Source organism: Paraburkholderia sp. SECH4 (assembly GCF_030511745.1).
In the GTDB taxonomy this organism is placed as follows: Bacteria; Pseudomonadota; Gammaproteobacteria; order Burkholderiales; family Burkholderiaceae; genus Paraburkholderia; species Paraburkholderia madseniana.
The window spans coordinates 56696-112267 of the sequence record NZ_JALOCP010000023.1 but is presented as its reverse complement, the minus strand read 5'-3'; the positions used below and the strand labels follow the sequence as shown (position 1 = coordinate 112267).

Genomic DNA, 55572 nt, shown 5'->3' with positions numbered 1-55572 from the left:
CGCCTACGTGCCCGCCGAACGTCATCAGTATTACCTGCAAGGCCGCGCGCTCACGCGCGCACAAGTGCCCGACGACGTCACTGGGCCCGTGCTGTTCCTGTTGTCCGATGCCGCGCGCTTCGTGACTGGCCAGTTGCTGCCGGTCAACGGCGGCTTCGTGATGAATTGATCTTGTCGAATCGAAAGGAGAAAGAGATGGCGGACGCCGATATCGAACGCAAATCGTGGGAACAACCCGCGGACGCGAGCTTTGCACAATGGTTGGACAGCCGCGTCGCGCGCCTGGAAACGCGTCGTTATGACTGGGATGCGCTGAAGTTCCAGGCCGACTACGACCCGAAATATCGCCGCGCGCAAATGCGCTATGTGGGCACGGGCGGCACGGGCGTCGCGAAGGACATGAACACGGTGCCCGCAGGCGGCTTCACGTTTTCGACGATGGTGATCCCGGCCGGCAACATCGGTCCGAGCCATATCCATATGGATGTCGAAGAAATTTTCTTCGTGCTGCGCGGCAAGATGAAGGTGATCTGCGAGAAAGACGGTGAAACGTGGGAAGCCGTGCTCGGCGAGCGCGATCTGATCTCGGTGCCGCCGGGCGTGTATCGCACGGAAGTGAATATCGGTGAAGAAGATGCGTTGATGTGCGTGATGCTTGGTGCAGCCAAGCCGATTACGCCGACGTATCCGCCGGATTCTCCTTTGGCCAAGCTTAAGCGCTAAGCCCTCAAGTTCGCTTTGAAAACACCCGCGAAGGAAATCATGTCCGCAGTCCCGTCCACTACCGTCGATCAGAACGCTACGCTCGAAGCGCGCCTTGCACGCTTTCCCGCGCAGCAGATCTGGCTGGCATCGCAACGCGCGGTGAGCTATCGCGACGTGGATGGCGCCGAGAGCGAAGCACTGCCTTTGGTGCTGCTTCACGGTATCGGGTCGGGTGCGGCTTCGTGGGTGCAGCAGTTTGAAGTGCTGGGTGAGACGCGCCGTGTGCTGGCGTGGGATGCGCCGGGGTATGGCGCATCGACACCCGTAGAAGCCGATTCGCCCGTAGCAAGCGATTACGCGACTGTACTGAAGGAATGGCTGGACGCGCTTGGCATTGAACGCTGCGTGCTAGTGGGTCATTCCCTTGGCGCGATCATCGCCGGTGCATTTGCTGTGGCGAATCCGCAGCGCGTGGGCGGCTTGCTGTTGTTGTCGCCGGCTGGCGGTTATGGCGCTTCGCCGGCGGAAGTGCGTGAGACCAAACGCGATCAGCGTCTTGCCATGATTAACGAACTCGGCCCGCAATGTCTCGCCGAAAAACGCAGCACCAATATGTTGTCCACCCACGCGAGCGACGAAGCCCGCGGATGGGTGCGTTGGAACATGTCGCGCGTGATCCCGCAAGGCTATGCGCAAGCGACGCATCTGCTCGCCAACGCCGATCTCGGCAGCGATCTCGCGCGCTACAGAGGCCGCATCAGCGTCGCGGTCGGTGCCGAGGACACCATTACGCCCCCCGAAGCCTGCGAGCGACTTGCTCTCGCCGCCGGCACCAAACTGCAAGTCGTGCCGCGCGCCGGGCACGCCGGCTACATCGAAGCACCCGCCGCGTACACCGCGATCATCGACACGTTCTGCCGCGCAAGCGACGGACAACGGAGCCAATGAATGACGTCCGACACGCATGACATGGTTAGCGCCGAGCGCGACGCGGACGACGACCGCAACGACGCAGACACCAGCAGCGATATCAGCTATCGCGTGCCGGGTCTGGAACGCGGTCTGAAGATTCTGACGGAGTTCTCGCCACGCGAACCGGTTCTCGGCGCACCGGAATTATCGAAGCGCCTGAAGATTCCCCGCACGACGGTGTTCCGTCTGCTGCAAACGCTCGAATCGCTCGGCTTTCTCGAGCGCGCCGATAAGGACCGCAACTATCGCCTCGGCGTCGCGGTGCTGCGGCTCGGCTTCGAATATCTGAGCTCGCTTGAATTGACCGACCTCGGTTTGCCGATCATCGAAGCGCTGCGTAACGACACCGGCCTCACCAGCCACATCGTGATTCGCGACGGACGTGACGTCGTGTTCGTGGCCAAAGCGCAAAGCCATGCGCCTATTTTCAGCTCGGTGAAGGTGAACGTCGGCACGCGCCTGCCGGCTCACGCGACGACGCACGGCCAGGTGCTGATGGGCGACATGACGCTCGACGACTTGAAGAAGCTCTATCCGGAGCCGGAACTCGAACGCTTCACGAAACAAACGCCGGCCACGATCGACGATCTGTACGAACGCATTCGCGATGACGCCAAGCGCGGCTACGCGATCAGCGAGTCGTCGTTCGAACGCGGCATTTCGGTGGTGAGCGCGCCGGTGCGCAACGACACGGGCCGCATCGTTGCCGTGATTACGACGACGATTCCGCGCCACGAGATCGATGCGTCGCTGCTCGACAGCGGCCTGATCGACAAGGTTCGCCGCGCGGCTGACGAACTCTCGCAGCGGCTCAACTATCGGCCGACGGGTAGCTCGAACTCAGGCGCGAAATACTTTAAGGCACTGGGGCTCAAATGATTCAAATCGACTTGACCGGACAGGTAGCGGTGGTGACGGGCGGTTCGTCCGGCATCGGCCTTGCGACTGCCGAATTGTTTCTGCGAGCAGGCGCTTCGGTTGCGATCTGCGGGCGCGACAGCGAACGTCTCGCGCAAGCGGAAGCATCGCTGAAGGCGCAGTTTCCGCAAGCGCAATTGCTGGCGCAAACCTGCGACGTGCTAGACGCGGACGAGGTCGCAGCGTTCGCGCAAGCTGTGCAAGCGCGTTTCGGCCGCACCGACATGCTGGTGAATAACGCCGGCCAGGGTCGCGTGTCGACGTTCGCCGACACCACCGACGACGCCTGGCGCGAAGAACTCGACCTGAAGTACTTCAGCGTGATCCGCCCGACCCGCGCCTTCCTGCCGATGTTGCGCGACGCCGCCGGGTCTGGCAACAACGCGGCAGTGGTCTGCGTGAACTCGCTGCTTGCACTACAACCCGAGCCGCACATGGTGGCGACTTCGTCGGCGCGTGCCGGCGTGCTGAGCCTCATCAAATCGCTAGCGGTGGAACTCGCACCGCAGCGCATTCGCGTGAATTCGATTCTGATCGGCATCGTCGAATCGGGTCAATGGCGCCGCCGTTACGCGAAAGAAGCGCAGTCGGGCCAGAGCTGGGAAGACTGGACCGCCGAACTGGCGCGCAAGAAAAACATTCCGCTAGGCCGCTTCGGCAAACCCGAAGAGGCCGCTCAAGCGCTCTTTTATCTGGCTACGACGCTGTCGTCCTATACGACGGGCAGTCACATCGATGTTTCTGGAGGCGTTGCACGACATGTCTAACAAAACCACCGTTGGCGAACTGATCGCCGCTTTTCTCGAGCAATGCGGCGTTCAAACCGCATTCGGCGTGATCTCGATCCACAACATGCCGATTCTCGACGCGATCCACAACCGCGGCAAGATTCGCTACGTCGGCGCACGTGGCGAAGCGGGCGCGGTGAACATGGCTGATGGCCTGGCGCGTGTCTCCGGCGGCCTCGGTGTTGCATTCACCAGCACGGGCACTGCCGCGGGTAACGCTGCCGGCGCGATGGTCGAAGCACTGACCGCTGGCACCGCGTTGCTGCATGTGACGGGCCAGATCGAAACCGAATACCTCGACAAGGACCTCGCCTATATCCACGAAGCGCCGGATCAATTGTCGATGCTGTCGTCGATCTCGAAGGCCGCGTTCCGCGTGCGCTCGGTCGAAACCGCATTGCCGACCATCCGCGAAGCCGTACGTGTCGCGCAAACCGCGCCGAGCGGCCCGGTCAGCGTCGAAATTCCGATCGACATTCAAGCCGCCGAAATCGAATGGCCCGCCGATCTGGCCGCGCCGCACGTCACCACGCTCACACATTGCAGCCAGCGTGTCGTGCAACTCGCGGATCAACTGGCGAATGCGAAGCGTCCGCTGTTGTGGCTCGGCGGCGGTACGCGCCACGCACGTGCTGCGGTTGAACGTCTCGTGGCGTTGGGCTTCGGGGTGGTGACCAGCGTGCAGGGCCGTGGCGTGTTGCCGGAAGATCATCCGGCGACGCTCGGCGCGTTCAACGTGCACTCGGCAGTCGAGAGCTTCTACAAGACGTGTGACGCGCTGGTGGTGGTCGGTTCGCGTCTGCGTGGCAATGAAACGCTGAAGTACAAGCTGGCGTTGCCGCAACCGCTGTATCGCATCGACGCCGACGCGCTCGCCGACAACCGCGGCTATCGCAACGACATGTTCATTCACGGCGATGCGTCGGCTGTTCTCGAAGAACTCGCGACGCTGCTCGAAGGCCGTCTGAAAGTCGATCCGACGTTCGCACAAGACCTGGCTGCCGCGCGCGAAAGCGCCGTCGCCGATGTTGGCAAGGGTCTCGGCCCGTACAAGCGCCTCGTCGACGCGCTGCAGCAAGCCGTGGGCCGCGACTACAACTGGGTGCGCGACGTCACGATCTCGAACAGCACGTGGGGTAACCGCATGCTGAAGATCTTCTCGCCGCGAGCGGGCGTTCATGCACTCGGCGGCGGTATCGGCCAGGGCATGCAGATGGGTATCGGCGCAGCACTCGCCGGCAATGCCGCGAAGACCGTATGCCTGGTTGGCGACGGCGGCCTGATGGTCAACGTCGGCGAACTCGCAACGGCCGTGCAGGAAAACGCCAACGTGATGATCGTGCTGATGAACGATCAGTGCTACGGCGTGATCCGCAACATTCAGGACGTGCAATACGGCGGCCGCCGCTGCTACGTCGATCTGCACCAGCCGGATTTCGCGCAGTTCTGCGAGAGCCTGAAACTCACGCACTACCGCATCAAGTCGCTCGACCAGGCCGAGGAGATCATCCGCGAGGGTATGGCGAAGACCGGTCCGGTGCTGGTTGAAGTGGACATGCTGTCGGTCGGCTCGTTCGCCACCGCGTTCGCGGGCCCGCCGGTCAAGGAAAAGGAGCCGGAACATGCGTGAGACCGGCTACGCGGGGCATCACGCGCCCGTCGACGTCGCGATGATCGGCTTCGGCGCGATCGGCCAGGCGGTGTATCGCTCGGTCGAGTCGGATCCGACGGTGCGCGTGTCGCATGTGATCGTGCCGGAGCGTCATATGGCGTCGGTGCGTGAAGTGGTGGGCGCGTCGGTCGATGTGGTCGCCTCCGTGTCCGCGTTGAGCAGTCAGCCGCATTTCGCGCTGGAATGCGCTGGGCACAGCGCACTGGTCGATCACGTGGTGCCCTTGCTGAAAGCCGGTACGGATTGCGCGGTCGCGTCGATCGGCGCGCTGTCCGACATGATGTTGCTGGACGCGCTCTCCGCTGCGGCCGATGAAGGCGACGCAACGTTGACGCTGTTGTCGGGTGCAATCGGTGGCGTGGACGCATTGTCTGCCGCCAAGCTCGGCGGCCTCGACGAAGTGCTGTACACGGGCCGCAAGCCGCCTTCGGGCTGGCTCGGCACGCCCGCGGAACAGCTCTGCAATCTGCACACGCTGAGCGAAGAGACGGTGATTTTCGAAGGCAGCGCGCGCGAAGCGGCGCGCCTGTATCCGAAGAACGCCAACGTCGCAGCGACGATCGCGCTGGCTGGCCTGGGTCTGGACCACACCATCGTCCGCCTGATCGCGGACCCGAACGTATCACGCAACGTGCACCGTATCGTGGCGCGCGGCGCGTTCGGCGAGATGTCGCTGGAAATGTGCGGCAAGCCGCTGCCGGACAACCCCAAGACGTCCGCACTGACCGCGTACAGCGCGATCCGTGCGTTACGCAATCGCGCGGCCCGCTGCGTGATTTAAGACATTCGCTGATTAGCTGAAGCAAACCGGAACGACCGACATGACTCACTTCGATACCAGCCTCGTGCCCACCGGCGATATTTTCATCGGCGGCGAATGGCGGCAAGGGCGTGGCAACCCGTATAAAAGCCTGTATCCGGCGGATCAGTCGGTCAACATGGAAATCTCGACGGCGAATGCCGACGACGCCCGTGAAGCCGTGGAAGCCGCGGATATCGCTTGGCGCCGTGCGGATTGGTCGGGTTTGAAGCCGCATCAACGCGCGCTGGTTCTGTATCGCATCGCTGATCTGATCATGGCGCGTCACGAAGCGCTCGCGCAATTGCAGCGTCGTGACAACGGAAAGCCGATTGGCGAAACGCGCGTGCTGGTGGCGAGCGCTGCGAACACTTTCCGCTATTTCGCGGCGTGCCTCGAAACGCTCGACGAAGAAGTCACCCCCTCGCGTGGCGACTATCTGACGATGAGCATTTACGAGCCGATCGGTGTGATCGCGGCGATTACGCCGTGGAATTCGCCGATTGCTTCGGATGCGCAGAAGCTGGCTCCGGCGTTGGCAGGCGGCAACGCTGTGGTGCTGAAGCCGGCTGAAGTCACGCCTTTGGTCTCCTTGGCGCTGGCTCGTATTTGCGAAGAAGCCGGTGTGCCGAAGGGTGTCCTGAGTGTCGTGCCGGGTAAAGGCTCGGTGATCGGCGACGTGCTGGTGCGCCATCCGTTGGTCAAGAAAGTGTCGTTCACGGGCGGCACCGAAGTCGGCCGCGGCATCGCGCGCATTGCTGCGGACAAGCTGATGCCGGTCTCACTGGAACTCGGCGGCAAGTCGCCGACCATCGTGTTCGATGACGCCGACCTGGATCATGCAGTGAACGGTGTGCTGTACGGTATTTTCAGTTCGTCGGGCGAAGCGTGTATCGCGGGCTCGCGCCTGTTCGTGCAGCGCTCGATTTACGACGCGTTCATGAAGCGTCTCGCGGAAGGTGCACGCAAGCTACGCGTCGGCGATCCGTCGCGTACTGAAACGCAGATGGGTCCGCTGATTACCGCGGCACATCGCGAAACCGTCGAACGCTACGTCGCGTTGGGTCTGGAAGAGGGCGGCCGCCTTCTGTGCGGCGGCGAACGTCCGGTTGGCGATGGGCGCGAACAGGGTACCTATTTTCAGCCGACGATCCTCGAAGGTCTCACGAACGACGCCCGTATCTGTCAGGAAGAAATCTTCGGCCCGGTGCTGGTCGCCATGCCGTTCGACGACGAAGCATCGCTGCTGAAAGAAGCCAACAACAGTGTGTTCGGCCTCGCCGCCGGCATCTGGACGCTCGATTACAAACGCGCCTACCGGATCGCCCGTGCGCTCGAAACCGGCACCGTGTGGATCAACACCTACAAGCTGTTCTCGATCTCGACGCCGTTTAGCGGCTGGAAAGAGAGCGGCATGGGACGCGAGAAGGGCCGACTCGGCATCCGCGAATACATGCAGCAGAAAAGCCTCTACTGGGGCTTGAACGACGCGCCGCTGGCGTGGGCGAACTAATACGCGAAATACGCAAGAGGCACGTTATGACGATTCTCGGCATTGAACAGATTATTTACGGCGTGACGGATCTCGCCACCTGTCGCCGCTTTTTCGCGGACTGGGGCTTGAAAGAAGTCGCGCACGACGAAACCCGTGCACGCTTCGAAACGCTGAACGGTTGCACGATTCTTGTGGTCGATGCGAACGACCCGTCGCTGCCGCCCGCGTTCGAAGAAGGTCCGACGCTGCGTGAAGTGACGTGGGGTGTGGCAACGAAAGCCGAACTCGACGAACTACGCGGCCGCTTTGCGGGTCAACCGGGCCACTTCGAAACGGAAGACGCTGTAGGTTGTATCGATCCGAACGGTATGGCGATTCGCGTTGAAGTGACCCGCAAGCGTGCGCTCGACATTCACGGTTCGCCGTCGAACGTGTGGGGTCAGACGTTGCGCGTCGATCAACCGTCGCCGATTTACGACCGTGCTGAGCCGGTTGAAGTGGGGCACGTGGTGTTCTTTACGAACCAACTCGCGGCACAAGAGAAGTTCTACCGGGAACTGCTCGGCTTCGAAATGTCGGACCGCTATCCAGGCCGCGGCGCGTTTATGCGTTGCGCGCCGCACGGCGGCCACCACGACATTTTCCTGCTGGCCTTGCCGGGCGGTAAGCGCGGCCTGAATCACGTCGCGTTCACTGTGCGCGATATCCACGAAGTGTTCGGCGGCGGCATGCATATCAGCCGCTGCGGTTGGGATACGCAACTCGGTCCGGGACGTCATCCGGTTTCGTCGGCTTACTTCTGGTACTTCCAGAATCCGGCCGGCGGCCTGATCGAGTACTACGCCGACGAAGACCAGCTCACACCCGAATGGCAGCCGCGAGATTTCGAACCGGGCCCGACCGTATTTGCCGAATGGGCGATCGACGGTGGCATTGACGGTAATACGCGTCGCCAGAAAAACGCGAAGGCGCCGGAAGGCAAGTTCATGACGGAGCGGAAAAATGACTGACGCTGCTGCTGCAAAGGCTCAAGCTGCACACGCCGGACTCGAAGCGCCGCGCACGATCGTCGTGATCGGCGGCGGCCAGGCGGCGGGTTGGGTCGTGAAGACGTTGCGCAAGGAAGGCTTCGACGGCCGCCTTGTGATGATCGCCGATGAGATCCATCTGCCATACGAGCGTCCGCCGTTGTCGAAGGCCGTGCTCTCAGGTGACGCCGATATCGAAACCGTGCGCCTCGTGAAGCCCGAAGATTTCGAAGCGCTAAACGTCGAAACATGGCAACCGGAGTGCGCGACGTCGATCGATCGTGAACAGCGCATCGTGCGCACGCAGTCGGGCCGCGAAGTGCAATACGACCGGCTTGTGATTGCAACCGGCGGCGCGGCGCGCCGTTTGCCGGACGCGCTGGTGAAGACCTCGCACGTCACCTATCTGCGTACGCTCGACGAAGCCGTCGCTTTGGGCGAACGCCTGCGTGCAAGCAAACGCGTGCTCGTCGTTGGCGGTGGCTGGATCGGCCTCGAAGTTGCCGCGACCGCGCGCAAGCTGGGCGTGGAAGCGACGGTAGTGGAAGGCGCGCGGCGTCTGTGCGCTCGCTCGTTGCCGCCGATGGTGTCGGATTTCCTGCTGCAACTGCATCGTGAAAATGGTGTGGACGTGCGTTTGAACGCATCGCTCGTGTCGGTTGCCGATCATCCAAACGACGCCAACCGCATTCGCGCAACGTTCGCTAACGGTTCCACATTGGACGCCGATTTCGCGGTCGCCGGCATCGGCCTCACGCCGCACACGGCACTCGCGGAAGCCGCGGGTATCAGGGTGGAAGACGGCATCGTCGTCGATCATTTCGGTGCGACCGACGACCCGCGCATCTTCGCGTGCGGCGACGTTGCGAATCATCCGAGCGCGTGGTTGAAGCGCCGCGTACGGCTCGAATCGTGGGCCAACGCGCAGAACCAGGCGATCTCGACGGCGAAGGCGTTGCTCGGCAATTTCGAACCGTATGCGGACATTCCGTGGTTCTGGTCCGATCAATACGACGTCAATCTGCAAATCCTCGGCGACATTCCGGGAGATGCGCAACTCGCCGTACGCGGCGATCTGCCAGGCAAACACGCCACGCTCTTTCATCTGGAAGACGGCACGATTCGCGGTGTCATCGCCATCAACACGCCGCGCGAACTGAAACTGTCGCGCAAATGGATGAACCAGGGCCGGACTATCGACCTTGCCACCCTGACCGACGCCTCAACGGCGCTTGCCTAACCACACCTACGGACGGCACCACGGCATGAGAACCATCGACAACACCATGGGGGACCGCAGCAGCGCCGGTGTCTCAGGCCCCGTGACCCGGGGCTCGATCATCGCGCGTCTCGAGCGCTTGCCGAAGAATGCGATGCAGGTGCGCGCGCGCATACTGATCGGTCTCGCGACGTTCTTCGACGGTTTCGACGTGATCGCAATCGCGGCCACGCTGCCGATCCTGATTGCGAAGTGGCATCTGACGCCGTGGGAAATCGGCTTCCTGATCGGTTCCGGTTCGGTCGGGCAGTTGATCGGCGCGTTTGTGTTCCCGTGGTACGCGGAGCGTAAAGGCCGCGTGAAGGCGATTGCGTTGAGCTCGGGGATCATCGGCATTACGAGTATTGCGTGCGGCTTTGCGCCGACCTTCGCGGCATTTGTCGTGCTGCGCGTGATTCAGGGGCTCGGGCTTGGTGGCGAATTGCCGGTGGCCGCGACCTATATCAACGAGATCAGCCGTGCACATGGCCGTGGCCGTTTCGTGCTCTTGTATGAAATCGTTTTTCCGGTTGGTTTGCTTGCGTCGAACGCGTTGGGTGCGTGGATCGTGCCGCGTTTCGGTTGGCAAGCGATGTACTTCATCGGCGGCATGCCGTTGATTCTGTTCTTCGTGCTGCGCAAACTGGTGCCGGAATCGCCGCGCTGGCTGGCCGAACGCGAACGGATGGCCGATGCCGATACTGCAGTGCATGCTTTCGAACGCGCTGTGAAAGGTCCGCTTCCGCCGGTTGCCAATGCGGCCGAGTTCGACACGATGGCCAATCGCCATCCGAAGCGTCGTATGAGCGACCTGTTTGGCCCGGCGTATCTGAAGCGCACGATGGCTGTAGCGATGCTGTGGATTACGTGCGGCTTCATTCAGTACGGTCTGTCGACCTGGCTGCCGACGATCTATCGCACGGTTTATCACGCGCCGCTGCAACTGGCGTTGAATCTGGCGGTGGCGGCTTCGGTGCTGGGCGTGGTGGGTTCGCTGACCTGTGCGCTGCTGGTCGATAAGGTGGGGCGTAAGCCGATTATCAATTTGTCGTTCGTGGCGTGCGCGCTGTCGCTGTTGCTGGCGGGTGTGTTCCACAACTCGTCGGTGTATGTGGTGGCGACGTGTTGTGCCTTCTCGCTTGGGTTCCTTGCTTGCGGTTTCATCACGGCGTATGTATACACGCCGGAGCTGTATCCGACGAGTATCCGTGCGATGGGCTGCGGTGTGGGCGGCGCGTGGCTGAAGGTGGCGGCGATCTTCGCGCCGGCGATCGTGTCGAAGACGATGATCGGTGGCAATCTGGAAGTGGCGTTTTATATTCTCGCGGCTGTGCCGTTCATAGCGGCGATTGCGGTGCACTTTCTCGGGATTGAGACCAAGGGGAAGGTGCTGGAGCAGCTCGAGGCTTGATGCCTTCTAGCGTGTGATGAGTTTGATGGGCAGTTGATGTTGTACCGCAATGGCAGGAAGGCGAGGGGCGCACTGGGTGGTGCGCCCTTTGCTTTTTGCAGCAGCTCTGCACAGAGTAATTCATGCGGTTCATTGACAAATGGATACGCGCATTCGGTTCGCCAGTTTGCGCTTGCTCAACGACCCCTCAACTCTTCTTCTCCGCGTAGGGAATTTACTACTCAATCAGAGAACCATCCTCTATCAATTCGATTCGATCTTCAGTAACTTCCAGTTAATTAGTAAACCTATAAAAAGTGGAAGATGTCGATGATCGGATTGTCCAGGCGTTCATACAACTGTGCCGAGGTCCGGCGCAAAAATCGGCGAGCGCTCGTCCCATTGTTCGCAGCGGGTTGTTGCGCCGCGGCTTGTTTGCTGATGCCCATGATGGCCGCCCAGGCGGACGACATCACCTATGGATACGACGCATTGGGTCGGCTCACCTCGGTGACTGTCTCGGGCGCCACGGCGTATTACGACTACGACGCGGCCGGCAATATCACGGCGATTCGTCGGCAGGGTGCGATGTCTGCGGCGGCACCCGTGAATCGTGCAGGTTCCCTGCAGGCATCGGATGCCGGCGATTTGCCGGTTTCGACTGTCCCGTCTCGGGCCAGCGCGCGGTAGACCCGCACGGTCGATTCCTTCCCCAGTCTCCTTCGGACCCTTATGCGATCAATCGATGCCCTTGCGGCGCGTCGCGCGCTGCTGCGCCCGTTCGTGCTGTTCTTCCTTGCGATGTTGTCGTGGTTCGTGGCGCCGAACGCGCTCGCCGACTGCGACACCCGTTATATCGCCGCAGGCGCCTACCCCGCCAGTCCGCAATGTCCGCTGAAAGCCGCAGCGGCAGACTTCGGCGGCATGGGCGGCTACGTATGCGGCGATCCGAACGTGATCGCGGCTTACTGCAGCGGACCGGCGGGCACCGACAGCACTGAACCCGTATCGATGGAAGGCGGCATGCCCGACAACGGTGATAACTGTTCGGACGATTCCACCGCAGGCTGCGGCAACAGCACGTCGGGTGCCGAGCCCGTCAATCTGTACACGGGGCAGTTCTATTTCTTCGCCCACGATCTGGCGGTTGCCGATACGATTGCGCTCGACCTCGCGCGGGTCTACCGCAGTGGCGCTTACGACAACGCCGGGAAGCCACTGGTTGGCGCGTTCGGCGTGGGCGGCGGACTGACGTTCGACACGATCCTCGCGATGAGCAGGGACCGGCAGCGCTTCGAGCTGCGTCAGGCAACGGGCATTCGCGTGCCGTTCACGCCTCGCGCCGGTAGCAACGGCAACGGTTGGGACGACCTGACAAGCCCCGGCGAGTACTACCGCGCCCGCATCGACGCCGCAGGCAGCACCGGCATGACGCTCAGCCTGCGCGACGGGCGGGTGCAGCGCTTCACGTCGATTGGCGGTGTGTACCGTCTGAGTCGCATCGAAGACCGCAACGGCAATGCGCTTGTGATTTCACGCGATAGCAAAACCGGAGCAATCACCAGCGTGACCGGCACGAACGGCCGCACGCTGACGTTCACCTCGATTGTAGGTGCGCGCGGCACATCGCTCATATCGCGCGTGACTGATCAGTTGAGCCGCCAGGTGAATTATCAGTACGACAACCAGGATCGCCTCACGCAGGTGACCGACGCAGGCGGCGGCATATGGAAGTACGGCTGGGACAGCAAATCACGGCTGGTGACGGTCACGGACCCGGAAGGCAATCTCCAGGTGACCAGCACCTACGACGACAGCGACCGCGTGGTTGCCCAGAAGCTTGCGGACGGCAGCACTTTCGCGATCGCCTACACGGTGACCGGCGGCAAGGTCACGCAAACCGAAGTGACGGACCGGCGCGGCAGCATCCGCCGTCTCGAGTTCGACACGAATGGCCGCGTGGTGCGCAACACCTATCCGGCAGGGCAGCCGGCGCAGCAGGTGCAGACGTTTGCGTACGACGCGACGGGCCGGGTGACGAACCTCACGTCGACCGATCGGCAGTACACCTATACCTATGACGCGAACGGCAACCGCACGAGCGAGTCGGACCAGTATGGCACGCTGCACACACGCACCTACGACAGCTATAGCCAGGTACTGACGGACGCAGAGGCGGGCGATCCGCAGCGGGGCGTCGCCACCGTCTACACGTACGATGCGAAAGGTAACCTGCTGACCGTCACCGACCGGCTGGGCAACCGCACCACGCAGACGAACGACAGCCAGGGCGCCCGCTTACGGTGACCGACGCGCTCAGGGGCGTGACGCGTTACACGTACACCGGCGCTGACCTGACGGGCATCACTGATCCGCTGAACCGCACCACGCAGTACACAGCGGACGCAGCGGGCCGCGTGACGGCGGTGCAGGATCCGCTGGGCAACAAAACAAAGCGCACGCTCGACGGGCTGGACCGCACCACCGACATCACCGACGCACTCGGTGGCGTGACCCGCTTCACATGGGACCGCAACGGTCGCCTGTTGAGTCAGGGCGATCCGAAGGGCGTCACGACGCGCTACGCGTACAACACGATTGGGCGTCCAGTGAGTAAAACGGACGCGCTGGGGCGCAGCGAGACCTATACGTGGACGCCGGCGGGGCAACTGCAGAGCGTGACGGATCGCAAGGGGCAGGTAACGGGGTACACGTATGACGAAGCTGGCCGACTGGAGGGGACTGCCTTCCAGCCCGCGGCGGGCGTGGTGTCCACGCGTAGATGGAGTTACATGTGGGACGACACGCTGAACCGCATCGGGGGGGTGGACGATTACGCCAGAGCCGAACCGGGCGGTGCGGAAAGGCGCACTACGTCGACGCTCCTCTACTACGACAGCGTGACAGGAAAGTTCGTGCGCACGCTTGAGTGGCCGCGGCAGTCGGGGAGCTGGTCGTACCGGTACAACGCTGCAACACGTGAACTGGACGGCATCGACATGTTCGGCGTGACGGTGACCTACAGCCGCGACGCAGAACACCGGGTGACGCAAATCCAGTCGGTGGAGAACGATGAGGCGCCGCGCCGGTTCGGCTATGGCTACGACGTGCTGGGCCGTCTTGCGCAGGCGACGCTGGCGAATGGCATTACGGCGAACTATACGTGGGATGCCGCGAGCCAGCTGACGGGCATCACATACAAAAGGTCCGACGGCAGCGTGCTGGGTGACCTGACCTACGGCTACGACCTGGCGGGCCGCCGTACGAAGATGGGCGGCAGTCTGGCGAAAGTGGACCTGCCGCAGCCGGTAAGCGACGCGCAGTACAACGGCGCGAACCAGCTCACGCGCTGGTCGGGCAGGACGTTCGCGTACGACCCGAACGGCAACCTCACGGGCGATGGGCTGAACCAGTACAGCTGGAACCTGCAGGGCCTGCTTGGCGGGGTCACGGGCCCGACCACGGCGGCGTTCAGCTACGACGCATCGGGCCGTCGCAGGAACATGACGGTCGACGGCAGGCAGACGAGGATCATGTGGATCGGCGACGAGCTGAACCTGCTGCTGCCGGATGACGACTGGTCGAAGCGCACCCGCCTGTTCTCCCCGTATCCCGCAGGAGGACTGGACGAACTGACCTACCGGCGTATCGGTGATGACGCGAGCCAGGACCGGTATGTCCTGCGCGACGGGAACAACAATGTGATTGCGCTCACGGACGCGAATCAGCAGATCGTGACGCAGTACCGCTACGAACCCTACGGGAAGACGACGCTGGTCGGGGCGGCGGACGCGAACACCCAGCAGTACACGGGCCGGGAGAATGATGGGACGGGGCTTTATTACTATCGGAACCGGTATTACAACCCGGCCACAGCAAGATTCATCAGTGAGGATCCGATTGGCTGGGAAAGTGGGCAGACGAATGCGTATGCTTATGTAGGTGGGAACCCGGTCCAGTTCAGCGATCCGTCCGGATTGCAAGCAATGGGATTTCCGGTCCCAGCAGGTCCGATGCCAGGCGGCGGGTTTGGACCGAGGCCGCCTGGGTCTGGTTCGCAGGGACTTGATGACTGGCTGAGCAACCCCTCTGGCGGAACTTTTGCGGACAGCAACGCTGATGATCCTGTTGTTTATCCTGACAATCCAAAAGGATCACCGGAGAAGTTCGGCAATATCACGGGTAGTCGCGGAAAGCAATGTCTCGACGGCTCTGTCTGGGAGAAGGACACGTCCAGTCATGGCGGCGATCAGTGGAAACGCTGGCCGAATCGGAAATCGTGGGAAAAGAAGCAAACTCCCCAAAGCGTCTGGCCCGACGGGCGCATACGAAAATGATGACTGAAGGAAAAAACATGTCGCTCGAATTCAGCAATTTGTTCTCCCGTGCAATTTCTGAGTGGCCTGCCGAAATTGACTTGCGTTCTCTCTCGACGAGCAAATCAGGATCGGATCGATATTCCGTTGATGGACTCTATGACATGGCCGATGAACGTGAGAGTCGGTATATTGGCTCCTCTGAAGAGACGATCATGCGCAATTTGCATACAGCGCTCTATGAGGTTCTGCATGGGGTCGCCGCCTATGTGATACGAATCAAGCTATCTGATTTGCGAGCCGAAGCTGTCCGGGTTCGGCTGGAGCGACGTCTTCGAGAATACCTAGCTGCGCCTGATGATTGTAGTCCCCAGGATATCGAGTTAGGGAAGCGCTACTTTGCTGAGAACAGGAGGGATGCTTAGGTTCTTTCCAGTTCGTTCGTCTGGGCGGTCAAATAGTTAGACAACAGAAGGGTCGCGCGAGCGGCCTTTCGTTTGTCTAGCCCCGATTGGGCGGAGTAGTGAACTAGAGGTGGTCATGGCCAAGTGAGCATAGATACGATCATCTAAATGCAGCTACGACGCGACCACCCAACTGCAAACCGCGGAGTAGGGCTGCAGTACCGATGTATTACTATCGCAATCGCTACTACAGTCCGCAAACCTCAAGATTCATCAGTGAGGACCCGATCGGCTGGGAAAGTGGGCAGACGAATGCGTATGCTTACGTAGGTGGGAACCCGGTTCAGTTTAACGATCCCTACGGTCTACATAAGGGCGACCAATGGTACGGGTACAACGATAGGAATTTCCGCGATTGGGTGCATGGCATAAAGCAGGACGAAGGTATCCCGGGTCCAGTTAATTTCACTAAGCCCATGCTTGACGACTTCTGGACTCAGTGGAACGGCCAAGGTTGTCCGGCGGGGAAGGGTGGCAAGAGCGGCAAAGGTGGCCAGTCGCGGTATTAACTTATTGGACGAAACATGTCAGCTTGTGCGCGGACCTATGTAACGCTTTGTATTTATGGTTCTGATGCGGACACGATGAATCGCATGGCGGACGAGATCAAAATGTCGCCGACCAGAACCAGCAACAAGAACGGCCTTCTTGGCTGGTTCTTCGACACCAAGGAACTCGACTCTGTCGACGTCGCGGATCATTTGGATCTTTTACTGCGAGAGTTGGAAGCGTATGGCGTTGACATGAAAAAGATTAAGGAGATGGGCTGCTGGTACCGAACTTACTGCTTCTGGTCTTCCGTTTCGGGAAATGGTGGCCCTGCGCTTGGGCCGAAGCAAATGGCGGCACTGGCATCGCTGGATATGGAGTTGCACTTTGATTTGTGGTTTGACCCGCCGGAAGAAGAGTAGCTGTAGCGGGATTGTGAATTGAAGAAGGGCCGCTTGCGGCCCTTCTGCTTTTAAAGCGGCGTAATGATGAGCTTCTGGTGTTCGACGGTGATACGCACGCGGGATCCGGGCCCGAAACCGGCGGTCTCGATCCAGCGCCCGGAGAGCTTCATCCACGGAAAGGTGGGCGGGTCCTTGCGCAGATGGGAGGATGCGCAGACGGGTAACCTAGTGACGCAGGAATACCGTGTTGAGGGACCGGTGTCGATCATGCTGACGACGACGGCGATCGAGATCGATGAGGAACTGCTGAACCGCTGCCTGATCCTGACGGTCGACGAGGGCCGCGAGCAGACCGAGGCGATTCACCGTTTGCAGCGTCACAAGAGGACGCTCGATGGGCTGCTAGCTTAGGTCCCTTTAACACAAGCATCGGTGTTTCCAACGGAGTGGAATTTAACCAGTCTGATTCTTCAGGCCTTCCGGGATTCGGTGGAAGGCCCTATCGAGGAGCCGGCGGCGGTATTGCGATCGGCTTCCCAAGTGCAGGTTTTGGAGGGGCTGCTTGCGCAGCAGTCGGCATTGAGGTGACCTATACTCGTGGCAAATAAATTCATGTTCTGGCCTGTGATCAAGGTGGTAATGCTATTGGTAGTGCTTGTGGCAGGATTGTCCGTGCAGCCCGTTGCCAATATGCCGCTTGGGAGTTGGGTATTCATAGGCGCGCTAGCAAGTGCGATGGGTTTTTTCCTGGCCTTGTGTGTTCTCTTTTTAAACCATCTTTTCTGGCCAAAAGGTAAAAAATGGGGGGCTGCCGGCATGGTCGAACGGTTTGTTGTCACCGTGGCAACTGTTTGATTTTTACTCTATGGTTTTGATGGTTGTGGTTGTCAGTAGCGGATTTTCTCTATGGGCGAAGCACGGGTGGCGTGAGGCTACGTTGGCATTGTTCCCGTTCGGAATGGCGTGTGGGATATGGATTGGCGTTCGACTTGGGGTTGTGATTTTTAAGTCCAGAGTGCTTGCGCCTTCGTGAGGGAATTTTTGTATAGGGTTTATCTACCGCTGACCCTCGCGTAACCGGCGATGCGCCACCTGCAATTCGGCATACGTCAATAGTGCGGTACGTACGTTCGACTGGTGCAACAATGACGTGACCTTCCAACTGCAAACCGGGTTGGTCTATCGTAGTACCGATGTATTACTATCGGAGCCGGTACTATAGTCCGCAGACCGGACGGTTCATCAGTGAGGATCCGATTGGGTGGGCCAGTGGGCGGACGAATGCGTATGCTCACGTCAACGGGAATCCGGTTCAACTTAACGACCCGTTCGGTCTCAGGTCGACAGGTACGCCGGGCAACAATCAAGCTCAAAACAAACAAGTTAGCGATATCGTTAGGGAGCTTGGCTTGACCAAAGGTCAGCGTCGTAAGTTGCATGACGCGATAACTGGTCAAGACTACGGCTACCATGAGATCAAAGCGAAAGCGATAGGTATGTTTTGCCCGACCAATAACTAGGCGGAAGTATGTTGCGTGATGACATAAAAGACGCTTTTTCGGACGTCTGCGGCTTGCCCACCTGGCAGGTCCGGAAAGGCGTCGGATCGTACCTTACCCTGGAGTACGGTGACCCGCATCTGCGGATTCAGGAACCGCGTTTGTCGCGATCGGAGTTGCCTGAAGTGCACAAGTCCGCAGATCGTCGTCGGGTAGTCGTGTCTGGTCGGTGGCACCTTTGGATCTATATGTGCAACTGGACGATAAGCTCGAATGGTACGTGGCTCGCGGACAACGAGGCGTCGAGCGAAGCCATCAATGAAGCGTCGCAATATCTCGATGGGCAAATATTGATGTCGATCGAGGTCTTACCGAAAGATGTAAAGACGGTCTTTCGGTTTGATCTCGGCGGAGAGCTTGCAACATGGCCATATCTGGACGAGGGAGATCGATATGAGGAGCAATGGCTGCTCTACGACTATGAGGCGAAGAAGGTGCAGACGCTTAGAGGTGACGGGACTTGGCTTTGTGAGCCATTAGATGATTGATCTGTTGCTGCCGTTGCCGCATCGTGTCTAGCCGTACAAGACAAATATTGAATTGCAAATCGCTATATTTGTTGTCTGTCGTGGTTTAGATAACAAAGGGCCGTGTTTCACGGCCCTTCTGCTTTTAAAGCGGTGTAGTGATGAGTCTCTTGTGCTCGACGGTGATACGCACGCGGGATCGAGGTTCAAAGCCGACGGTCTCGATCCATCGCCCGGAGAGCTTCATCCACTGAAGTAGGGTCATCCCATGCACAGGTGCCCACGCGAGCGGTTATTGCGCCGTCCGCTGCGATAGACGTCGTTGTTTCAGCTCTTCAATAATCCAAACACTCATCAATCCCGCGCTCACGCAAGCGATGATGTCCGGCTTGGAGAGTGCAAGCGCCAACCAGACGAGGTGTACGTAGCCACGGAAAAAGGGCGGCACAACCCGACGCAAATCAGCCCAACGCGTCGTCGCCAACACACCACCCGCTGCGGCCATCACCGTAAAAAGCGCCCACGCAAATTGCGTCGAACGCTCGTCCCTTTGCAACAGCAAAACGATCAACGTGACGAAACCCGCAAACCACATCGTCGCTCCAAACCATGCGAGGCGGGGGCGACGTGCGAGCCAGCCGCGACACTCCTGCTGCGCAAAAGAGAAGAAGAAAGCAAACAGCACGCCGTGCGCGAACGGCATCTGCCACGCGCGAGGATCCGTGGAGAGCCAATGGCCGGCGAAGCCGAACCCGATCGCTCCGACGGCGGCGAGTATCGCGAGTTGTTTGATGCGCGGCCATCCATAGATCAGCGCGGCCCACATCGTGCAGATCCCGAGTGTGTCCATTGCGATCGACGTCAAGCGCCCGCTGCCTCCGTCGCACAACGCGGCGGCGGTCGCGCCAAGCCACACCGGAATCCATCCGTAACGCAGCCAGCCAATCGAGCGCAGCATCCGCAGCCGCTGTTGCTGTGGTTCAGACAGCAGCACAGTCGTCGCGGCGCTGGTGACCAGCGTCACCATCAGAGTGGCCAGAAGCACGGCCAGCTGAACGGGCGTCCATTGATCGAACCACCGATCGCTATTCAGGTTCATCGACGCGTTGGCGAACAGCAAGCCGCACCATGCGCTCAGCACAAGCGCTGGACCGAACAGGCGGCCCGCGCCAATCCGGAACGACAGGCAGCGGGTCCAGAATTCGACCTTCTCGCTGTCGAGCCGCAGGCGTACGACATTCGGATGATAACGACCGAGCGTGGTCAACAACTGTTCCATCTCGGTTCGCACGCCAGCGCGCAGCAATGCATGTGCGCCGGCCGCCAACTGAGGCTGCGGCCCCTCGAGCAGCGCCATTGCATTTGTGAAGCGTAGGCGCAACGCGTTGTAGTCCTCATCGGCGAATACACGATCCAGCGCGAGTGTTGCGATGGCTGCGTTGCGCCGCCTCAGGTGGGCAGCGTTGTCCCGCCATCCCAGGACAGCACTTAGATTCATACGCAGCGTGGCCGGCGCATCTTCGTTCAAACAATGAACCAGCGCTTGCCATTCGAGTTCGTCGCGCGTCTGAATATTGACGACGACCGCAAATAGATCCTGCAGCGAACGACGCGACTCGAGCTGACCCCGTTGCGAGACGAAGTGCTGCCACAACTGCACGGCGCTTTCGAAGGCGTCGTGTTCGCGGAGGTGTGCCTCAGGCGGTGGGCTTGGCACCGAGACTGGCACTGAAGCCGACACCACGGCTATCGTCCCCGCAGCGCCGCCGCTAGCCATCTGTAAAGCCGACTCATACGCGTACCGAAGCCGCTGAAACGCTTCAGCGTCCTCATCTGGGCGTTGCTGTTTCAAAAGACGCGCATAAGCGCGGCGCACGGTGCGCTCGTCGGCGTTTGCCGCAATGCCGAGCACGTCCCACGGCCAGTGGTGGGCAGAAGTCGTATCCATAGCCGGTCAGTACGTCACATGCACATCGAAGCGATCCAGCAGCGCGCTCAATTCGCCGCGCGCATGGGCGATCTCCTCGGCGTTCTGCCGCTCGAGCAGCGACTGGAAGCGCGCGATATGCGCGGCCAGATATTGCCGATGCTCCCCCAGCGTTTCCTCATAGACTCGATCCGCGCGCGTGAGCAGCGTGCGATTCTCCAGTTGATCGCGCGGATGAATCTTTAGCGCACTCAATGTCGCGAGTCGTTCGCCAATTTCTTCCGGAGTCAGCACGCCGGGGTTTTCTTCGATCACCATCGCACGCTTCACGCCGCCGGGAAACGCAGTGGCTTCCACTTCCAGCACGCCGTTGACGTCGTAGGTGAAGCGCACATCCGCACCGGCCTGACCGGCCGGCTTGACCGGCACGTCGAGCGTGAATTCACCAAGCGGCACGTTGTCGACCGTCAAACGCGCTTCGCCCTGGAACACCTTGATGCTCAACATCTGCTGACGGTCACTGACCGTAAAAATGCGCTGCATGCGGCTCACCGGCACGATCGTATTACGCTCGATAATCGGCAGAAAATGCCCCGGCACATATTGATTGGCACTGACCTGCATCGCAGCCTCGATGCCGAGGCTATACGGCGCGACGTCGGTCAGCACCATTTCGTCGAGACCTGCGTCTCGCGTAACGAGCCCTGCCTGCACAGCAGCGCCGAGCGCGACGACTTCGTCCGGGTTCAGATTCGCGGCGGGCAAACGGCCGAACATCTTCGAGACCAGCTTGCGCACCATCGGCATACGCGAGGCGCCACCGACGAGGATGATTTCATCGAGCGCATCAACGGCGATCTTCGAATCGCGCAACGCTCGCTCGACTGGTTTGCGCAGCCGTTGCAGCAGATGCTCGCAAGTCCGTTCCGCGGCCGCCGCATCGAGTTCGAGGCTGTGCTCGTTATCGCCAACCGTAAGCTTGAGCGTGACGCTATCGGCGCCCCTCTGCGTGAACAGACGCTTCGCACGTTCGGCTTGCTGATGCAGACGTTGTGCGGCAATCGGCGTAAGCGATTTGACTTGAAGGCGGTTGCGCTGGCAGAAGAACTCGACGAGCGCTTCCGTGAAATCCTCGCCACCCAGAAAATTGTCGCCCGTGCTGGCGCGCACTTCCATCACGCCTTCGAAGAAGTCGAGCACCGATACATCGAACGTGCCGCCGCCCAGATCGAAGATCAGGAACTTGCGTTCACTGTCGCGCTGATGCACGCCGTACGCGAGCGAGGCCGCGGTCGGTTCGTTGACGAGGCGCAGCACATTGAGCCCGGCCAGTTCGCCGGCGATGCGCGTGGCTTTGCGTTGCGCGTCGCTGAAATAGGCGGGCACGGCGATCACGGCGTCGCCTACCGTTTCGTCGAGGAACGCCTCAGCATCGGCTTTCAGCGATTTGAGCACCAGCGAGGACAGTTCTTCAGGACGCAGTGTCTGCATGCCGAGCGACACGTTGCGATTCGTGCCCATGTAGCGTTTGAAGTTGGCGGCGGTGCGTTCGGGATGCGTATGCAGCCGGTCATGAGCGGGCCGGCCGACAAGGATGGAGCCGTCGTCGTCGATCGAGACGCACGACGGCGTCAGCACGTCGCCCAGTGCGTTCGGGATGAGGGCAGCCTCGTTATTGCGCCAGACGGCCGCAAGACTATGCGTGGTTCCAAGATCGATGCCGATGATCGAAGGCATGTACAGTTTCCGATTCGTTTTGCGCCCCTCCGTGAGGAGATCGCCCAAGGTCGCGTGGGAGCCAGATGGCGCTCCGTCCAATGGCGATAACGGCAGGCTGCCTGCAAACTTGAGCGGTGAAGGGGAACGAGTGCGGTGAGAGTCGATGAGGGCGATGCGCTACGCATGCCGGCAGGATCGGCCGCCGGGTATGCGAATGCGGTGCCTGGTCGCGCAAGAATGGCGACGCGAGAAGGGGATGCAAAGCGGGGACGCAAACCCCGCTAGGCGGGCCTGCTGCGGTGTATCACAACGCCTTGCGGTAGATCACGAAACCGGAGTGGTCCGCGACCTTGTCGTACAGCTTCATTGCCGTGTGATTCGTCTCATGCGTCTGCCAGTAGACCCGTTGCAAGCCGTCGGCCTTGGTGCGCGCATACACCGCTTCGATCAACGCACGGCCGACACCTTTGCCGCGCTCCGCTTCCAGCGTGTAGAGATCTTGCAGATAGCAGGTCGGCGCCACCATGGTCGTGTGACGGTGATACAGGAAGTGCACGAGGCCAAGCAACTGGCCGTTGCGTTCGGCGACCATCGCGTGCATCGGCTCGTAGGCATCGAAGAAACGCCCCCATGTGACCTGCGTGATCTCGAGCGGCAATGCCGTTTCACCCGAGCGGCCGTAGAACGCGTTGTAGGCGTCCCACAGCGGCAGCCAGGCGTCGAAGTCGGCGGGCGTGACGGGGCGGATTTGAATCGCGTCGGACATGTGTGTGGCTCCTTGTGTTGTGATGGTTGAGGGGGAGTGGCTCGCGACCGCTATGGCTGGGTCGAACAGGCGTAGACGGCTGCACCAACCGTCAGCATAAGAAATTTGTGGCACCATTGTTAGCTCCACAATGCGACCAGAATTTGGAGCCACGGAATTGGACTACGGCCTGTTGATGTCGAACGTCGAACGCGCAATGGGTGGGCGCAAGCTTACGCAGCAGGACTTGCTCTACGAGAGTCTGCGTCGCGCGATTCTTGATGGCGATATCCGCCACGGCAGCCGTCTTCTTGCCACGCGAGCGCTTGCCGAACAATTGGGCATTGCGCGCAACTCGGTGCTCTACGCGTACGAGCGGCTCACCGACGAGGGCTTCATCACGGCGAGCCGGCATGGTTCCATTGTCAGCATGGTAAGCGGTTCAGCTGCTTCGATCTCGGCAGCAAGCGGCAGCGTGCCGACGCCTGAAAACCACCTGTCACGCCGTGTCGCCGACCTGCCGCGCGAGCGCACCAATCCCAACGACCCCACGCCGTTTCGTCCCGGCGTACCCGCACTCGATGAATTTCCGCTCGCGCAATGGCGTGCCTCGATGGAGCGCGCATGGCGTGTGGTCGAACCGCGCGAACTCGGTTACGGCAACAACGCCGGGCACCCTGCATTGCGCCGCTCGATCGCGGAATATGTGCGTGTGTCGCGTGGTGTGCGGTGTTCCGCGGAGCAGGTGTTCATCACCTCGGGCACGCAGGCGAGTCTCGATCTATGCGCGTGCATGCTGGCAGACCCCGGCGATAGCGTCTGGGTTGAGGACCCCGGCTACCACGGTGCAAAGGCTGCATTCCAGGCCGCTGGTTTGCAACTGGTGCCGATTCCCGTCGACGCCGCCGGCATGGCGCCGACGACCGATCACTGGGAACAGACGCCGCCACGCCTGATGTACATCACGCCTTCGCATCAATATCCGCTCGGCAGCGTGTTGAGCCTCGAGCGGCGCTGGTCGATCATCGAGAACGCGGTTGCGCGCGGCGCGTGGATCATCGAAGACGACTACGACAGCGAACTGCGCCACAGCGGTCCGCCGTTGCCATCGATCCAGGGCCTCGCGGCCGACACGCCGGTGATTTACCTCGGCACCTTCAGCAAGACGATGTTTCCGGCGCTGCGGATGGGCTTCATGGTCGTGCCGGCGCACCTCGTCGCCGATATCGACGAGGCGCTCAGCGAGATCGCACGGCAAGGCCGCGTGGCTGAACAAATCGCGTTGGCGGACTTCATCGATAGTGGGAAATATGCGCGGCATCTGCGGCGCATGCGGCGACTGTATCAGCAGCGCCGCACCGCATTGGTGAATGCGATCGAGCGGCATATGGGCGACCTGGTGACCGTCTCGTCCGACGGCGGCGGCATGCATCTGACGATGCGGCTCGATGTGCCGCTGCGCGACCAGGACGTGAGCGCAGTGACACGCGAGCACGGTTTGCATATCGCTGCGCTCAGTGCGTTTTGTCAGCCGCCTGCTAAAGACGCCGCGCGCTATAACGGGTTCATGCTTGGCTACGCGGGTGTCAAACCACACGAAGCGGACGCATTGGTGGTGCGACTCGCCACCGTTGTGCGTGGGCTACGCTAGATCACGAACGAACGTCGTATTGTTATGACGAAAGAGCGTTAGACCGCTTCCGCCCTGAGCCAACGCGCGAGCCCGGCGTCGTCATCGGTATCCAGCGCTTGCGCGACCCGGCGCCCGACTGCCGCGCCGAATTTATAGCCGTGGCCCGAGCATGCCGAAACCACCAGCGTGTTGCCGATGCGCTTCGAAAAAAAGCGTTCGTCCGCAGTGAACGTGTAAGCGCAGGTTTTTACTTCGGTGACCGTATATTCGTCGATGCGGCTGAACGGCGGTGAAAACAACCGGCGCAGACTGTCGCCTTCTCCGGGCGCCGCGATGCGATTGGCATCAGGATCAGGCGCACGTGATTTGTGCACACTGGCGCCGAACTTCAGACCGACATCGTCGATTGGCGGCAGCACGTAACCGCTGCTTGCGCCGCCAATATCGACGATAGCGGGCGCATTCGACCATGCATCCGCCAGATCCGCGGGTGGCTCCATATAGGCGACCACGTTGCGATAAGTCATCAGGTTTTCGGCGAGCGCGGGGAACAGTTGTAGCGTCCACGCGCCGGCGGTGACCACGAGCCGGTCGGCGCGAATGATCGTGTCGTCTTCGATCCGCACGGAGGCCGCATGCGCATCGACTGCGAGTACCTTGGTATGGGTGCGAATCTCGGCGCCGCGCATCTTGAGCCAGGCTTTCATGTCGCGAGCGATGCGTTCGCTAAACAGCGCACCGCCATCCTGATCGAGGTAGGCGTAGCGAAACGTGGCAGGGTCGAGAAACGGATAACGCTCGGCCGCTTCGCGCGGGTCGAGCTGTTCATACTCGAATTTCATCCGGTCGAGGCCGGCGCGAAATTGCTCGGCGCCATCGCCTGCGTGTTGCGAAATGCCGAGCACACCGCAGTTCGCATAGTGGGACACGCCCAGGTCATTCCACAGCAGATCCCAACTATCGAATGCCTCGGCGATGGTGCGTGCGTAGCCGTCAGCATCGCCATAGGCGCGGCGGATCATGCGACTTCGGTCGCCCGAGGCGGCGAGTGGGTTCGGAATCGAGCCCTGCTCGATCAGCGTGATGTCGTGTCCCAGCTTCGCAAGCGACCACGCTGTGCTCAAACCGGCAATGCCCGCGCCTACGATTGTCACCCGCATGCCATCTTCCCCCGAGTCGATGTATCCGGGTCAGAGTCTAGCAGTGGGAAAAATAAACCGGTACGCGTTCTGGTAACGCGAAAAATAAATCGGTATGTGTTCTAGCGAATCGCCGCACGAGCCAGCGGGGTCGATCCAGCGTGCTGCCAGGCAGGGGGTGGTCTCCGCGCGCCGCCAAATCAGTGTTTGTGTTTCGAGGTATGGCGCAGCTTGTCGCGTACTTTCTTCGCGGCGAACAGCGGCACGTAATCGAATACACGCGCTTCGTGCCGGTAGTCGGCCAGTGTGTCTGCATACATCTTCGAGACCGTTTCCGTGGGGGTATCGGTTTCCTCTGCGATGCTTCTCACCACTTCGTCGACATTAGGCTCGGGTTGGGACATGGAACTCTCCGGGGCAAACGGGGTGGACCGGCGGGGTTGCCGGGAACGGGCGCACGACAGGAGTTTCATTAGAGGATGCGATTGGCCGCGATGCCAATTGAATTGGTCTATCGAATGACTCGCTCCACAGAGATTTTTGTCTTGTGCTGCAGCAAGCGCCCGCACCACGCGGTGAAGCGAGAAATCAATGTGTATGCCGGTGATGAATATCTGGGAAATGCGCGTGCGCGTGCGTGATCGGCGCATGGGAATGCGGATGCGTGTGCGGCTCGTCGCCGTCCCATGCGAAATCGTGCTCGTGCTGGTGATGCGCATCGTGCCGATGACGATGCGTGTGGTCCAGCGGGGCGTGAGTGTGCGGATGCTCGTGACGTTCGCGGATGTGCAGCCAGACACCCAGCATCATCAGGGCAGCGGCCACCCAGAACAGCGGCGGCGGCATCTCCGGCCACAGGAGCCACGATAAGGTCACACCAAATAGTGGCGCGACCGAGAAATAGGCGCCGGTGCGCGCGGTGCCGAGATTGCGCAGTGCGACGACGAACAGCGCGAGACTCACGCCGTAGCCTGCGAAACCCGTCAGCATGGCGAGTGCGACGGTCGCGGCCTTGGGCCATGCTGCACCAAAAGTGAGCGCGAGCGTCACGTTGACCGACCCGGCCACGAGCCCTTTTACGCAGGCAATGAACATGGCATCGTGAGTCGACACCTTGCGCGTGAGATTGTTGTCGACCGCCCAGCAGGCGCAGGCGCCGATTAGCAGCAGTGTGCCGGGCGGCAAGCCGGCCGCGCCGGGCTGCCACGACAATGCCACGCCGCCCGCGACGATCGCGGCCATGCCCAGGAACACCTGAATGTCGACGTTCTCGCGAAACACGATCCACGCGATCAACGCGGTGAATACGCCTTCGAGATTCAGCAACAGCGAGCCGGTGGCGGCTGGCGTCGTTTTCAGACCAAGCATCAACAGTGCCGGCCCCGCGACACCACCGGCCACGATCGCGCCGGCGAGCCACGGCACTTCGCGCACCGGGAAGCGGTGGTGACTGACCGGCTGCCCGTCCGCCTGACCTTTCAGGCGGCGCGCCAGAATCACGGCGGCAAGGCCCGTGCCGCTGCCGAGGTAGAACAGTCCGGCCAGCAGAAACGGCGACAGCGAGCCGAGCAGCGCCTTGGCGAGCGGCGTGGTCGCGCCGAACAAGGCGGCGGCGAGCAGAGCGGTGAAAGCTGCGTTGAAGCGAGTCGGCATGACCGGAAGATTCGGTGGAGGCAGGCGTTGCCGACACGATACCGCTATCGGGCCGCGGACGCCTAGCTCCGTTGAACAGATGATCGGGCCGGAAATCCCGCCCGCGTGCATCCGATCGCGCCCTTACAGCGTATAACCCGCATCGCCATCGAATGAGGCCCCCATGTCGCCACTTGCCGCCGCCGTGATCGCCCTGATTGCGCTCATCGTGATCTTCAGCGCCGTCTGGGTGTGGCAGTTGAAGACCGCGAACGCCGGCATGGTCGACCCGGTCTGGGCTTATTCGCTCGGCCTCGTCGCGGTGCTCTACGCCGTGCTCGGCAACGGCGATCCGGTATCGCGTGCACTGGCCGCGCTGGGTGGCCTGGTTTGGGGCGTGCGGCTCGGGACGCATCTGTGGAGACGCAATTTCGGCAAACCGGAAGACGCGCGCTATCGCCGCTTCCGTGAAGAATGGGGCGACAAGGCAGCCAGCAAGATGTTCTGGTTTTTCCAGGTGCAAGTCGTGATTTCGATGCTGCTGTCGATCGCGTTTCTGGTGCCGTCGTATCGGAGCAGCCCACCGGCCGTCGGCTGGATCGTGCTGGCGGTTGTGGTGTGGATCGCATCGGTAGTCGGCGAAGGCATCGCGGACCGTCAACTCAAGCGCTTCACACAGGACCCGGCCAATCACAACAGCGTGTGCCGCGTTGGCCTGTGGCGCTATTCACGGCATCCGAACTACTTCTTTGAATGCGTGCATTGGGTTGCTTACATCGCGCTGTCGATCGGCACGCCCTGGGGTTGGTTCACCTTGTTGCCGCCGGTGCTGATGGTGTTTCTGCTGCTGAAGCTCTCCGGCATCCCGCTGCTCGAAGAAAGCATGGCGAAAAGGCGCGCCGGTTACGCCGATTACATGCGCACCACCAGCGCGCTGATTCCGTGGCCGCCGCGGCATTGAGATGAGCCGGCCACGGCGCGCGCGTGTTCATGTTCATGTTCGGCTACGCGAACGGGAATGAGTGGGGCGTGGGACACTATCGGTTTATAAAACGCTAAACCGGATCCTGACCCGCGCCTTGGTATGACCGCCAGGAAACCCATTTCACTGAACACGTTATTGCACGACATTCGCGCCTGTACGGTGTGCGCGCCGGTGCTGCCGCATGCGCCGCGGCCGGTCGTCGTGGCGTCGGCTGATTCGCGCATTCTGATCATCGGGCAGGCGCCCGGTGCGCGCGTGCATGCTTCGGGCATTCCATGGAGCGACGCCAGTGGCGCACGTTTGCGCAACTGGCTCGAAGTCTCCGACGAGACCTTTTACGACGCCTCGAAATTTGCCATCGTGCCGATGGGTTTCTGCTTTCCGGGCAGAGGGGCGAGTGGCGATTTGCCGCCGCGGCCCGAATGCGCCGCGCTTTGGCATCAGGCCTTGCTCGCGCAGTTGCGCGAGGTGCGGCTCACGTTACTGATTGGCCAATACGCACAGCGTTTTGGCCTCGGTGACGCCTTCGGGCCGACGCTAACCGATACGCTGCTGCGCTGGCGAGATTACGGCCCCCACGTGATACCGCTCCCGCACCCCTCGCCGCGCAATATTGCCTGGTTCAAGCGCAACCCGTGGTTCGAAGCGGATGTATTGCCGACTTTGCGGGCGCGGGTTGGTGCGGCGCTCCAGGCGTGATTTGCCTCGCGCCGTCGAAATACGTCGAAATAATCGGAAACACACAATTAAGCAACTGGCGGAATAAAACGGCAAACAGATGCGTTTGCTTCATACCGCCGGCGTGATCAGACCTGCTGCGGCACGGCCGAATTTTCAAACAGCTTTCGCCAGAAAACCATTTGTAGACGGAACGACCGATGAATACTCACGCCGACTCCCTGACCGATTCGACCGGCACGCCGCTGGCGTCGCGCTATACCGGCACGGCGATAACGCTGCACTGGCTGATCGCGCTGCTGATGATCGGCAATGTCGTACTCGGCCTGACCGCGGAATCATGGCCCGACGACTGGGTGCGTCCGGTAGTCGACACTCATAAGTCGATCGGGATCACGGTGCTCGGTCTCGCGCTGATGCGCATCTTGTGGCGCGTGACGCACAAGCCGCCGCCGTTGCCGCGTGAGTTTCCGTCGTGGGAAAAGATCGCCGCGCACGTTGCTCATTTCCTGCTGTATCTGCTGATGATCGCACTGCCGCTATCCGGCTGGCTGCACGATTCCGCGTGGAAAGATGCCGCCACGCATCCGATGCGCCTGTTCAATCTGTTCCCCTGGCCGCGCATCGGTTACGTGATGAATCTCGATCCGGTGCTCAAGGAGTCCTTGCACGACCGCTTCGGCGCCTTGCATACGTGGCTTGGCTACGCGCTGTATGCGCTGCTGGCGATGCATATCGGCGGCGCGTTGAAGCATCAATGGATCGATCGCAAGTCGGTTCTGAAACGCATGGTGCCGTAAGCACTGCCACGCTGCTTTCTATCTAATAACCACTAACGACGGACTCAGCAGTCATTTTGAAGAAAACTCTGGAACAGGCACTCGCCCTTGCGTCGCCGCGCATTCTGCCGCGCCCCACTACGCCGCTGAGCACGCTGATTCATTTCAGCGTCGTCGTGCTGTGGTTGTTGCTGTTCGCCCGCGCATTCTTTCTGCAAGGCGTGGTGGCGTGGTCGACCGGCATTGCGTACGTCGTGTACGACACCTTGCTGCTTGCGTTCGTCACCTGGAAAACGCTGCCGCTGATGCGGCCCACGCCGCCGCTCGAGCCGGACTTCGATGCGCGCAACTTGCCGGGCATGGGTGTGATCGTCGCGTCGCATAACGAGGCGACGGTATTACCGGTGACGCTCGCCGCGCTGCTGCGCCAGACGCATGGCCCGGCGCAAATTGTGATCGCCGACGACGGTTCCACCGATGCCACCCATGCGCTGCTTACCGAACGCTTTGGCCTCGCTGCCGCCGCTGACGGCGTGCTGAGCGCGCCGAGTTCGCTGTACCCGAATCTGTACTGGCTGCGCGTGCCGCACGGCGGCAAGGCGCGCGCGCTGAACGCTGCCATCATGGTCATGACCACTGAGACCGTGATGACCGTCGACGCCGACACGCTGCTCGACGACGACGCCACCTACGCGATGCGCGCCGCCTTCGCGAGCGAGCCGAAGCTGGTCGCGGCGGCCGGCATTCTGGTGCCGGTGTGCGGCAAATCGGTTTCGGGCCGCGTGTTCCAGTGGTTCCAGACCTACGAGTACATGCGCAACTTCATCGCCCGTTTTGCATGGATGCGCGCCGACAGTCTGCTGCTGATTTCCGGCGCCTTCGCGTCGTTCAGGCGCGACGCGCTGGTCGACGTGGGCGGTTTCGATCCGCAGTGCCTGGTCGAAGACTACGAACTGATTCATCGGCTGCGCCGCTATTCGGTCGATCAGGGTCTCGGCTGGGACGTGCGTGTGGTCGGCGATGCCCATGCGCACACCGACGCGCCGGACAACCTCGGCAGTTTCCTGCGGCAGCGCCGCCGCTGGTTTGCGGGTTTCCTGCAAACGCAATACTGGAACCGCGACATGACCGGCAACCCGCGCTACGGCACGATGGGGATGCTGATGCTGCCGGTCAAGGCCATCGATACGATGCAGCCGATCTACGGGCTGACCGCCTTCGCGCTGCTGCTCGGCTTTCTGTTCGGCGGGCACGGCGCGATCGTCGTGTCGATTTTCAGCGTGATCGGCCTCAAAACGGCGATTGACCTCGCGTTTTATCTCTGGTGTATCCATCTGTACCGCCGCTGGACCGGCGAGCGCACCGGCTCCAGTTTGTGGATGGCGGTGCTCGCGGCGATCGCCGAGCCGTTCACATTCCAGTTGGTGCGGCACGTCGGCGCTCTGCTCGGCTGGCTGCATTTCCTGCGTGGCGGACGCTCGTGGGGCGTGCAACGCCGCTCCGGGCTCGTGACGCGCGACGAGAGCTAACCGCCAATCGCCTCATTTGACGACCGTAGGGTCGCACGCAGGCGCGATTGCGCCCATGGGCTGCGCAGTGGGGTATGGCATGCCACCAGCGGAACCATGCCGCTTCGGCTTCGAGTAGACTGTACGGCGATGTCGGCCCGCGAATTGCAGGGCGACACCCTTCCATCCGCTCGTGCACGGAGGCTCCACCTATGCATGCTGTTCCCCCGCTCGAACAAGACACCGTCGATGCGCCGGCCCATACGTCTTCTGCTCATACAGCCGCGCAATCCAACGCGCCAACGGGCGCGAATGCACACGCGCCGGATCAGGCCGCCAACGACGCCCCAGTGCGCGATCTGCGCCGCGTCGGTATTCACCCTGATTACTGGTATCCGCTCGCGTGGTCGCATGAGGTGAAGCGGGGCAAGACGCATGGTGTGACGTTCGCGGGTGAGCCGATCGTGCTGGCGCGTACGGAGTCCGGCAAGGTGTTCGCGCTCGAAGATCGCTGCGCGCATCGCCAGGTACCGTTGCATCAGGGCGTGGTGGACGGCGAGTCGATCCGCTGCGGGTATCACGGTTGGACGTACGACTGCTCGGGCACCTGCATCGACGTACCCTATCTGGGCCGCGAACGGCTGCCGAACGGCGTGCGTTCTTATCCGTGTCGGGAAGTCGAAGGACTCATTTTCGTATTCCCCGGCGACGCCGCTATGGCCGAAGAGCGACCGCTACCGGCGTTCGGCTCTGTATCCGACAAGAAGTACAAGACGCGCCGTTTCGGCCGTCCGGTCAATTGCCACTATTCGTTCATGCACGAGAACCTGATGGACATGAACCATCAGTTCCTGCATCGCCGGCAAATGGGGCAGATGCGCGCGCGGTCGGTGGGTCGCCGGCGTGGCGAGGGCTGGGTCGAAGTCGATTACACGTTTGCGCGCATGGCTGGCCAGCAGCCGATCGGCGAAGCGATCGTGTTCGGCCAGAGCCGCAAGACAGGCGGCGACAACGACAAGGACGTGATGACGATCCGCACCGAGTATCCGTATCAGACGCTGCAGATCCGCACGTCCGATCAGACGCTGGTGATGGATTTGTGGATCGTCTATGTGCCGCTCGATCGCGAGCAGCGCACGAACCGCACCTTTGGCCTGCTGTCGATTCGCAAACCGGGCATTCCCGGCGTGCTGAATCTCGCGTGGCCGCTGCTCGTGTGGTTCACCGAACGCATCTTCAAGGAAGACCGCGAAATCGTCGAAGCAGAACAACGTGCGCACGATTCGCAGGGCGCGGACTGGAATCACGAGGTGTTTCCGGTTATCAACGAACTACGCGCCTTGTTGCGCGAAAGCGGCGCGCCGGATCACGTGGTGGGCGCTGGTACCGGTGGCGCCGCGGTGATCCGTTTCTGGGATTCGCGTCACGGCAATCCATTGTCGAATACCTGATATTCGAGTTCTTTTGGGGCTTCGGCCGTTGCCGCGATCGTGGCGGCGGTGTCGGAGCATGCCGGCGAGGTGGCTGTTTCGCAGGCCGCTTTCCGCCCGGTGGAGAATGAATCCATCTCCACCCGGTAGGGAATTCAGGCCGATCGGCCAGCGATAATGGCATCTGACACGCCGAGGTTTGCGCCAATCGAGATGCGCCCGCCTCCGACCCGTGTACTATTTCGCTTTTTCCGATCTTTAAGAACGCCTCGTGACTACGCAACACATCCCCACCGCATCCCGTAAATCCCTCACTCTGCTGCAACTGCTGGGCCTCATCGGCGCCGCTGGACTGATTGCGGCGATCGTGCTGAACCAGTTCGTCTGACCCCGCCGCGAAGCCCTCGCTTCAAGCATTCGACTCTATACCGGCGCTCGCCGCCGGCTTCATCGATATTCCGATTTGCCATGTACAAGAAGGGCGTAGCTGTAGAAATCCAGTTTTCTCCCGAACGGCTCAACGACGGCGCTGGCGATCCGTACTGGATCGATTTGACGCAGGTCGAAGCGCAACGGCTGTTGGAAAGCCTGCAGGCACGCCTTGCTGAAAATAGTGCAGGTACGGTCGCGCCTTTGGTCGTGAGCCTTGATGAGATGGCGGCGTCGCGAGCGGCGGTCGATGCCCCGCATGCGGCGGAAGAAAGCGCAGCACCTGCGGACGACTTCAAACAATGGGTCTGCGTGATCTGCGGCTGGATCTACGACGAAGCCGCCGGCTTGCCGGAAGAAGGTATCGCGCCGGGCACCCGCTGGGCAGATGTCCCGGCCGACTGGCGCTGCCCACTGTGCGACGTGGGCAAGGAAGATTTTGCGTTGGTCGAGTTTTAAGCCGGATAATCCGCGCCGACCGTCGTGGCCTCCCACGCATCGAAGTCGCCGCGCATGAAGTCCAGCTTCTTGCGCGCCAGTTCGAGCGCCATCTTGCCGAGCAGCAAACGCAGCGGCGGCTTGTCTGACAGCGCGGCGTCGATGATCGCCTGGGCGGCGCGCACCGGATCGCCCGCCTGCTTGCCGCTGCGCGCCTCGGTTTGCTTGCGGCGCTCGCCAGCCGTGGCTGCATAGTCGTCGATCTCGGTCGCCGATTGCTTGATCGACGGACCTGCCCAGTTCGTGCGGAACGGGCCGGGTTCGACGATCAATACGTCGATGCCGAGCGGCTTCACTTCCGTCGCGAGCGATTCGGACAAACCTTCCACCGCGTATTTGGTGGCGTGGTAATAACCGGTCGCGGCGAAACTCGTGATGCCGCCAATCGACGACACATTCACGATCAAGCCACTGTGCTGCTCACGCATGATCGGCAGCACGGCTTTCGTTATGTCGACCAGGCCGAACACGTTGGTCTCGAACATGGTGCGGACTTCGTCGTCCTCGCCTTCTTCGATCGCGGCCAGATAGCCGTAACCCGCGTTATTGACGAGCGCGTCGATGCGGCCGAAACGTTGTTTGGCTTGTGTGATGACGTCGTCGATCTGCTTGCGGTTCGTTACGTCGAGCGGCAGAACCAGCGCGCGATCGCCGTGTGCTTCGGCGATATCTTTCACTTTCGACGGGTCTCGTGCGGTGACCACCGCGCGCCAGCCGCGCTCCAGCACCAACTTCGCTAACTCGCGGCCGAAGCCGGTGGAACAGCCTGTAATCAGCCAGACGGGATTGTCTCGATTCATCATTTGGGAAACTCCTGTTGATGGGCGAACGTGGCGCGGCTTGTTAGTCGAATAGCGCCCTTATTGCTGCTTGCGTTTTGAGTGGGTTTTTAATTGTATTCGTAACGCGCCGGCCTCGCTTTGCAGCGCTTCGACGAACGCAACGGCCAGCGGATGGCTTGGGCGATGCTCCGGATGAACCACGCTCACGCGAAACGGTAGCGACACGGCAAGCGGCCGGATATGCAGATTGCGGCCCGCGAAATCCAACGCCGTAAGCGGATTGACGATGGCCACGCCGAGACCTTGCCGCACGAAGCTGCAAACGGAGACGGCGGTGGGTGTCTCGATCATCTGGCGGCGCGCGATGCCCGCTTGCGTGAAGGCTTCGTCGATCTGAATCCGGTACGGATCGTTCGACGACAGACTGATGAAGGGTTGATTCGCGAAGTCCTTCAAATCGATCACGCGCTTTGCGAGCAATGGATGCCCATCGGGCAGCACGCAAACTTCGTCCACTTCGAGCAAAGGTGTCAAGCGTGTTCCAGCAGGCGGCGCGCCGTGTTCGGTCAGGCCGAGGTCATAACGCTGCGCGGTCAGCCATTCTTCGAGAAACGGCGATTCCTGCGTCGCGATCGAGAGGCTGACGCCGGGCTGTACATCGTGAAAACGTTTCGCCGCGCCTGGCAGGATCGAGTGCGAAAACGCGGGTAACGCGATGATGGAAAGCTGGCCGCCCTGGAATTCGCGCAGACTTGCCGCTGTGGACGCCACTCGTTCTAGGCCGATATAGGCGCGCTTGATTTCGTCGAACAGCGTCAACGCGGACATGGTTGGACGCAGCCGTCCATGCACGCGTTCGAACAAGGCAAAACCGATGCTCTGTTCCATGCGTGCAAGCTCGCGGCTTACCGTGGGCTGCGAGGTGAAGAGCATCTCGGCCGCTTTGGTGACGCTACCTGCCGTCATCAACGCGCGGAAGACTTCGATATGTCGATGAGTGAGCGCCATGATGTCTATATCAGGAATGAATGGGTTTGCGAAGAATAGGTATTTTACTGAATGACCGGTTCTCAGCATCATGTTGCTCACTAATGCTTCGATATAGAGAGCCGCGAACCGTGACCACATTCAATCCACCACAGATCGTCGAACTCGCGCATCAATACGGCACGCCCCTTTGGGTCTATGACGCCGACGTGATCCGCCAGCGTATCGCCGAATTGCGCAGCTTCGACGTGATTCGCTATGCACAGAAGGCGTGTTCGAACGTGCATATCCTGAGGCTGATGCGCGACGAAGGGGCGATGGTCGATGCGGTGTCTTCAGGCGAAATCGCGCGTAGTCTCGCGGTGGGTTTCACGCCGGATGGTGATACCGAGGGCGTGGTGTTTACGGCAGATCTTGTCGATCACGCGACGCTGGCCACCGTGATCGAGCATCGCATCACGGTCAACGCCGGTTCGCTCGATATGCTCGACTGTATTGGACGACACGCGCCTGAAGGTCACCGTGTGTGGTTGCGGATCAATCCCGGTTTCGGCCACGGACACAGCAACAAGACCAACACGGGCGGCGAGCACAGCAAGCACGGCATCTGGCTTGACGACGTGCCGCTGGCGATTGCCATGGTGCGGCGTTATGGCATGAAGCTGGTCGGGTTGCACATGCATATCGGCTCCGGCGTCGACTACACGCATCTATCGCGCGTGTGCGATGCAATGGTCGAAGCGGTGCAAGGCTTGGGCCACGATATCGAAGCTATTTCGGCCGGTGGCGGTTTATCGGTGCCTTATAGCGAAGGCGAACCGCGGATCGACATCGAGCACTATTTCCGTCTTTGGGACGCGGCGCGGCGGCAGATCGAAACGCATCTTGGGCATCGCGTGAGACTCGAAATCGAGCCGGGGCGCTTTCTGGTTGCAGAAGCGGGTGTGCTGGTTGCCGAGGTGCACGCGCTGAACCGGCGGCCGAACCGGCAGTTCGCCTTGGTGGATGCGGGATTCAATGATCTGGTGAGGCCGTCGTTCTACGGCAGCCATCATGAGATGACGGTGGTGAAAGGTAATGGCGTGCCGAGCGAAGCGCCGGCTGGCTCTTTCGCGGTGGCCGGGCCGTTGTGTGAAGCGGGTGATGTGTTCACACAAGAGGCGGGCGGTGTTGTCACGAGTCGCGCCATGCCGGCGCCGGAAGTAGGGGACTTCATCGTGTTTCATGACGCCGGGGCGTACGGTGCGTCGATGTCATCGAACTACAACAGCCGGCCGTTGGCGCCTGAGGTGTTGCTGGAAAACGGCACGCCGCGGTTGATTCGGCGCAGGCAGACCATCGAGGAGTTGATCGCGCTCGAAACGCCAAATTGATTCTGTCGAGCGTGGTCGCTGCGAACCGTCGGCCGTACGCCAGGCCACCGCAAGCGTTGTGCATTGCGAATGCACGTTCGACTCTAAATCGACCCTCGTCGGGCTTTTTTATGCCCCAGCGCTCATCGCGCCCGCACCGTGCGCGTGTATGACGCAATCATCGTCGCGAGTTCCTGCGCGGCGGGCGTCACGGGAATCGCCGCGCGCTGCAGCAGGCACACGTTCTGTTCGACCGCCCGTTCGCGCACATTGATCGACGTGAGCGTGCTCGCAAACGGTCCGCGTTTGACGACAATCGACGACTCCAGCGACAGGCAGTCCGTCGCGCCCACCAGATGCAGCGTCTCGTACAGACCTTCCACCGTCGCGATGATTTTCGGCGGCGGCAGGCCGCGGCTCTCGAACAGATGGTTCAGGCGATTGACCTGCGGATCGTCGGTGAGATTCGGCGAGGGCGTCGCCACCCATGTGCAATCGACGAGATCGGCAATCGAGGTGGCGCCTGTTTTCGGATGACCGCGACGGCAGACGACCACGGGATCGGACGGATAGAGCGGCGTCACGGACAGATCGGCCGTATCGGTGTGCTTCGACACTAGCGCGACAGCGAAATCGAGCCTGCCCTCGCGAATCCACGAAATCATCATCCGTGAGGTGCCGGTGCGCAAATGTACGGCGACCCGCTCGAAGCGCGCGCGGAATTCCATCAGCACCGGCGCGAAGGCGTCAATCAGCGGCTCCGTGGTCATGCCGAACGTGACCTCGCCCGCGTAGTCGCCACGCAGTTGCTGCACTTCCTGCTCGGCCCGCTCGCATTCGCCGAGAATCGCGCCGGCGCGCTGCAAGAGCCGCTGGCCGAGCGCGGTCAGCGCGATGCCGCGGTTCGTGCGGGTGAATAAAGTCGCGCCCAGCATCGATTCGAGATTCTGCAACTGCTGCGTGATGCCGCTCTGGGCGATGCCGAGCGCCCGCGACGCCGCGCGGATGCTGCCGTGCTCGGCAACGGCGGTGAACGCGCGTAGCTGGGAGATCGTCAGCGCCATGAGAAGTCTCTGTGATCGGTAAAAGTGATCATGATATTACTTTCGGGGCTTCTTTGAGGCGCAACGGCGGCATAGGATGGCCCTGTAGTAATCCGCCCAACCCACACCCGCCTCCCATGAAAATTCCGCTGATGATCTTGAGCGCCGCGCTGGCTTTCAGCAGTTGTGCGTTTGCCGCCGACCCCGCCATGCTGCGCCTCGGTATCGATCCGACCTATCCGCCAATGGACTCCAAGGCGCCCGACGGCAGCTTTAAAGGTTTCGACGTCGATCTCGGCAACGAAATCTGCCGGCGCATCCGTGCGCATTGCCAGTGGATCGAACTCGAGTTCTCGGGGATGATTCCCGCGCTGCAGGCGCGCAAGATCGACGCGATCCTTTCGTCGATGGCGATCACGGAGAAACGCGAGCAACAGATTCTGTTTTCGTCGAAGCTGTTCCAGTTCAAATCGCGGCTGATCGCGCGGCAAGGTTCGGCGCTCGCGGGCGGGTTGAATGCGTTGGCCGGCAAGCAGATCGGCGTGCAATCGGGGACGCAGTTCGAAGGGTATGCGCTAAAGAATTGGGCGCCGCTTGGCGTGCACGTGGTTGCGTACAAGAGTCAGGATGAGGTGTTCGCCGACTTGCAGAACGGTCGCCTCGATGGCGCGCTGCTCGGATCTGTTGAAGCCAACTACGGCTTTTTGCGCACGCCGGCGGGGAAGGGGTTTGCGTTTGTCGGCGAGCCGCTTTCGATGGGTGATCGCGGCGTGGGCATCGGCTTGCGCAAGGATGAGACTGCGGTGCAGGCGTCCATTAACGAGGCGATTGCTTCGATGCGCAAGGACGGTACGTACGCGCAGATCGCGAAGAAGTACTTCGACTTCGATCCGTACGGCAATTGATTTTCTCACTTCATATTCTTTTCCAGGCTTCTCGCTCTTATGAACAAGCAATCGATTCCGCTTCTATCGCCGGCTATCGGCACGCACCGCGAACTGGTGTCGTTTCATTTTGGTCCTGCGGATAGCGGACAGAAGATCTATATCCAGTCGTCGCTGCATGCCGATGAAACGCCTGCGATGTTGACGACGGTTTTGCTTAAGCGTCGATTGCTTGAACTGGAGAAGCAGGGTGCGTTGAACGCGGAAATTGTGCTGGTACCGGTGGCGAATCCGGTCGGGCTTGGGCAGTATGTGCTCGGGCAGTTTCTTGGGCGCTTCGATCTGGGCAGCGGCAAGAACTTCAATCGACACTTCATGCAGTTTTCGAAGCTGGTGGAGCGGGCTAAGGAGGCGTTGGGTTCGAACGCTGTGGAGAATCGACGGATTGTTCGCGAACTCATCGCGGCTGAGTTGGCTGAACAGAAGCCGTTGACTGAATTCGAGTCGCTGCAATTGGCCTTGCTGAAGCTTTCTTTCGATGCGGACGTGGTGATCGATTTGCATTGCTCTTTGGAAGCGGCGATGCACCTCTATACCAGTGAGGCGGCGTGGCCTGAGTTTGAGCCTTTGTCACGGTATCTGGGGGCGCAGGCTTCGTTGCTCGCGACTAACTCGGGCGGTGAGTCGTTTGATGAGACGCATAGCTTGTTGTGGTGGCAACTGCAGCAAGCTATGCCTGCTGATAAACCGGTACCCAATGGGGCGATTGCTGTCACTGTGGAGTGCCGTGGGCAGCGGGACGTGTCTTATGAAGTCGCGCAGGAGGACGCAGACGCGTTGATTGACTATCTGGTCTGGCGCAAGGCTATCAAGCTCGATGTGAAGCCTTTGCCCGAGTTGCTCGCGCCCGCTACGCCGCTCGCTGGCAGCGAGCAGTTCTATGCGCCTGTTAGCGGAATTCTGATTCATCGCGCGAAGATCGGCGACACGATTCGCGTCGGGCAGGCGCTGTTTGATATCGTCGATCCGTTGACGGATGAGACTACTACTCTCGTTAGTAACACCGAAGGGGTGTTTTATATGCGGCGCGCGATTCGGTTTGTGACGGCTGGGGCGCCGCTGGGGCGGGTTACGGGGAAGACAGCGTTCAGGACCGGGGTCTTGTTGGGGGCGTGAGTTATTCGCTTTGTTGACGGTCAGGCGCACTGGTGTTTTCAGACCACGCCAGCCTGCTGGGTGCGTCTGCCGTCTACAGGTTTTCTTACTTCCTTCCCACCAGATACGTCACACCATTCGGACCGTAGCGCTCTGCGTGCGGTTTGTTCGCCGGTAAGTGGAAGACGTCGCCGACTCTATATGCTTGCTCGGTGTCGCCCACGCGGATGTGCAACTCGCCTTCCAGAATCAACGCTTTTGCTTCGAATGAATGTTCATGCCCATCCATCGTGGTGTTCGCCTCGCGCGTCACAACGACGGCCTCAGGGAATCCTTCTTTCGTCAGGCTTTCAGTGAATGCTTCGCGGTCCATGGCGTCTCCATCGGTAAGTAGGTGCGGAGATTCACTGTAACGCTATCCGCCAATTCGTGCAGAGCGCGGCCGTATGTCATGCCAATGCTGTTACGCCAGCGCCGACCTTCCTGCGAGTTCTCGTGCGCGGCGCCATTGATTCACCCAGCCCTGTCCGCCGGCGCGTAGCGTTCGCTTCGGCCTCTTCTGCATCAAGCATGACGACTGAGAACTTCCCCCGCTCGATGTTTGCCTCGGTTTCGTACTGCTGTGCCGTACGCTCCAATAACTCCGCAAGCAACATCTGGTCGCGACGGTCGCAATGGTTCATCGCGATACCTTTGCGCAGCGTCCTGGCAAGCATAGCCAGCGATGAAAGCCGTTCCACATACGTGCGGGTTGCTTCCAATACTTCGCCGGCAAGTCGCTTATATTCAGCGGGTTTCACCGACAGACGAGGGTTCATAAATGGAGCTTCAGCGGGTTTGCTCATGGCGCGATTTCCGGTTGATTCTCGAAATCGCCCGACACTCGCTGCAAACGGGTGGGCGGGCACGTAGCGAGGTTGAGAGACCGGTGCCACACCAAACCGGCGAGCCTCGCGGCTCCCTCGCCACGGCCCACCCATAAATAGACGAACTGAGGCAAACGCGCGAGCTGCGTAGCAGGTCGAACGGGTTGTGGCATGCGGGCTCTCACACCCGGTCATCATTGTTTTGACGACCGCCAGATTATAAGCGCGCCCTTCTCTTAGAATTCACTTTGTTAAGCTAACTATATAACTTTGGCCAATCGGCCTAAGACGGCCGCAACATTTCCTCAGCGCAACGACATCAAACCTCTGAACTTCGATCAAGCGACCCAACAAAGCAGCCGCTCAACCGAAGCCCATCCACCTTCCCCCGCCCTTAATTCACCACCAACACCGGCGCCACAGCCGCCGGATCACTAATACTCGGCCGCCCATTCTCAACGTGCCCAGCCACGCGACGCGAGAAGCTGGCGTCATCGTTACTCGTCACCGTCAAGTCATACCAGTGATGGCTCGACGCCTGCACCCAAGCCTCTTCGATATGCGCCTCCGCCGGCACCACCACCGGACGCGTCCGCGCCCCATACGCGTTGTCGGTCACCGTCAAGCGCGCAACACCGCCTCCCTTGTTGCTGAACTTCAGAAACACGTTGCCGTTCGCAACATCGTATTGCACCTTGATTTCCGGCTGTGCGGGCTTGCCGTTGCCATGGCCGCCCGAGGCTGCCTGCGCCGTTTGCGCCGTCGCCGGTTGCGTATTCCCCGCAAACTTACGCACGAAACCATTCGGCCCAAACACCTCGAATGCATACACGCCGTTCGTCGTCGTCAGGTCAAAGCTTTCATTGAGCGACTTGCCGGCCTCGACGGTATAACGCCACGGACCATCCGTGCGATTCGTCGAGTACACGTAGAAATGCGCGCCTTGATCGCCGCTATTGGCAAGCACGATCTCGAACGTGTTCTTCTTCACATCCGCGTGCCCATTCACATGCAGCTCATACGGCAGCGCGCGGGCGAAGCGAATGCCGCTTTCCTGCGGGTCAATCGCGCCAAGCGTCGTGGGGACGGTTGGCTTCGGCTGCGTCGCGCACTGGTTGTCGGCGATGCTCTTGTAGTTGCTCGTGTCCGGCAGCGGCGGCACCTTCGAGTCCGGCGTGCGGAAGTCGAACGCCGTGGTCAGGTCACCGCATACAGCGCGGCGCCATTGCGTGATATTCGGCTCATACACACCAAAGCGCGTCTCGATGAAGCGAATCACCGACGTGTGATCGAACACCTGCGAGCACACAAAACCACCCTTGCTCCACGGCGATACGATCGTCATCGGCACGCGCGGGCCGAGGCCGTACGGCAGACCGTCCGCGGTGTAGCTGCCGCCACGCGCCGGATTCACCACGTTGTGAATTTCACCGTCGGTGCTGACCGTCGACTGGCCTTGCGCCGGCGTCGTCGCCGGTTGCGGCGGCACGAGGTGGTCGAAGAAGCCGTCGTTCTCGTCGTACATGATGAATAGCACGGTCTTGCTCCACACTTCGGGATTCGACGTCAACGCATCGAGAATCTGCGACGTGTATTCCGCGCCGTATGCGGGCGTATAGCTCGGGTGCTCGGAGTACGCAGCCGGCGGGCACAGCCACGACACTTGCGGCAACTTGTTGGCCAGCACGTCGGCCTTCAGGTCGTCGATGGTGCGCACGGTTTGCGCACGCTCATACAACGGCGACCCCGGCTGCGCGTTGATGAAGTTCGCGAAGTTCTGCAGGACGTTGGTGCCGTAGTTGCCATTCAACGGATCGGCGCCGGTCAAACCCTGCTGATACACCTGCCACGAAATCCCCGCGGCTTGCAGGCGTTCCGGGTACGTGGTCCACGAGAGCAATTGATAATTCGGCGGACCGTCGCCGTCGACGAAATCGTTGTTGTCGAGCAGCGGACCGCCCAGCGTGCCGGTCGGATCGACCATACCGGTCATCAGATACGAACGGTTCGGGTGTGTCGGTCCCGGCAGCGAGCAGAAGTAGGCGTCGCAGATCGTGAATGCATCGGCCAGCGCGTAATGGAACGGAATGTCGCTGCGCAGGTGATAGCCCATCGTCATGTCGGTCTTGTTCGCGGGCCACTGGTCGTAGCGGCCGCCGTCGATGGCGGCATGCGTCTTGTACCAGGTGTGGTCAAGATCGCCGACGCATTGCGCGCTGGTCGTCGCCGTGTTCAGATGGAACGGCAGCACCGGCTGGGTCGGGTCTTCCTTCGACGGTTGATACCACACCGGCTTGCCGCCCGGCAGCGGAATCGGGAAGCGGTCGTTGTAACCACGTACGCCGCGCAGGTGGCCGAAGTAGTGGTCGAACGAACGGTTCTCCTGCATGAACACGACGATGTGCTCGACATCGCGGATGGTGCCGGTGCGCGAAAACGCGGGCACGGCAAGCGCATTGCGAATGGACTCGGGCAGCGCGGTCAGCGCGGCGGCGGCGCCGGCGGATGAAGCCACGGTCTGCAGGAAACGGCGACGGCTATTTGATGTCATCGAATATCACCTTCTGCGGGTGGGGAAAGAATAGCGCGCCTCGCGCGCGCCGGAGGAGTCAGGTCAGTTGCTGTTGGCGTTGTCGCCCGGTGCGTAATGCATCACGGGCGTGACTTGCTGGCTGTCGGCAGCGAGGCTGGCTTGCATGTTTTGTGTGATCGGGTCGGACGCGGCGGCAGGGCCGGCTGCGAGTGGCGCTGATGCGTTGAGCATCCCCGCCACGGGAACTGTCGTGGCGTTTTGCGCGACAGCATTATTAGCGGCGGTTGGCGATGAAGACGTCGAGGCCGAGCCGGAGTCATCGGCGCCGCAACCGCTCAACGCGAAAGTTGCGAGCGCAACGAAAACGGCGCTGGCCAGGCGGGTGTCTGTTCTCATGTCTGCATCCAATGTGTGGCGGCGGATGCAGTCTCCATTCCTTTCGAGAAATAATTGTGAAACGTTTGCGAGTGGATAGACTTACGTCGCAATGTCGGCTAGTAGAAAGGAAATGGAAAGCAGTAAGCAGGAGAATATTCACGTTGGCGCCATACGGCTGAAGCCTTGGCACACCGAACGATTTGCGGCTTTGCATACCTTGGTAGGTCCATGACACGCATCACAAGACCTTTCGACATGACGCGTCTCGAAGACGAATGGCTCGAAGCAGACGGCTTCGGCGGCTTCGCTTCGGGAACCGTCGGCACACTGCGCACGCGCCGCTATCACGCGTTGCTGCTCACGGCTACGCGCGCGCCTGGCGGGCGCGTGGTACTCGTGAACGGGGTGGAAGCGTGGCTCGAAGCGGACGGCCAGCGTTATCCGTTGAGCATGCAGCGGTATGTGCCGGACGTGATCTATCCCGACCTGACAGCGAGTCTTCTCGCGTTCGACACCGACCCGTGGCCGACATGGCGTTTGCAACTCGATCCGCAGAAAACGCTGATAGCGGAAGTGTTCGTGAGCAAGGCGACGCGCGAAACGGTTTTGCGTTGGCGGCTGGAAGGTTCTGAGGCGGCTTCTGGCGCGGGTGCGTTCACCCTGAAAGTCCGGCCCTTGCTCTCCGGGCGCGATTACCATGCACTGCACCACGAAAACTCCGCGTTCAATTTCAACGCGCAGACGAGCAGTGATCAGGCGTGCGTGAGTTGGCAACCTTATGGCGACCTGCCGGTCGTTAATGCGGCGACCAATGGCGTCTACACGCACGCGCCTGATTGGTATCGACACTTCTGCTACGTTCGCGAGCGCGAGCGTGGTCTCGATTTCAGCGAAGACTTGGCAACGCCCGGCGTGTTCAGCTTCAGTCTTGCCGATGGCGAAGCGGTGATGATCCTCAGCGCTTCGATCGCATGCTCAGCATCCGTGTCGGCGCCGCCCTCAGTATCCGCGTCGGAGCCGGCAGGTACGAAGGCAGTCGCCACCTATGCAGCGGAGTCGGCCGGCACCTGCAACCGTGTAACGAAGCCGGCAGGCGTGAACCCAGCCCCCCACGCAACCGAACTCGCGCACATCGAACAGCAGCGCCGCAGCGCACTCGGCTCACGTCTGCAACGTTCCGCCGACGCCTACCTTGTAGCCCGCAACGAAGGCCGCACGATCCTCGCCGGCTTTCCATGGTTCACCGATTGGGGCCGCGACACGTTCATCGCCATGCGCGGCTTGCTGATCGCAACGGGGCGCCTCGACGAAGCCGAAGCGATCCTGCTCGAATGGTCGGGCACCTTGTCCGAAGGCATGCTGCCGAATCGCTTTCCCGACTACGGTGACACCCCTGAATACAACTCCGTCGATGCATCGTTATGGTTCGTCATCGCCGTCCACGACTATCTGGCGACGACCCACGCAAAAGCCGACACCCGAACGCGCCTGCAGCAGGCGGTCGAAACCATCCTCGCGGGCTACACGAACGGCACGCGCTTCAACATCAAAGCCTCCACCGACGACGGCCTCCTGAGCGCCGGCGTCCCCGGTGTACAACTCACGTGGATGGACGCAAAGGTCGGCGATTGGGTGGTCACGCCGCGCATCGGCAAACCCGTGGAAGTACAGGCGCTCTGGATCAACGCATTGCGCATTGCAGCAACGTGGAATCCGCAGTGGCAGCCACCTGCGGAGCGAGCGTTGCAAGCGTTTCATGAACGTTTTACCGATCCGGCGACGCAAGCGCTCGTCGATAACGTCGACGTGGATTTCGTGAAAGGTGCGGTTGACCGCTCAATCCGCCCAAATCAGATCTTCGCCGTAGGCGGCCTGCCGTTTCCGTTACTCGAAGACGCGGCGGCGCGCGCGGTGGTCGATCAGGTCGAAGCGCACTTGCTCACGCCGCTTGGCCTCAGAACGCTCGCCCCGTCCGATCCTGCCTACCGCGGGCACTACGGCGGCACGCCGCTGGAGCGCGATGGTGCCTATCATCAAGGGACGGTCTGGCCATGGCTGCTAGGCCCATTCGTCGAAGCGTGGCTGCGGGTTCACGGCGCCGAGCCGGATGCCCGTACACAAGCCAAAGCGCGCTTTCTCGACCCGCTGTACGCGCATCTCGATCACGCCGGCTTCGACCATCTCTCCGAAATCGCCGACGGCGACGCGCCGCACACGCCCGCCGGCACGCCGTTTCAGGCGTGGTCGCTGGGGGAGTTGCTGCGCATCGAAAACCTGCTTGCCCGATTGGAGTCCATCGCCCCTTAAACCGCGCTACGATGTGAGTCCCACCGCCAGGCCCGACGCAAGGACGTAGTCATGCCACCGCTGCGCGCTGCCAATCTGCTCGATACGATCGAAGGTTCCCGCCTGCACTCCGCCGACTGTGCCCATTGGCAACGCTGGGGGCCGTATCTCAGCGAGCGTCAGTGGGGCACGGTGCGCGAGGATTACAGCGCGGATGGCACCGCCTGGGACTCTTTCCCCCACGACCACGCACGCAGCCGCGCTTACCGTTGGGGCGAAGACGGCATCGCCGGTTTCGGCGACGACAAACTGAGCTGGTGCGTGTCGCTCGCGCTTTGGAACCGGAAAGACCCGATCCTGAAGGAACGTCTGTTCGGCCTCACCAACGCGCAGGGCAATCACGGCGAGGACGTGAAAGAGCTGTACTTCTACGTCGACGGCACGCCGACGCATTCGTACATGCGGATGCTCTACAAGTACCCGCACGCCGCCTTTCCGTACGACGACCTCGTGCAGGAAAACGCGCGGCGTGGCGGCGACATGCCGGAATACGAAATTCTCGACACCGGCGTGTTCGACGATTGCTGTTACTTCGACGTGCAGGTTGAGTACGCGAAGCATGCGCCCGACGACATCCTGATGCGTGTGACGATCGAGAATCGCGCGGACGAGGCGGCTTCGCTCGACGTGCTGCCGCAGATCTGGGCGCGCAATTCGTGGTCGTGGAAGGAAAACAAGGACAAGCCGTCGCTTGTCGCGGGCAAGGACCACAACGGTGAAGTCCATGTGGTCGGCAAGCAGCATGGCCATGAGCCGATCGTCGTGACAGCGTGGTCGAAAGACGCGCCGCAGATGGCGTGGCTGTTCTGCGAGAACGACACCAACGTCAAGCGTCTGTTCAACATGGAGGGTGCCGGGCCGTTCAAGGACGGCTTCAACGACTACCTCGTCCACGGCGACGAACAGGCGGTCCGCCGCGACGCCGGCACCAAGGCGGGCGCGCATGCGTCGATTGAACTCGGCCCGCATGGCCGCGCCGTGGTGCACCTGCGCTGGCGTCCGCAATCGGCGCCGGACGACACGCAACTCGATGCGGATGCGGTGTTCGCTCATCGCATCGCCGAGGCCGATGAATTCTATGGCGCGCTGCAACACGAAATCGACGATCCCGACGCGCGCCTCGTACAGCGTCAGGCGCTCGCCGGCATGCTGTGGTCCAAGCAGTACTACCAGTACGACGTGCAACGCTGGCTCGAAGGCGATCCGCTGCAACCCACGCCACCTGGGTCCCGCAAACGCGGCCGCAATGCGGACTGGCGGCATCTGTGCAACGCGGACATCGTGTCGATGCCCGACAAGTGGGAATACCCGTGGTACGCGTCATGGGACCTGGCGTTTCATGCGGCCGCGTTCGCGCTGATCGATCCCGCGTTTGCCAAGCGTCAATTGCTGCTGCTGGTGAAGGACCGCTATCAGCATCCGAATGGCCAGATACCCGCCTACGAATGGGCGCTCGGCGACGCAAATCCGCCCGTGCATGCCTGGGCCGCGTGGCGCGTCTATGAGATCGACCGCGCGCTGACCGGCAAGGCGGATCGGGATTTTCTGGAGCTCGTATTTCACAAGCTTCTACTGAATTTCACGTGGTGGGTGAACCGCAAGGATGCAGACGGCCGCAATGTTTTTCAGGGCGGCTTTCTCGGACTGGACAACGTAGGCATTTTCGACCGATCGTCGCCGCTGCCAACTGGCGGTCACATTGATCAGGCCGACGGCACCGCGTGGATGGCCGCGTACGCGCTCGACCTGATGCGGATCGCGCTCGAACTCGCGTACGCGAACCACGTGTTCGTCGATATCGGCGTGAAGTTTTTCGAGCACTTCCTGTATATCGCCGAGGCCGTGAGTTGCGACGACGGTTGCGATACCGGTCTATGGGACAGCGAAGACGAATTCTTCTACGACAAATTGCGCCTGCCCGACGGCAGCAATATTCCGATGCGCCTGCGCTCGATCGTCGGCCTGATTCCGCTTTTCGCGGTGCACGTGCTTGAAGAACGTTTGCATGGTCACTTGCCGGGTCTGCGCGAGCGGCTCGTCTGGTTCCTCGAACATCGCCCCGATCTGGCGAAGCTGGTTTCGCGCTGGAACGAGCCTGGCAAGGGCAATGCGTTACTGCTCTCGCTTCTGCGCGGGCATCGGATGAAAGCGTTGCTGCGCCGGGCGCTCGACGAAAGCGAATTCCTCTCCGATCACGGCGTGCGGGCGCTGTCGCGATTCCATCGCGACCATCCGTTCGAGTTCAACCACAACGGCACCAGCGTCACCGTCAAGTATCTGCCGGCCGAATCCGACACACGGGTGTTCGGCGGCAATTCGAACTGGCGCGGACCGGTATGGATGCCGGTGAACTATCTGTTGATTGAATCGCTGTACGAATTTCATCGTTACTACGGCGATAGCTTCCGCGTCGAATATCCGACAGGCTCAGGGCAGAAGTTTTCGCTCAGCGAAATTGGTGACGAATTGGCGCGCCGGGCGACCACATTGTTCCTGAAGGACAAAAATGGCGAACGTCCGGTGATGGGCGCGTATCCACTTTTGCAGGCCGACCCGCGTTCGCGCGATCTCGTGTTGTTCCATGAGTATTTCCATGGCGACAACGGGCGTGGTGTGGGTGCTTCGCATCAAACCGGCTGGAGCGGCTTGGTGGCGCTGCTGCTGCAACCGAGGGCGATGGGCGCATCCGGCAATGTGCCGCTGGCTGGCGAGCCGGACCGGGCACCGATGCCGACGTCGACTTCGGCGCCTGCTCCGGCATACACACCCGAGTCCGCGCCCGAACCTGCGCCTGCGCTGGTAACGGCGGTGACCAAGTAGCGAGGTCTTTCATGTGCCGCCACGTCCGTTCCATTGGCTTCCTTCCTTAAGCGAATCCCATGTCGACTACTCCGAACACTCCAACTTCCGCCAGTCGCGAACCCAGTTGTAAAGTCAGCGCGGGTCCGCATGAAGCGCCTTCGTCGCCGGCCGGCAAGCGGCCTGCGCCGCCTTGCACGCTGGTGATTTTCGGCGCAGGCGGTGACCTGACCAAGCGATTGTTGATGCCCGCGCTGTACAACCTCGCAGTGGACGGCCTGCTCGATGACGGCATGAAGATCATCGGCGTGAATCACGGCGAACGCGAGACGAGCGTATGGCGCGAAGACTTGCATAAGTCGCTGCAACAGTTCGCCGCCGACAAAGCCAGCACTTTCCACGCCGGCAAGCTCGACGACAAAGCGTGGGACTGGGTCGCGCAGCGGCTCGAATACATGGCCGGTGAGTTCGAAACCGACGACACGTTCGCGATGCTCAAGCAAAAGCTCGATCAGTCGCCGGGTGGCAATGTGATTTTTTACCTGGCGGTCACTGCGCGCTTTTTTAAACCGATCGTCGAGCATCTCGGCAAAGCGGGCTTGCTGAAAGAAGGTGAGGGCAGCTTCCGCCGCATCGTGATTGAGAAACCATTCGGCACCGATCTCGCTTCGGCGCGTGATCTGAACGCGCACATTCTGTCGTACGCGGACGAGTCGCAGGTGTATCGCATCGATCACTTCCTCGGGAAGGACACCGTGCAGAGCATTCTCGCAGTGCGCTTTGCGAATGCGCTGTTCGAACCGATCTGGCGGCGCGAATATATCGACAGCGTGCAGATCACCGCGGCCGAAACGATCGGCGTGGAGGGACGCGGCAAATTTTACGAGCAGACCGGCGCGTTCCGCGACATGCTGCCAAACCACCTGTTCCAGTTGCTCGGCATGGTCGCGATGGAGCCGCCCAATTCATTCGATGCCGAAGCCGTGCGCGACAAGAAGGCTGAGATCTCCGACGCTATCCAGCCGCTGACCGCCGACGACGTCGTCTTCGGTCAATACGAAAAGGGTCCGGCGGGCATCGGCTATCGCGAGGAACCGGACGTCGCGCCGGACAGCACGACCGAAACCTACGCCGCCGCCCGTGTGTACGTCGAGAACTGGCGCTGGGCGGGCGTGCCGTTCTATCTGCGCACCGGTAAGCGGCTCGCCGCGCGCCGCACGGAGATCTCGGTGCAACTGAAGCCGGTGCCGTTCCGTCTGTTCCGCGACACGCCGGTCGACGCGTTGACGCCGAACGTGTTGACCTTGCGCATCGATCCCGCGCACGGCACGAGTTTCGATTTCAATGTGAAGACGCCGGGGCCGGTGATGCAGATCGGCGCGGTGCAGTCGTCGTTCGACTACGCAGACTTCTTCGCCGAGCGGGCCAACGTTGGCTACGAGACCTTGCTGTACGACTGCATGCTGGGTGACGAGACGCTGTTTCAGCGCGCAGACAGCATCGAAACGAGCTGGTGCGCGGTGGACGACGTGTTGCACCCGAAGACCGGCGGCGCGATGCCGGTGCACGGTTATGCTGCTGGCAGCGAAGGGCCCGCTGAAGCAGACGCGCTGCTCGCACGCGACGGCCATGCATGGCGGCCTTTGAAGCAGGATGCAGTCGAAAAGAAGTAATTCCATGAGGCGCACCAACACAATCGGGGGACACCGTGGCCACACGTAAGACGAAAGTAAAAAGCAGTACCGAGCGGATTCTGGCGATCGATGTCGGTGGCACGGGCTTGAAAGCCGCGATCATCGATGCGGACGGCCAGATGAAAACCGACCGTTTGCGCGTGCCGACGCCGCATCCGTGCACGCCGGATCAACTGGTGGATGCGTTGGTGAAGCTGGTCGAGCCGCTCGTCGAAAAGGAGCCGCCTACGCTGATGTCGATTGGTTTTCCGGGTGTGGTGCGCAACAACCGCATTTTGACGGCGCCGCATTTTGGCGTTGAAGGCTGGCATGACATTCCGCTCGCGGATTCGCTGGCGCAGCGCCTCGGCGGTCTGCCGGTGCGCATGATCAACGACGCGGAGATGCAGGGCTTTGCCGCGATCGAAGGTCATGGGATCGAGCTCGTCCTGACGCTTGGAACAGGCGCGGGCACGGCGCTGTTCCGCGACGGCGAGTTGATGCCTCACCTCGAGCTTGCGCATCATCCGGTCAGCAAGAAGGGGGTGGCGTACGACGAGTACATCGGCGACGCAGCGCGCGAGAAGGCAGGAAACAAGCGCTGGAATCGCCGGGTCCAGAAGATAATCGGCATTCTCAATTCGCTGGTGAACTATGACAAGCTGTGGATTGGCGGTGGCAACGCGGCGCGGCTGACGTTCAAATTGCCCGCAAATGTCGCGACCGTATCGAACGATGCGGGAATCGAAGGCGGCGCGCGCTTGTGGCATCCAAAGTCATTGCGTGAGACGCGGCAGTTGCCGGAGGCGAATGAGCGGACGGGTCGGTTCAAGTGATGCGTGGTGTGCTGATGGATTCGTTGCGCGTCGGCGGAATAAAGTGCCCGATCGATACGTTTGTCACCGGTGGCTGTGACGCGCGTTTGTTGCGCCATTGCCTTTTTCAGCTTAGCTAACTTATACCTAGGGCAGCCAACGATGATTCGAAGCGATACCGCTGGCGTTGCACGACGCCTGTTATTTGTCAGCATGTGCGCCGTGCTGACTTTTACTGCAGTGAGTGCCCGCGCGGCCGATGCATTCGCGCTGTCGTCGCCGGGTGTGGCCGACGGCGGCACGCTGGATTCGAGCCACGCGGCGAGCGCGAATAATTGCGGTGGCGGGAATGTGTCGCCGGCCTTGCAATGGCGGAACACGCCTGCCGGCACGAAGAGTTACGCCATTACTATTTTCGATCCGGACGGCGCGAAGGGTCTGGGCATTGTGCATTGGGTGTTGTATGGAGTCGCACCGTCGGCGACCGGGCTCGGCGCGGGTGCGACGCCGGCCGGTAGCGTGGCCGGAACGAACCGGACGGGTGGCCCTGGCTATTACGGACCGTGCCCGCCAGTCGGGGACGTACCGCATCACTATGTTGCGCAGGTCTATGCGCTTGATTTACCGCCCGACGCATTGCCGGCGGGATTGACGCGCGACGCGTTGCAGGCGGCTATGAAGGACCATGTGCTCGCTGCGGCGAGTACGGTGCTTCGATACGGACGGTGATCGGGTGGTGGTTTCTATACCTTCGATGGCGGCGGCCAGGCAACCGAAGCCGCCGTCAAAGGCACCCCACTATCGGGCCGCATCACCCCATCGATACTCCAGACTCACCTCATCAAGCTGCGCCTTAACCTGTGGATCGAGCACAAGCTCCGAAGCCGCCAGCGTATCGCTCAACTGCTCAGCGCGACTGGCGCCAATAATCGCCGATGTAATCAGCGGATTAGCCAGCACCCACGCAAGAGAAACCCGAGTCAAAGACTCGCCTGTCGGCGTAGCGATCGCCTTCAGTTTCTCGATCGTTTCGAACTCGCGCTGATGCCAGTACCGCTCCTGATACATGGCTCCCGCCTTCCCGACGGTTTCGGTGAATCGCCCGGACGTGGGTGCAGCATCCACCCGATGTTTACCGGTCAGCAAACCACCTGCCAGCGGGTTATAAGGCATCACGGCTAATTGCTCTTCATCCGCCAAAGGCAACAACTCCCGCTCGATCTGCCGGAACAACAGGTTATAGCGGGGCTGCACCGATACAAACCGCGCCACGCCCAGCACGTCGGCGCGACCCAGCGCCCGTGCCAGTCGATACGCCAGGAAATTCGACACGCCGATATACCGCGCCTTCCCGGATCGCACGATCACGTCCAGTGCTTCGAGCGTCTCATCGAGTGGGGTGTTCGCGTCGTCGGAATGGAGCTGGTAAAGGTCCACGTAGTCCGTGCCGAGCCGCCGCAGCGATGCGTCGATCGCGTCCAGCAGATGTTTGCGCGACGCGCCTTGATCCCACGCGGACGGCCCCATCTTGCCGACCGCCTTCGTGGCCAGAATGAAGCGGTCGCGTTTGCCCTTCAACCACCGTCCGACGACCTCTTCCGTGCGTCCGGCAATACTTTCGTCGGCGCCGAGCGGATAAACGTCGGCGGTATCGATGAAGTTCACGCCGGCGTCCGCCGCTGTGTCGAGAATCCGCCGTGAAACGTCTTCTTCAGTCTGCAGGCCAAAGGTCATCGTGCCGAGACACAGGTGCGAAACGGTCAGGCCAGTGCGGCCGAATTTGCGGTATTGCATGGTCAACTCCGAAGATGGACGGGACAGTTGCGGTAGGCGGTGTTGTAGAAAGGATAAACGGTGTCGCGATTTCGTGTTCGGCCGCCGGCACTCGCCCGGAACCCTGCCCGGCCGCCAGCGGAAAAGTGGGCGCTCGCGCTAGAATCGGCGCAGACCGCCAAAACCGTTGGCCCTGCCGGATTTCTGCCGATGACCACGTCCCCCAACCAGGTCGACGCCGCGTTGATATCGCGGCGGTCGATCCGCGCCTTTCTGCCCACGCCGGTTGCGCGCGCCGATATCGAGGCGATTCTCGAAGCGGCCAGCCGCGCCCCTTCGGGCACCAATACTCAGCCGTGGAAAGTGTATGTGGTGACGGGCGAGTCGCTCGCGCGCCTGTCGCAGGCTCTGGTCGCCGCCTATGACGACCCTCAGCGCGATGCGCTGTATCAGGAAGAGTATTGCTACTATCCGCACCAATGGGTGTCGCCGTACATCGACCGCCGCCGCAAGATCGGCTGGGATCTTTACGGCCTGCTGGGCATCGAAAAGGGCGACAAGGCGCGCATGCATGAACAGCATGCACAGAACTACCGGTTCTTCGGCGCGCCGGTCGGCCTGTTCTTCACGATCGAGCGGGTGATGGAGCGCGGTAGCTGGCTCGACTACGGCATGTTCCTGCAAGCGATCATGACGGCGGCGCGCGGGCGCGGCCTCGATACCTGTCCACAGGCGGCCTTTACGCAGTTTCATCGGCTGATTGCCGAGCATCTCGACCTGCCGGCCGAAGAGCAACTGGTGTGCGGCATGTCGCTCGGTTTCGCCGACGAAAGCGCGCTGGTCAATACGTTGCGCACGGATCGCGAACCGGTTGAACGGTTCACGCGATTTCTCGATTGAACCCGATCAACGGGCATCCCCACTTCCCATCTTCCCATCGGACCATGATGAAAACCTCACGCCGCCATTTTCTGATGCTGAGTGTGGGCGTGAGCTCAACGCTCATGCTGTCCCGCGTCGCGTTCGCCGACACCGCGAACGCACTGAGCGAAGCCGATCCGAAGGCGCAGGCCGTCGGCTATAAAGAGGACGCGTCAAAAGTCGACAAGGCGAAATTCCCTGGCTACGCCGCCGGACAAACCTGCGCCAACTGTTCGCTATTCCAGGGTAAGTCTACCGACGCCTACGGTGGCTGCACGCTGTTCGGCGACAAGCAGGTCGCCGCGCGTGGCTGGTGCAGCTCGTATTCGAATATGTGACCTGGCTAGCGGCCGTGTGCCGCTACGGGTGCCTTGGCACCTAGTTCAAAGCGCTCAGTACGAGCTCATGCGAACGGCCGATCCACAGTGCCGCGTCGCGGTGGTCGCGCAAGGCGTCGCCGGTATTCGGGTGCAGAAAAATATCGAGCGCGCCGTGATTCAGCGTGAGCCAGCCGACGAGTTCGGCGAACTGCTCCTGCGCGAATGCGAGCTGATACGACCACATCGGGTGCGGCCCGACCGGGCGTTCGTGAAAGCGCCCCATTTGCAGTTTGCCGTTCCAGTGTGCTTCGATTTGCTCGCGAAAGGTCCACGCGGCGTCGCGGCTACCTGAATCGAAGTAAACATGGGCGTGCCAGCTTTCGATGGCCGAGGTGTCGCGAAAGGTCATAGCGGGTTTCGTACCGTCTTTGTCAGACATTCATTTTGCTTGAGTTTTCGCTGACGCGTGCGGCGCGCGCCGCATCAGAAACTCTATTTCCTCTTCGGCGACGATTTCGAAGCCCAGGCGCTCGTACAGGCGCCTGGCGGGATTGCCTTTGAGCACCTTGAGGCTGACCGGCACTGCGTCGGCCTGCGCGGCCTGCAGAACAGTTTGCAGCGCGCGCTCGCCGATCCCGCGGCCTTGATGCTCGGGCGCGATCTGCACTTGCACGACGAACCACTCGGTTTCGGTGCGATACGCTTTCAGCAAACCAGCCGGCGCGCCATCGACGCAAATCACCTGTGCCGCATCGTAGCGATAGCGTAGACGCGCGAAATGCTGGGTATCGTCGACGAATTCGCCGGCGCGTGCCAGATGCTCGGTCATGGTGGCCTTGCGCAATTCGAAGAGAAAGCGCTCGTCGGCTTCCAGCGCGGGGCGCAGGGTAAGGGCAGGTTCTTGAACGGACATGCGGGTAACGTTTTCCGGTGCGCGGGCGGTGAGAAAGAATTGTCGTGGATTGTCGTGCCAGTAGCGCTTTTTACCACGCGCCTATGTTTCGGGCGCCCAACGTCACGGCTCAAGTCTGAAGAAACCGCGACACCGCGGCGATTCGGCAAACTGGCCTGCCAATTCCCCTCGTTTCGCGCAATTGCATTCTCGTGCGTTCACATAAA

57 protein-coding genes (1 of these 57 running past the window's edge) are annotated in these 55572 nt (G+C 61.3%); 38 read left to right on the top strand and 19 right to left on the bottom strand.

The window, feature by feature from the left end:
• The 11 genes in view from M0D67_RS27020 to M0D67_RS26970 are tightly spaced (at most 40 nt apart) and all read left to right on the top strand, a layout consistent with a single transcriptional unit that may run on beyond the window.
• Window positions 1-169, top strand: partial view of an SDR family oxidoreductase gene (locus M0D67_RS27020; protein ID WP_154562988.1) — the end only. It extends 608 nt beyond the left edge of the window; 169 of the gene's 777 nt are visible here — the last part of the coding sequence; its start codon lies off the left edge, out of view; its stop codon occupies window positions 167-169.
• Window positions 170-195: 26 nt separating this feature from the next.
• Complete coding sequence (locus M0D67_RS27015; RefSeq protein WP_154562990.1) at window positions 196-723, top strand: cupin domain-containing protein; 528 nt, start codon at window positions 196-198, stop codon at window positions 721-723.
• Between the two features lie 39 nt (window positions 724-762).
• Entirely contained in the window at window positions 763-1653 is an 891-nt protein-coding gene (locus tag M0D67_RS27010) for an alpha/beta fold hydrolase (protein WP_154562992.1), read from the top strand.
• Window positions 1654-2556: an IclR family transcriptional regulator gene (locus M0D67_RS27005; RefSeq protein ID WP_154562994.1), complete on the top strand. Its 903-nt coding sequence runs from the start codon at window positions 1654-1656 to the stop codon at window positions 2554-2556.
• Window positions 2553-3362 (top strand): SDR family oxidoreductase, encoded by an 810-nt coding sequence (locus M0D67_RS27000; protein WP_154562996.1) that lies wholly within the window; start codon window positions 2553-2555, stop codon window positions 3360-3362. The genes M0D67_RS27005 and M0D67_RS27000 overlap by 4 nt, the downstream gene beginning before the upstream one ends.
• The gene (locus M0D67_RS26995) at window positions 3355-5013 is read left to right on the top strand and encodes a thiamine pyrophosphate-binding protein (protein WP_171927727.1); all 1659 of its coding nucleotides are present in this window, start codon (window positions 3355-3357) and stop codon (window positions 5011-5013) included. Before M0D67_RS27000 ends, M0D67_RS26995 begins: the two co-directional genes overlap by 8 nt.
• Window positions 5006-5836: an aspartate dehydrogenase gene (locus M0D67_RS26990; RefSeq protein WP_266240407.1), complete on the top strand. Its 831-nt coding sequence runs from the start codon at window positions 5006-5008 to the stop codon at window positions 5834-5836. Before M0D67_RS26995 ends, M0D67_RS26990 begins: the two co-directional genes overlap by 8 nt.
• 40 nt (window positions 5837-5876) lie before the next feature.
• Complete coding sequence (locus M0D67_RS26985) at window positions 5877-7367, top strand: aldehyde dehydrogenase (protein WP_266240406.1); 1491 nt, start codon at window positions 5877-5879, stop codon at window positions 7365-7367.
• A 26-nt stretch (window positions 7368-7393) separates the two neighbouring features.
• Window positions 7394-8359, top strand: a complete 966-nt coding sequence (locus M0D67_RS26980) for a VOC family protein (protein WP_266240405.1) — start codon at window positions 7394-7396, stop codon at window positions 8357-8359.
• Window positions 8352-9617 carry an NAD(P)/FAD-dependent oxidoreductase gene (locus tag M0D67_RS26975; protein ID WP_154563004.1) on the top strand — a complete coding sequence of 422 codons (1266 nt, stop codon included), beginning with the start codon at window positions 8352-8354 and terminating at the stop codon, window positions 9615-9617. The genes M0D67_RS26980 and M0D67_RS26975 overlap by 8 nt, the downstream gene beginning before the upstream one ends.
• Window positions 9618-9642: 25 nt before the next feature.
• Entirely contained in the window at window positions 9643-11046 is a 1404-nt protein-coding gene (locus tag M0D67_RS26970; RefSeq protein ID WP_266240404.1) for an MFS transporter, read from the top strand.
• A gap of 287 nt (window positions 11047-11333) precedes the next feature.
• Here the strand turns inward: M0D67_RS26970 and M0D67_RS26965 are convergent, their stop codons facing one another.
• Complete coding sequence (locus tag M0D67_RS26965) at window positions 11334-11474, bottom strand: hypothetical protein (RefSeq protein ID WP_266240403.1); 141 nt, start codon at window positions 11472-11474, stop codon at window positions 11334-11336.
• On the opposite strand from M0D67_RS26965, the gene M0D67_RS26960 reads away from it, so the two are divergent.
• From M0D67_RS26960 to M0D67_RS26935, 6 genes are all read left to right on the top strand, one after another.
• On the top strand, window positions 11473-11715 hold the full coding sequence (locus tag M0D67_RS26960; protein ID WP_266240402.1) for an RHS repeat domain-containing protein: 243 nt from the start codon (window positions 11473-11475) through the stop codon (window positions 11713-11715). The genes M0D67_RS26965 and M0D67_RS26960 overlap by 2 nt on opposite strands.
• 42 nt (window positions 11716-11757) lie before the next feature.
• Window positions 11758-13332 (top strand): DUF6531 domain-containing protein, encoded by a 1575-nt coding sequence (locus M0D67_RS26955; protein ID WP_266240401.1) that lies wholly within the window; start codon window positions 11758-11760, stop codon window positions 13330-13332.
• Entirely contained in the window at window positions 13329-15362 is a 2034-nt protein-coding gene (locus M0D67_RS26950) for an RHS repeat-associated core domain-containing protein (RefSeq protein WP_266240400.1), read from the top strand. Before M0D67_RS26955 ends, M0D67_RS26950 begins: the two co-directional genes overlap by 4 nt.
• Before the next feature lie 17 nt (window positions 15363-15379).
• Window positions 15380-15766 carry a hypothetical protein gene (locus M0D67_RS26945; RefSeq protein ID WP_154563012.1) on the top strand — a complete coding sequence of 129 codons (387 nt, stop codon included), beginning with the start codon at window positions 15380-15382 and terminating at the stop codon, window positions 15764-15766.
• A gap of 203 nt (window positions 15767-15969) precedes the next feature.
• On the top strand, window positions 15970-16314 hold the full coding sequence (locus M0D67_RS26940; RefSeq protein ID WP_233464960.1) for an RHS repeat-associated core domain-containing protein: 345 nt from the start codon (window positions 15970-15972) through the stop codon (window positions 16312-16314).
• A gap of 84 nt (window positions 16315-16398) precedes the next feature.
• The gene (locus tag M0D67_RS26935; RefSeq protein ID WP_233464961.1) at window positions 16399-16716 is read left to right on the top strand and encodes a DUF4279 domain-containing protein; all 318 of its coding nucleotides are present in this window, start codon (window positions 16399-16401) and stop codon (window positions 16714-16716) included.
• A gap of 50 nt (window positions 16717-16766) precedes the next feature.
• Here the strand turns inward: M0D67_RS26935 and M0D67_RS26930 are convergent, their stop codons facing one another.
• Window positions 16767-16868, bottom strand: coding sequence for a SymE family type I addiction module toxin (locus M0D67_RS26930; protein ID WP_266240424.1), 102 nt, complete (start codon window positions 16866-16868; stop codon window positions 16767-16769).
• Between the two features lie 97 nt (window positions 16869-16965).
• On the opposite strand from M0D67_RS26930, the gene M0D67_RS26925 reads away from it, so the two are divergent.
• From M0D67_RS26925 to M0D67_RS26915, 4 genes are all read left to right on the top strand, one after another.
• On the top strand, window positions 16966-17109 hold the full coding sequence (locus M0D67_RS26925; RefSeq protein WP_266240399.1) for a hypothetical protein: 144 nt from the start codon (window positions 16966-16968) through the stop codon (window positions 17107-17109).
• Between the two features lie 186 nt (window positions 17110-17295).
• Complete coding sequence (locus M0D67_RS26920) at window positions 17296-17553, top strand: hypothetical protein (protein ID WP_266240398.1); 258 nt, start codon at window positions 17296-17298, stop codon at window positions 17551-17553.
• 338 nt (window positions 17554-17891) lie between these two features.
• Window positions 17892-18218: an RHS repeat-associated core domain-containing protein gene (locus M0D67_RS42145; RefSeq protein WP_154563020.1), complete on the top strand. Its 327-nt coding sequence runs from the start codon at window positions 17892-17894 to the stop codon at window positions 18216-18218.
• An 8-nt stretch (window positions 18219-18226) separates the two neighbouring features.
• Window positions 18227-18745, top strand: coding sequence for a hypothetical protein (locus M0D67_RS26915; protein WP_154563022.1), 519 nt, complete (start codon window positions 18227-18229; stop codon window positions 18743-18745).
• Window positions 18746-18869: 124 nt separating this feature from the next.
• Here M0D67_RS26915 and M0D67_RS26910 read toward each other — a convergent pair whose 3' ends face one another.
• From M0D67_RS26910 to M0D67_RS26895, 4 genes are all read right to left on the bottom strand, one after another.
• Entirely contained in the window at window positions 18870-18971 is a 102-nt protein-coding gene (locus M0D67_RS26910; protein ID WP_233464963.1) for a SymE family type I addiction module toxin, read from the bottom strand.
• Window positions 18972-19016: 45 nt separating this feature from the next.
• Window positions 19017-20672, bottom strand: coding sequence for a J domain-containing protein (locus M0D67_RS26905; protein ID WP_154563026.1), 1656 nt, complete (start codon window positions 20670-20672; stop codon window positions 19017-19019).
• A gap of 6 nt (window positions 20673-20678) precedes the next feature.
• Window positions 20679-22388, bottom strand: a complete 1710-nt coding sequence (locus tag M0D67_RS26900; protein WP_266240397.1) for a molecular chaperone HscC — start codon at window positions 22386-22388, stop codon at window positions 20679-20681.
• Between the two features lie 286 nt (window positions 22389-22674).
• The gene (locus tag M0D67_RS26895; RefSeq protein WP_171927732.1) at window positions 22675-23136 is read right to left on the bottom strand and encodes a GNAT family N-acetyltransferase; all 462 of its coding nucleotides are present in this window, start codon (window positions 23134-23136) and stop codon (window positions 22675-22677) included.
• 157 nt (window positions 23137-23293) lie between these two features.
• Here M0D67_RS26895 and M0D67_RS26890 point away from each other — a divergent pair, with 157 nt between their 5' ends.
• Complete coding sequence (locus tag M0D67_RS26890) at window positions 23294-24766, top strand: PLP-dependent aminotransferase family protein (protein WP_266240396.1); 1473 nt, start codon at window positions 23294-23296, stop codon at window positions 24764-24766.
• Between the two features lie 38 nt (window positions 24767-24804).
• Here M0D67_RS26890 and M0D67_RS26885 read toward each other — a convergent pair whose 3' ends face one another.
• The 3 genes from M0D67_RS26885 to M0D67_RS26875 all read right to left on the bottom strand — a co-directional run bounded on the left by M0D67_RS26885 (window position 24805) and on the right by M0D67_RS26875 (window position 27540).
• Window positions 24805-25908: an FAD-binding oxidoreductase gene (locus M0D67_RS26885; RefSeq protein ID WP_171927734.1), complete on the bottom strand. Its 1104-nt coding sequence runs from the start codon at window positions 25906-25908 to the stop codon at window positions 24805-24807.
• Between the two features lie 179 nt (window positions 25909-26087).
• Complete coding sequence (locus M0D67_RS26880; protein ID WP_028195916.1) at window positions 26088-26291, bottom strand: DUF3562 domain-containing protein; 204 nt, start codon at window positions 26289-26291, stop codon at window positions 26088-26090.
• A 184-nt stretch (window positions 26292-26475) separates the two neighbouring features.
• Window positions 26476-27540, bottom strand: coding sequence for a DMT family transporter (locus M0D67_RS26875; RefSeq protein ID WP_154563039.1), 1065 nt, complete (start codon window positions 27538-27540; stop codon window positions 26476-26478).
• A gap of 163 nt (window positions 27541-27703) precedes the next feature.
• Between M0D67_RS26875 and M0D67_RS26870 the strand changes: the two genes are divergently transcribed.
• From M0D67_RS26870 to M0D67_RS26845, 6 genes are all read left to right on the top strand, one after another.
• Window positions 27704-28480 carry a DUF1295 domain-containing protein gene (locus M0D67_RS26870; RefSeq protein ID WP_154563041.1) on the top strand — a complete coding sequence of 259 codons (777 nt, stop codon included), beginning with the start codon at window positions 27704-27706 and terminating at the stop codon, window positions 28478-28480.
• A gap of 123 nt (window positions 28481-28603) precedes the next feature.
• Window positions 28604-29203 (top strand): uracil-DNA glycosylase family protein, encoded by a 600-nt coding sequence (locus M0D67_RS26865; protein WP_171927737.1) that lies wholly within the window; start codon window positions 28604-28606, stop codon window positions 29201-29203.
• A gap of 179 nt (window positions 29204-29382) precedes the next feature.
• Window positions 29383-29982 (top strand): cytochrome b, encoded by a 600-nt coding sequence (locus M0D67_RS26860; protein WP_266240395.1) that lies wholly within the window; start codon window positions 29383-29385, stop codon window positions 29980-29982.
• 56 nt (window positions 29983-30038) lie between these two features.
• Window positions 30039-31490 (top strand): glycosyltransferase, encoded by a 1452-nt coding sequence (locus M0D67_RS26855; protein ID WP_266240394.1) that lies wholly within the window; start codon window positions 30039-30041, stop codon window positions 31488-31490.
• Window positions 31491-31681: 191 nt separating this feature from the next.
• Window positions 31682-32920, top strand: coding sequence for an aromatic ring-hydroxylating dioxygenase subunit alpha (locus M0D67_RS26850; RefSeq protein WP_171927739.1), 1239 nt, complete (start codon window positions 31682-31684; stop codon window positions 32918-32920).
• Between the two features lie 447 nt (window positions 32921-33367).
• Window positions 33368-33787, top strand: coding sequence for a rubredoxin (locus tag M0D67_RS26845; RefSeq protein ID WP_171927740.1), 420 nt, complete (start codon window positions 33368-33370; stop codon window positions 33785-33787).
• Here the strand turns inward: M0D67_RS26845 and M0D67_RS26840 are convergent.
• Window positions 33784-34629: an oxidoreductase gene (locus M0D67_RS26840; protein WP_266240393.1), complete on the bottom strand. Its 846-nt coding sequence runs from the start codon at window positions 34627-34629 to the stop codon at window positions 33784-33786. The two genes, M0D67_RS26845 and M0D67_RS26840, sit on opposite strands and share 4 nt — an antisense overlap.
• A gap of 57 nt (window positions 34630-34686) precedes the next feature.
• On the bottom strand, window positions 34687-35616 hold the full coding sequence (locus M0D67_RS26835) for a LysR family transcriptional regulator (RefSeq protein WP_266240392.1): 930 nt from the start codon (window positions 35614-35616) through the stop codon (window positions 34687-34689).
• 110 nt (window positions 35617-35726) lie between these two features.
• On the opposite strand from M0D67_RS26835, the gene lysA reads away from it, so the two are divergent.
• Complete coding sequence (lysA, locus tag M0D67_RS26830; RefSeq protein WP_266240391.1) at window positions 35727-36968, top strand: diaminopimelate decarboxylase; 1242 nt, start codon at window positions 35727-35729, stop codon at window positions 36966-36968.
• A 122-nt stretch (window positions 36969-37090) separates the two neighbouring features.
• Here the strand turns inward: lysA and M0D67_RS26825 are convergent, their stop codons facing one another.
• Window positions 37091-38011 carry a LysR substrate-binding domain-containing protein gene (locus M0D67_RS26825; protein ID WP_171927744.1) on the bottom strand — a complete coding sequence of 307 codons (921 nt, stop codon included), beginning with the start codon at window positions 38009-38011 and terminating at the stop codon, window positions 37091-37093.
• 116 nt (window positions 38012-38127) lie between these two features.
• On the opposite strand from M0D67_RS26825, the gene M0D67_RS26820 reads away from it, so the two are divergent.
• Window positions 38128-38895: a transporter substrate-binding domain-containing protein gene (locus tag M0D67_RS26820; RefSeq protein WP_266240390.1), complete on the top strand. Its 768-nt coding sequence runs from the start codon at window positions 38128-38130 to the stop codon at window positions 38893-38895.
• Between the two features lie 39 nt (window positions 38896-38934).
• Window positions 38935-40050, top strand: a complete 1116-nt coding sequence (locus M0D67_RS26815) for a succinylglutamate desuccinylase/aspartoacylase family protein (protein WP_171927746.1) — start codon at window positions 38935-38937, stop codon at window positions 40048-40050.
• A gap of 85 nt (window positions 40051-40135) precedes the next feature.
• Here the strand turns inward: M0D67_RS26815 and M0D67_RS26810 are convergent, their stop codons facing one another.
• The 4 genes from M0D67_RS26810 to M0D67_RS26795 all read right to left on the bottom strand — a co-directional run bounded on the left by M0D67_RS26810 (window position 40136) and on the right by M0D67_RS26795 (window position 43824).
• Complete coding sequence (locus tag M0D67_RS26810; RefSeq protein WP_171927747.1) at window positions 40136-40402, bottom strand: cupin domain-containing protein; 267 nt, start codon at window positions 40400-40402, stop codon at window positions 40136-40138.
• Between the two features lie 76 nt (window positions 40403-40478).
• The gene (locus tag M0D67_RS26805) at window positions 40479-40874 is read right to left on the bottom strand and encodes a hypothetical protein (RefSeq protein WP_171927748.1); all 396 of its coding nucleotides are present in this window, start codon (window positions 40872-40874) and stop codon (window positions 40479-40481) included.
• A gap of 415 nt (window positions 40875-41289) precedes the next feature.
• Window positions 41290-43446, bottom strand: a complete 2157-nt coding sequence (locus M0D67_RS26800) for a phosphocholine-specific phospholipase C (RefSeq protein ID WP_266240389.1) — start codon at window positions 43444-43446, stop codon at window positions 41290-41292.
• 63 nt (window positions 43447-43509) lie between these two features.
• Window positions 43510-43824, bottom strand: a complete 315-nt coding sequence (locus M0D67_RS26795; RefSeq protein WP_154565217.1) for a hypothetical protein — start codon at window positions 43822-43824, stop codon at window positions 43510-43512.
• 210 nt (window positions 43825-44034) lie between these two features.
• On the opposite strand from M0D67_RS26795, the gene M0D67_RS26790 reads away from it, so the two are divergent.
• From M0D67_RS26790 to M0D67_RS26770, 5 genes are all read left to right on the top strand, one after another.
• Window positions 44035-46113: an amylo-alpha-1,6-glucosidase gene (locus M0D67_RS26790; RefSeq protein ID WP_266240388.1), complete on the top strand. Its 2079-nt coding sequence runs from the start codon at window positions 44035-44037 to the stop codon at window positions 46111-46113.
• A 51-nt stretch (window positions 46114-46164) separates the two neighbouring features.
• Window positions 46165-48972, top strand: coding sequence for a glucosidase (locus M0D67_RS26785; protein WP_266240387.1), 2808 nt, complete (start codon window positions 46165-46167; stop codon window positions 48970-48972).
• 59 nt (window positions 48973-49031) lie between these two features.
• Window positions 49032-50624 (top strand): glucose-6-phosphate dehydrogenase, encoded by a 1593-nt coding sequence (zwf, locus tag M0D67_RS26780; protein WP_266240386.1) that lies wholly within the window; start codon window positions 49032-49034, stop codon window positions 50622-50624.
• 35 nt (window positions 50625-50659) lie between these two features.
• Window positions 50660-51460 (top strand): ROK family protein, encoded by an 801-nt coding sequence (locus M0D67_RS26775; protein ID WP_266240385.1) that lies wholly within the window; start codon window positions 50660-50662, stop codon window positions 51458-51460.
• A 141-nt stretch (window positions 51461-51601) separates the two neighbouring features.
• Window positions 51602-52168, top strand: coding sequence for a YbhB/YbcL family Raf kinase inhibitor-like protein (locus M0D67_RS26770; protein ID WP_266240384.1), 567 nt, complete (start codon window positions 51602-51604; stop codon window positions 52166-52168).
• 69 nt (window positions 52169-52237) lie between these two features.
• Here M0D67_RS26770 and M0D67_RS26765 read toward each other — a convergent pair whose 3' ends face one another.
• Entirely contained in the window at window positions 52238-53233 is a 996-nt protein-coding gene (locus M0D67_RS26765) for an aldo/keto reductase (protein WP_266240383.1), read from the bottom strand.
• Between the two features lie 189 nt (window positions 53234-53422).
• Here M0D67_RS26765 and M0D67_RS26760 point away from each other — a divergent pair, with 189 nt between their 5' ends.
• Together M0D67_RS26760 and M0D67_RS26755 are read left to right on the top strand one after the other, a co-directional pair.
• Entirely contained in the window at window positions 53423-54112 is a 690-nt protein-coding gene (locus tag M0D67_RS26760) for a nitroreductase (RefSeq protein ID WP_266240382.1), read from the top strand.
• Window positions 54113-54159: 47 nt separating this feature from the next.
• Window positions 54160-54471: a high-potential iron-sulfur protein gene (locus M0D67_RS26755; protein ID WP_154565223.1), complete on the top strand. Its 312-nt coding sequence runs from the start codon at window positions 54160-54162 to the stop codon at window positions 54469-54471.
• A gap of 40 nt (window positions 54472-54511) precedes the next feature.
• Here M0D67_RS26755 and M0D67_RS26750 read toward each other — a convergent pair whose 3' ends face one another.
• Together M0D67_RS26750 and M0D67_RS26745 are read right to left on the bottom strand one after the other, a co-directional pair.
• Window positions 54512-54862, bottom strand: coding sequence for a DOPA 4,5-dioxygenase family protein (locus M0D67_RS26750; protein WP_097395052.1), 351 nt, complete (start codon window positions 54860-54862; stop codon window positions 54512-54514).
• A 30-nt stretch (window positions 54863-54892) separates the two neighbouring features.
• Entirely contained in the window at window positions 54893-55366 is a 474-nt protein-coding gene (locus M0D67_RS26745; protein WP_154565210.1) for a GNAT family N-acetyltransferase, read from the bottom strand.
• Window positions 55367-55572 lie beyond the last annotated feature (206 nt).

What these genes read in the sequence shown, in the direction of transcription:
- M0D67_RS26805 (WP_171927748.1), bottom strand. Translation starts at nt 40,874, where the DNA reads ATGAGCAAACCCGCTGAAGCTCCATTTATGAACCCTCGTCTGTCGGTG.
- M0D67_RS26885 (WP_171927734.1), bottom strand. Translation starts at nt 25,908, where the DNA reads ATGCGGGTGACAATCGTAGGCGCGGGCATTGCCGGTTTGAGCACAGCG.
- M0D67_RS26955 (WP_266240401.1), top strand. Translation starts at nt 11,758, where the DNA reads ATGCGATCAATCGATGCCCTTGCGGCGCGTCGCGCGCTGCTGCGCCCG.
- M0D67_RS26865 (WP_171927737.1), top strand. Translation starts at nt 28,604, where the DNA reads ATGACCGCCAGGAAACCCATTTCACTGAACACGTTATTGCACGACATT.
- M0D67_RS26835 (WP_266240392.1), bottom strand. Translation starts at nt 35,616, where the DNA reads ATGGCGCTCACTCATCGACATATCGAAGTCTTCCGCGCGTTGATGACG.
- M0D67_RS26995 (WP_171927727.1), top strand. Translation starts at nt 3,355, where the DNA reads ATGTCTAACAAAACCACCGTTGGCGAACTGATCGCCGCTTTTCTCGAG.
- M0D67_RS26745 (WP_154565210.1), bottom strand. Translation starts at nt 55,366, where the DNA reads ATGTCCGTTCAAGAACCTGCCCTTACCCTGCGCCCCGCGCTGGAAGCC.
- M0D67_RS27015 (WP_154562990.1), top strand. Translation starts at nt 196, where the DNA reads ATGGCGGACGCCGATATCGAACGCAAATCGTGGGAACAACCCGCGGAC.
- M0D67_RS26765 (WP_266240383.1), bottom strand. Translation starts at nt 53,233, where the DNA reads ATGCAATACCGCAAATTCGGCCGCACTGGCCTGACCGTTTCGCACCTG.
- M0D67_RS26770 (WP_266240384.1), top strand. Translation starts at nt 51,602, where the DNA reads ATGATTCGAAGCGATACCGCTGGCGTTGCACGACGCCTGTTATTTGTC.
- M0D67_RS26790 (WP_266240388.1), top strand. Translation starts at nt 44,035, where the DNA reads ATGACACGCATCACAAGACCTTTCGACATGACGCGTCTCGAAGACGAA.
- M0D67_RS26980 (WP_266240405.1), top strand. Translation starts at nt 7,394, where the DNA reads ATGACGATTCTCGGCATTGAACAGATTATTTACGGCGTGACGGATCTC.
- zwf (WP_266240386.1), top strand. Translation starts at nt 49,032, where the DNA reads ATGTCGACTACTCCGAACACTCCAACTTCCGCCAGTCGCGAACCCAGT.
- M0D67_RS27005 (WP_154562994.1), top strand. Translation starts at nt 1,654, where the DNA reads ATGACGTCCGACACGCATGACATGGTTAGCGCCGAGCGCGACGCGGAC.
- M0D67_RS26880 (WP_028195916.1), bottom strand. Translation starts at nt 26,291, where the DNA reads ATGTCCCAACCCGAGCCTAATGTCGACGAAGTGGTGAGAAGCATCGCA.
- M0D67_RS26800 (WP_266240389.1), bottom strand. Translation starts at nt 43,446, where the DNA reads ATGACATCAAATAGCCGTCGCCGTTTCCTGCAGACCGTGGCTTCATCC.
- M0D67_RS26925 (WP_266240399.1), top strand. Translation starts at nt 16,966, where the DNA reads ATGCTGACGACGACGGCGATCGAGATCGATGAGGAACTGCTGAACCGC.
- M0D67_RS26785 (WP_266240387.1), top strand. Translation starts at nt 46,165, where the DNA reads ATGCCACCGCTGCGCGCTGCCAATCTGCTCGATACGATCGAAGGTTCC.
- M0D67_RS26990 (WP_266240407.1), top strand. Translation starts at nt 5,006, where the DNA reads ATGCGTGAGACCGGCTACGCGGGGCATCACGCGCCCGTCGACGTCGCG.
- M0D67_RS26850 (WP_171927739.1), top strand. Translation starts at nt 31,682, where the DNA reads ATGCATGCTGTTCCCCCGCTCGAACAAGACACCGTCGATGCGCCGGCC.
- M0D67_RS26810 (WP_171927747.1), bottom strand. Translation starts at nt 40,402, where the DNA reads ATGGACCGCGAAGCATTCACTGAAAGCCTGACGAAAGAAGGATTCCCT.
- M0D67_RS26760 (WP_266240382.1), top strand. Translation starts at nt 53,423, where the DNA reads ATGACCACGTCCCCCAACCAGGTCGACGCCGCGTTGATATCGCGGCGG.
- M0D67_RS27010 (WP_154562992.1), top strand. Translation starts at nt 763, where the DNA reads ATGTCCGCAGTCCCGTCCACTACCGTCGATCAGAACGCTACGCTCGAA.
- M0D67_RS26870 (WP_154563041.1), top strand. Translation starts at nt 27,704, where the DNA reads ATGTCGCCACTTGCCGCCGCCGTGATCGCCCTGATTGCGCTCATCGTG.
- M0D67_RS26940 (WP_233464960.1), top strand. Translation starts at nt 15,970, where the DNA reads ATGTATTACTATCGCAATCGCTACTACAGTCCGCAAACCTCAAGATTC.
- M0D67_RS26840 (WP_266240393.1), bottom strand. Translation starts at nt 34,629, where the DNA reads ATGATGAATCGAGACAATCCCGTCTGGCTGATTACAGGCTGTTCCACC.
- M0D67_RS26965 (WP_266240403.1), bottom strand. Translation starts at nt 11,474, where the DNA reads ATGGGCATCAGCAAACAAGCCGCGGCGCAACAACCCGCTGCGAACAAT.
- M0D67_RS26755 (WP_154565223.1), top strand. Translation starts at nt 54,160, where the DNA reads ATGAAAACCTCACGCCGCCATTTTCTGATGCTGAGTGTGGGCGTGAGC.
- M0D67_RS26945 (WP_154563012.1), top strand. Translation starts at nt 15,380, where the DNA reads ATGTCGCTCGAATTCAGCAATTTGTTCTCCCGTGCAATTTCTGAGTGG.
- M0D67_RS26845 (WP_171927740.1), top strand. Translation starts at nt 33,368, where the DNA reads ATGTACAAGAAGGGCGTAGCTGTAGAAATCCAGTTTTCTCCCGAACGG.
- M0D67_RS26915 (WP_154563022.1), top strand. Translation starts at nt 18,227, where the DNA reads ATGTTGCGTGATGACATAAAAGACGCTTTTTCGGACGTCTGCGGCTTG.
- M0D67_RS26930 (WP_266240424.1), bottom strand. Translation starts at nt 16,868, where the DNA reads ATGAAGCTCTCCGGGCGCTGGATCGAGACCGCCGGTTTCGGGCCCGGA.
- M0D67_RS26860 (WP_266240395.1), top strand. Translation starts at nt 29,383, where the DNA reads ATGAATACTCACGCCGACTCCCTGACCGATTCGACCGGCACGCCGCTG.
- M0D67_RS26975 (WP_154563004.1), top strand. Translation starts at nt 8,352, where the DNA reads ATGACTGACGCTGCTGCTGCAAAGGCTCAAGCTGCACACGCCGGACTC.
- M0D67_RS26900 (WP_266240397.1), bottom strand. Translation starts at nt 22,388, where the DNA reads ATGCCTTCGATCATCGGCATCGATCTTGGAACCACGCATAGTCTTGCG.
- M0D67_RS26815 (WP_171927746.1), top strand. Translation starts at nt 38,935, where the DNA reads ATGAACAAGCAATCGATTCCGCTTCTATCGCCGGCTATCGGCACGCAC.
- M0D67_RS26895 (WP_171927732.1), bottom strand. Translation starts at nt 23,136, where the DNA reads ATGTCCGACGCGATTCAAATCCGCCCCGTCACGCCCGCCGACTTCGAC.
- M0D67_RS27000 (WP_154562996.1), top strand. Translation starts at nt 2,553, where the DNA reads ATGATTCAAATCGACTTGACCGGACAGGTAGCGGTGGTGACGGGCGGT.
- M0D67_RS26960 (WP_266240402.1), top strand. Translation starts at nt 11,473, where the DNA reads ATGATGGCCGCCCAGGCGGACGACATCACCTATGGATACGACGCATTG.
- M0D67_RS26820 (WP_266240390.1), top strand. Translation starts at nt 38,128, where the DNA reads ATGAAAATTCCGCTGATGATCTTGAGCGCCGCGCTGGCTTTCAGCAGT.
- M0D67_RS26750 (WP_097395052.1), bottom strand. Translation starts at nt 54,862, where the DNA reads ATGACCTTTCGCGACACCTCGGCCATCGAAAGCTGGCACGCCCATGTT.
- M0D67_RS42145 (WP_154563020.1), top strand. Translation starts at nt 17,892, where the DNA reads ATGTATTACTATCGGAGCCGGTACTATAGTCCGCAGACCGGACGGTTC.
- M0D67_RS26795 (WP_154565217.1), bottom strand. Translation starts at nt 43,824, where the DNA reads ATGAGAACAGACACCCGCCTGGCCAGCGCCGTTTTCGTTGCGCTCGCA.
- M0D67_RS26935 (WP_233464961.1), top strand. Translation starts at nt 16,399, where the DNA reads ATGGCGGACGAGATCAAAATGTCGCCGACCAGAACCAGCAACAAGAAC.
- M0D67_RS26825 (WP_171927744.1), bottom strand. Translation starts at nt 38,011, where the DNA reads ATGGCGCTGACGATCTCCCAGCTACGCGCGTTCACCGCCGTTGCCGAG.
- M0D67_RS26905 (WP_154563026.1), bottom strand. Translation starts at nt 20,672, where the DNA reads ATGGATACGACTTCTGCCCACCACTGGCCGTGGGACGTGCTCGGCATT.
- M0D67_RS26985 (WP_266240406.1), top strand. Translation starts at nt 5,877, where the DNA reads ATGACTCACTTCGATACCAGCCTCGTGCCCACCGGCGATATTTTCATC.
- M0D67_RS26970 (WP_266240404.1), top strand. Translation starts at nt 9,643, where the DNA reads ATGAGAACCATCGACAACACCATGGGGGACCGCAGCAGCGCCGGTGTC.
- M0D67_RS26910 (WP_233464963.1), bottom strand. Translation starts at nt 18,971, where the DNA reads ATGAAGCTCTCCGGGCGATGGATCGAGACCGTCGGCTTTGAACCTCGA.
- M0D67_RS26875 (WP_154563039.1), bottom strand. Translation starts at nt 27,540, where the DNA reads ATGCCGACTCGCTTCAACGCAGCTTTCACCGCTCTGCTCGCCGCCGCC.